Source organism: Nocardiopsis tropica, assembly GCF_042660575.1.
GTDB classification, from domain to species: Bacteria; Actinomycetota; Actinomycetes; order Streptosporangiales; family Streptosporangiaceae; genus Nocardiopsis; species Nocardiopsis tropica.
Map to the genome: position 1 here is coordinate 1 of NZ_JBHSUF010000009.1, position 45207 is coordinate 45207.

At 71.1% G+C, this 45207-nt stretch carries 45 protein-coding genes, 1 pseudogene and 4 CRISPR repeat arrays; of the genes and pseudogenes, 28 read left to right on the top strand and 18 right to left on the bottom strand.

Translation table 11 applies throughout. The features are described from left to right. The 5 genes from ACFQBR_RS15830 to ACFQBR_RS15850 all read left to right on the top strand — a co-directional run. On the top strand, positions 1–948 hold a 948-nt coding region (locus ACFQBR_RS15830), incomplete at its 5' end, for an NAD(P)/FAD-dependent oxidoreductase (RefSeq protein ID WP_378553693.1). Beyond that, positions 945–1709 carry a DUF1365 domain-containing protein gene (locus ACFQBR_RS15835; protein WP_344185900.1) on the top strand — a complete coding sequence of 255 codons (765 nt, stop codon included), beginning with the start codon at positions 945–947 and terminating at the stop codon, positions 1707–1709. The genes ACFQBR_RS15830 and ACFQBR_RS15835, both read left to right, overlap by 4 nt. Next, positions 1706–2971, top strand: a complete 1266-nt coding sequence (locus ACFQBR_RS15840) for a cyclopropane-fatty-acyl-phospholipid synthase family protein (protein ID WP_344185901.1) — start codon at positions 1706–1708, stop codon at positions 2969–2971. Before ACFQBR_RS15835 ends, ACFQBR_RS15840 begins: the two co-directional genes overlap by 4 nt. Further along, positions 2968–4395 carry a cyclopropane-fatty-acyl-phospholipid synthase family protein gene (locus ACFQBR_RS15845; RefSeq protein WP_344185902.1) on the top strand — a complete coding sequence of 476 codons (1428 nt, stop codon included), beginning with the start codon at positions 2968–2970 and terminating at the stop codon, positions 4393–4395. Before ACFQBR_RS15840 ends, ACFQBR_RS15845 begins: the two co-directional genes overlap by 4 nt. A 56-nt stretch (positions 4396–4451) precedes the next feature. Then, positions 4452–5195, top strand: coding sequence for a DUF1295 domain-containing protein (locus ACFQBR_RS15850; protein ID WP_378553813.1), 744 nt, complete (start codon positions 4452–4454; stop codon positions 5193–5195). 175 nt (positions 5196–5370) lie between these two features. Here ACFQBR_RS15850 and mug read toward each other — a convergent pair whose 3' ends face one another. The 3 genes from mug to ACFQBR_RS15865 form a co-directional block, all read right to left on the bottom strand. Then, positions 5371–5916: a G/U mismatch-specific DNA glycosylase gene (gene mug, locus ACFQBR_RS15855; protein ID WP_344185904.1), complete on the bottom strand. Its 546-nt coding sequence runs from the start codon at positions 5914–5916 to the stop codon at positions 5371–5373. 326 nt (positions 5917–6242) lie between these two features. Then, complete coding sequence (locus ACFQBR_RS15860) at positions 6243–7028, bottom strand: SDR family oxidoreductase (protein WP_267945550.1); 786 nt, start codon at positions 7026–7028, stop codon at positions 6243–6245. 336 nt (positions 7029–7364) lie between these two features. After that, the gene (locus tag ACFQBR_RS15865; protein WP_344179211.1) at positions 7365–8414 is read right to left on the bottom strand and encodes an NAD(P)-dependent alcohol dehydrogenase; all 1050 of its coding nucleotides are present in this window, start codon (positions 8412–8414) and stop codon (positions 7365–7367) included. A gap of 210 nt (positions 8415–8624) precedes the next feature. On the opposite strand from ACFQBR_RS15865, the gene ACFQBR_RS15870 reads away from it, so the two are divergent. From ACFQBR_RS15870 to ACFQBR_RS15885, 4 genes are all read left to right on the top strand, one after another. Next, positions 8625–10241: an MFS transporter gene (locus ACFQBR_RS15870; protein WP_344179213.1), complete on the top strand. Its 1617-nt coding sequence runs from the start codon at positions 8625–8627 to the stop codon at positions 10239–10241. A 102-nt stretch (positions 10242–10343) separates the two neighbouring features. Beyond that, positions 10344–10733, top strand: a complete 390-nt coding sequence (locus tag ACFQBR_RS15875; protein WP_344179216.1) for a VOC family protein — start codon at positions 10344–10346, stop codon at positions 10731–10733. A gap of 67 nt (positions 10734–10800) precedes the next feature. Continuing rightward, positions 10801–11184 (top strand): VOC family protein, encoded by a 384-nt coding sequence (locus ACFQBR_RS15880; protein ID WP_267950437.1) that lies wholly within the window; start codon positions 10801–10803, stop codon positions 11182–11184. Between the two features lies 1 nt (position 11185). Then, positions 11186–12157 (top strand): sigma-70 family RNA polymerase sigma factor, encoded by a 972-nt coding sequence (locus ACFQBR_RS15885; RefSeq protein ID WP_344179218.1) that lies wholly within the window; start codon positions 11186–11188, stop codon positions 12155–12157. Positions 12158–12248: 91 nt separating this feature from the next. Here the strand turns inward: ACFQBR_RS15885 and ACFQBR_RS15890 are convergent, their stop codons facing one another. Next, positions 12249–13091 carry an alpha/beta fold hydrolase gene (locus ACFQBR_RS15890; RefSeq protein ID WP_344179220.1) on the bottom strand — a complete coding sequence of 281 codons (843 nt, stop codon included), beginning with the start codon at positions 13089–13091 and terminating at the stop codon, positions 12249–12251. A gap of 49 nt (positions 13092–13140) precedes the next feature. Next, positions 13141–13509, bottom strand: coding sequence for a VOC family protein (locus ACFQBR_RS15895; RefSeq protein WP_267945544.1), 369 nt, complete (start codon positions 13507–13509; stop codon positions 13141–13143). Positions 13510–13649: 140 nt separating this feature from the next. Here ACFQBR_RS15895 and ACFQBR_RS15900 point away from each other — a divergent pair, with 140 nt between their 5' ends. Further along, on the top strand, positions 13650–14321 hold the full coding sequence (locus ACFQBR_RS15900; RefSeq protein WP_344179222.1) for a TetR/AcrR family transcriptional regulator: 672 nt from the start codon (positions 13650–13652) through the stop codon (positions 14319–14321). A 275-nt stretch (positions 14322–14596) separates the two neighbouring features. Here the strand turns inward: ACFQBR_RS15900 and ACFQBR_RS15905 are convergent, their stop codons facing one another. Both ACFQBR_RS15905 and ACFQBR_RS15910 read right to left on the bottom strand, forming a co-directional pair. Beyond that, positions 14597–15088, bottom strand: coding sequence for an ATP-binding protein (locus ACFQBR_RS15905; RefSeq protein ID WP_344179224.1), 492 nt, complete (start codon positions 15086–15088; stop codon positions 14597–14599). Between the two features lie 88 nt (positions 15089–15176). Beyond that, positions 15177–16322: a methyltransferase domain-containing protein gene (locus tag ACFQBR_RS15910; protein ID WP_344179228.1), complete on the bottom strand. Its 1146-nt coding sequence runs from the start codon at positions 16320–16322 to the stop codon at positions 15177–15179. Between the two features lie 371 nt (positions 16323–16693). On the opposite strand from ACFQBR_RS15910, the gene ACFQBR_RS15915 reads away from it, so the two are divergent. Next, a complete protein-coding gene (locus ACFQBR_RS15915; RefSeq protein ID WP_267945540.1) occupies positions 16694–18103 on the top strand; it encodes a helix-turn-helix domain-containing protein in 1410 nt (469 codons plus the stop codon). Positions 18104–18123: 20 nt separating this feature from the next. Next, complete coding sequence (locus ACFQBR_RS15920; protein WP_344179232.1) at positions 18124–18603, top strand: hypothetical protein; 480 nt, start codon at positions 18124–18126, stop codon at positions 18601–18603. Between the two features lie 503 nt (positions 18604–19106). Here ACFQBR_RS15920 and ACFQBR_RS15925 read toward each other — a convergent pair. From ACFQBR_RS15925 to ACFQBR_RS15935, 3 genes are read right to left on the bottom strand one after another with little or no spacing between them, the layout of a single operon-like run. Beyond that, on the bottom strand, positions 19107–20192 hold the full coding sequence (locus ACFQBR_RS15925) for a methyltransferase domain-containing protein (RefSeq protein ID WP_344179234.1): 1086 nt from the start codon (positions 20190–20192) through the stop codon (positions 19107–19109). A gap of 53 nt (positions 20193–20245) precedes the next feature. Then, the gene (gene tgmB, locus ACFQBR_RS15930) at positions 20246–21205 is read right to left on the bottom strand and encodes an ATP-grasp ribosomal peptide maturase (protein ID WP_267945537.1); all 960 of its coding nucleotides are present in this window, start codon (positions 21203–21205) and stop codon (positions 20246–20248) included. A gap of 16 nt (positions 21206–21221) precedes the next feature. Further along, on the bottom strand, positions 21222–21479 hold the full coding sequence (locus ACFQBR_RS15935; protein WP_267945536.1) for a hypothetical protein: 258 nt from the start codon (positions 21477–21479) through the stop codon (positions 21222–21224). Positions 21480–21728: 249 nt separating this feature from the next. Between ACFQBR_RS15935 and ACFQBR_RS15940 the strand changes: the two genes are divergently transcribed. The 3 genes from ACFQBR_RS15940 to ACFQBR_RS15950 are packed head-to-tail and all read left to right on the top strand — an operon-like array spanning position 21729 to position 23257. Beyond that, a complete protein-coding gene (locus tag ACFQBR_RS15940; RefSeq protein ID WP_344179237.1) occupies positions 21729–21938 on the top strand; it encodes a hypothetical protein in 210 nt (69 codons plus the stop codon). Further along, on the top strand, positions 21922–22449 hold the full coding sequence (locus tag ACFQBR_RS15945) for a DUF6879 family protein (RefSeq protein WP_344179239.1): 528 nt from the start codon (positions 21922–21924) through the stop codon (positions 22447–22449). The genes ACFQBR_RS15940 and ACFQBR_RS15945 overlap by 17 nt, the downstream gene beginning before the upstream one ends. Continuing rightward, the gene (locus ACFQBR_RS15950; RefSeq protein WP_267945533.1) at positions 22433–23257 is read left to right on the top strand and encodes a helix-turn-helix domain-containing protein; all 825 of its coding nucleotides are present in this window, start codon (positions 22433–22435) and stop codon (positions 23255–23257) included. The genes ACFQBR_RS15945 and ACFQBR_RS15950 overlap by 17 nt, the downstream gene beginning before the upstream one ends. 67 nt (positions 23258–23324) lie before the next feature. On the opposite strand, the pseudogene ACFQBR_RS15955 reads toward ACFQBR_RS15950, so the two are convergent. Beyond that, positions 23325–23856: pseudogene (locus ACFQBR_RS15955) on the bottom strand (DUF6879 family protein). A 1-nt stretch (position 23857) separates the two neighbouring features. Beyond that, positions 23858–24043 carry a hypothetical protein gene (locus tag ACFQBR_RS15960; RefSeq protein WP_267950436.1) on the bottom strand — a complete coding sequence of 62 codons (186 nt, stop codon included), beginning with the start codon at positions 24041–24043 and terminating at the stop codon, positions 23858–23860. A gap of 754 nt (positions 24044–24797) precedes the next feature. On the opposite strand from ACFQBR_RS15960, the gene ACFQBR_RS15965 reads away from it, so the two are divergent. Genes ACFQBR_RS15965 through ACFQBR_RS15975 form a run of 3 tightly spaced genes read left to right on the top strand, consistent with a single transcriptional unit; the run spans position 24798 to position 27485 of the window. After that, entirely contained in the window at positions 24798–25691 is an 894-nt protein-coding gene (locus ACFQBR_RS15965) for a CPBP family intramembrane glutamic endopeptidase (protein WP_344179243.1), read from the top strand. Positions 25692–25707: 16 nt separating this feature from the next. Next, the gene (locus ACFQBR_RS15970; RefSeq protein ID WP_344179246.1) at positions 25708–26883 is read left to right on the top strand and encodes a sensor histidine kinase; all 1176 of its coding nucleotides are present in this window, start codon (positions 25708–25710) and stop codon (positions 26881–26883) included. Further along, a complete protein-coding gene (locus ACFQBR_RS15975; protein WP_267945529.1) occupies positions 26880–27485 on the top strand; it encodes a response regulator transcription factor in 606 nt (201 codons plus the stop codon). The genes ACFQBR_RS15970 and ACFQBR_RS15975 overlap by 4 nt, the downstream gene beginning before the upstream one ends. 82 nt (positions 27486–27567) lie before the next feature. On the opposite strand, the gene ACFQBR_RS15980 is transcribed toward ACFQBR_RS15975, so the two are convergent. Continuing rightward, positions 27568–28530 carry an alpha/beta hydrolase family protein gene (locus ACFQBR_RS15980; protein WP_344179248.1) on the bottom strand — a complete coding sequence of 321 codons (963 nt, stop codon included), beginning with the start codon at positions 28528–28530 and terminating at the stop codon, positions 27568–27570. 202 nt (positions 28531–28732) lie between these two features. Between ACFQBR_RS15980 and ACFQBR_RS15985 the strand changes: the two genes are divergently transcribed. Beyond that, the gene (locus ACFQBR_RS15985) at positions 28733–29329 is read left to right on the top strand and encodes a TetR/AcrR family transcriptional regulator (RefSeq protein WP_344179250.1); all 597 of its coding nucleotides are present in this window, start codon (positions 28733–28735) and stop codon (positions 29327–29329) included. 150 nt (positions 29330–29479) lie between these two features. Continuing rightward, a CRISPR array of direct repeats spans positions 29480–30729; the repeat unit is 29 nt; unit sequence CTGCTCCCCGCGCACGCGGGGATGGACCC. A gap of 75 nt (positions 30730–30804) precedes the next feature. Here ACFQBR_RS15985 and ACFQBR_RS15990 read toward each other — a convergent pair. Then, positions 30805–32010, bottom strand: a complete 1206-nt coding sequence (locus ACFQBR_RS15990) for a DUF418 domain-containing protein (protein ID WP_344179251.1) — start codon at positions 32008–32010, stop codon at positions 30805–30807. A 263-nt stretch (positions 32011–32273) separates the two neighbouring features. Between ACFQBR_RS15990 and ACFQBR_RS15995 the strand changes: the two genes are divergently transcribed. From ACFQBR_RS15995 to ACFQBR_RS16015, 5 genes are all read left to right on the top strand, one after another. After that, positions 32274–33293, top strand: a complete 1020-nt coding sequence (locus tag ACFQBR_RS15995) for a GntR family transcriptional regulator (protein ID WP_344179252.1) — start codon at positions 32274–32276, stop codon at positions 33291–33293. A gap of 207 nt (positions 33294–33500) precedes the next feature. After that, positions 33501–34433 carry an aldo/keto reductase gene (locus ACFQBR_RS16000; protein ID WP_344179254.1) on the top strand — a complete coding sequence of 311 codons (933 nt, stop codon included), beginning with the start codon at positions 33501–33503 and terminating at the stop codon, positions 34431–34433. A 201-nt stretch (positions 34434–34634) separates the two neighbouring features. Further along, complete coding sequence (locus tag ACFQBR_RS16005; RefSeq protein WP_344179256.1) at positions 34635–35384, top strand: HAD family hydrolase; 750 nt, start codon at positions 34635–34637, stop codon at positions 35382–35384. A gap of 115 nt (positions 35385–35499) precedes the next feature. Continuing rightward, positions 35500–35970 (top strand): hypothetical protein, encoded by a 471-nt coding sequence (locus tag ACFQBR_RS16010; RefSeq protein WP_267945522.1) that lies wholly within the window; start codon positions 35500–35502, stop codon positions 35968–35970. Next, positions 35960–36295 carry a transcriptional regulator gene (locus ACFQBR_RS16015; protein WP_344179258.1) on the top strand — a complete coding sequence of 112 codons (336 nt, stop codon included), beginning with the start codon at positions 35960–35962 and terminating at the stop codon, positions 36293–36295. Before ACFQBR_RS16010 ends, ACFQBR_RS16015 begins: the two co-directional genes overlap by 11 nt. A gap of 279 nt (positions 36296–36574) precedes the next feature. After that, a CRISPR array of direct repeats spans positions 36575–37761; the repeat unit is 29 nt; unit sequence CTGCTCCCCGCGCACGCGGGGATGGACCC. 30 nt (positions 37762–37791) lie between these two features. On the opposite strand, the gene ACFQBR_RS16020 is transcribed toward ACFQBR_RS16015, so the two are convergent. The 4 genes from ACFQBR_RS16020 to ACFQBR_RS16035 form a co-directional block, all read right to left on the bottom strand. After that, entirely contained in the window at positions 37792–38301 is a 510-nt protein-coding gene (locus tag ACFQBR_RS16020) for a GNAT family N-acetyltransferase (RefSeq protein ID WP_344179261.1), read from the bottom strand. Between the two features lie 259 nt (positions 38302–38560). Beyond that, complete coding sequence (locus ACFQBR_RS16025) at positions 38561–38935, bottom strand: hypothetical protein (RefSeq protein ID WP_344179263.1); 375 nt, start codon at positions 38933–38935, stop codon at positions 38561–38563. Beyond that, a complete protein-coding gene (locus tag ACFQBR_RS16030) occupies positions 38932–39462 on the bottom strand; it encodes an ATP-binding protein (RefSeq protein WP_344179265.1) in 531 nt (176 codons plus the stop codon). Before ACFQBR_RS16030 ends, ACFQBR_RS16025 begins: the two co-directional genes overlap by 4 nt. A 110-nt stretch (positions 39463–39572) precedes the next feature. After that, entirely contained in the window at positions 39573–40424 is an 852-nt protein-coding gene (locus ACFQBR_RS16035; protein WP_378553708.1) for a helix-turn-helix domain-containing protein, read from the bottom strand. Positions 40425–40670: 246 nt separating this feature from the next. Between ACFQBR_RS16035 and ACFQBR_RS16040 the strand changes: the two genes are divergently transcribed. The 4 genes from ACFQBR_RS16040 to ACFQBR_RS16055 all read left to right on the top strand — a co-directional run bounded on the left by ACFQBR_RS16040 (position 40671) and on the right by ACFQBR_RS16055 (position 43737). Further along, the gene (locus ACFQBR_RS16040; protein ID WP_344179270.1) at positions 40671–41516 is read left to right on the top strand and encodes a helix-turn-helix domain-containing protein; all 846 of its coding nucleotides are present in this window, start codon (positions 40671–40673) and stop codon (positions 41514–41516) included. Between the two features lie 2 nt (positions 41517–41518). Then, positions 41519–41704, top strand: a complete 186-nt coding sequence (locus ACFQBR_RS16045; RefSeq protein WP_344179272.1) for a DUF397 domain-containing protein — start codon at positions 41519–41521, stop codon at positions 41702–41704. 123 nt (positions 41705–41827) lie between these two features. Next, positions 41828–42650: direct repeats of the CRISPR family, unit length 29 nt; unit sequence CTGCTCCCCGCGCACGCGGGGATGGACCC. A 284-nt stretch (positions 42651–42934) separates the two neighbouring features. Next, the gene (locus tag ACFQBR_RS16050; RefSeq protein WP_344179274.1) at positions 42935–43468 is read left to right on the top strand and encodes a UTRA domain-containing protein; all 534 of its coding nucleotides are present in this window, start codon (positions 42935–42937) and stop codon (positions 43466–43468) included. An 8-nt stretch (positions 43469–43476) separates the two neighbouring features. Next, positions 43477–43737 carry a DUF397 domain-containing protein gene (locus ACFQBR_RS16055; protein WP_344179276.1) on the top strand — a complete coding sequence of 87 codons (261 nt, stop codon included), beginning with the start codon at positions 43477–43479 and terminating at the stop codon, positions 43735–43737. A 123-nt stretch (positions 43738–43860) separates the two neighbouring features. Then, positions 43861–45180: direct repeats of the CRISPR family, unit length 29 nt; unit sequence CTGCTCCCCGCGCACGCGGGGATGGACCC. Positions 45181–45207 lie beyond the last annotated feature (27 nt).

Sequence of the window (45207 nt, forward strand, 5' to 3'; positions counted from 1 at the left end):
GGGGCGCGCGTGCGGGGGGCCGGGCGGGGCACACGCAGGGTGCGCCGCCCGGCGGGCCGCCGGGCCCCCTCCGCCGGGGCGGGCCCCGGCACGCTCCCGCGCGGGGCACGGCCGGGCACGGACGAGCCCACGCTCGGCGAGTTCGTCCGCCGGCACGGGTTCAGCCCCTACATGACGGCCCACTTCCTCCTCCCCCTGGTCTCGGCGGTCTGGTCGTGCCCGCCCGGCGCCGCCACCGACTACCCCGCCCGCTACCTCTTCGCCTTCCTCGCCAACCACGGGATGCTCGGCGTGTGGGGCTCGCCCCGCTGGCGCACCGTCGTGGGCGGCTCCGGCTCCTACGTCGAGCGCATCGCCGGGAACCTGCACGCGGTGCGCACCGGCAGCCCCGTCCGCTCCCTGGCCCGCACCGCCGACGGCGTGCGCCTGCGCACCCCCACCGACACCCTCGACTTCGACGCGGCGGTCGTCGCCACCCACGCCGACCAGGCCCTCGCCCTGCTCGAACGCCCCACCGACGCCGAGCGCGAGCTCCTGGGGGCCTTCGGCTACTCCCGCAACCCGACCCTGCTGCACACCGACACCTCCGTGCTGCCCCGCGACCGCTCCACCTGGGCCAGCTGGAACCACCGGCTCGCCTCCTGCGAACCCGACCGGGACCCCGTGCGGGTCAGCTACCACATGAACCGGCTCCAGGGCCTGGACGCCGCCGACCAGTACGTGGTCACCCTCAACGGGACCGACAGGGTCGACCCCGCCCGGGTCGTGGCCGCCGCCGACTACGCCCACCCCGTCTACACGCCCGCCTCCCTGGCCGCACAGCGCCGGCTGCCGGAACTCGACGACGGCGTGGTCGCGTTCGCCGGCGCCCACCACGGCTGGGGCTTCCACGAGGACGGGTGCGCGTCGGGCGTCCGGGCCGCCGCCTCCCTGGGGACCCTCTGGTGAGGCCCGCACCCGCGCCCGCCCTGTACGAGGCGACCGTGCGCCACGTGCGCGTCGAACCCGTGCGCAACGCCTTCGCCCACCGCACCTACTACTGGCTGGTCGACCTGGACGACCTGCCGCGCCCGCCGCTGCCGCTGCGCCTCCTGGCCGGGTTCCGCGCCGCCGACCACGGGCCGGCCGGGGCCGCCCCCGCAGGGCCGCCGCGCGCGGACATCGACGGCTACCTCGCCGAGCACGGCGTCGACCTGGAGGGCGGACGCGTGCTCATGCTCGCCCACGCCCGGGTCCTCGGCCACGTGTTCAACCCCCTGACCGTCTACTGGTGCCACCACCGCGACGGCCGCCTCGCCCGCGTCGTCGCCGAGGTCCACAACACCTACGGCGGACGCCACCGCTACCTGCTGGAGGTGGACGGGCGCGGCCGTGCGCGGACCGGCAAGGCGCTGTACGTGTCGCCGTTCAACGACGTCGACGGCCACTACCGCGTCAGCCTCCCCGAACCGGGCGAGCGACTCGCCCTCACCATCGCCCTGCACCGCGAGGGCCGGCCCCCCTTCACGGCCTCCGTGCACGGCGTCCGGCGCCCCGCCACCGCCGCGTCCCTGCTCCTGCGGGCGCTGCGGTACCCCCTCGCACCCCTGGTCGGAGCCCTGCGCATCCGCGTCCAGGGCGTCGCACTCCACTTGCGCGGCCTGCCCGTCCGGCCCCGCCCCGACGGGCCGCCGCCCAGCACAGAGGAACGGAAGGCAGCACGGTCATGACCACGACCAGTCCCCACACGCCGCAGGCCCTGGACGCCCGCAGATGGCCCGACGTGGCCCGGGTCCCCGGCGTCCCCCTGCGCGCCCTCGCGGCCCGCGCCCTCACCGGGTACGCCGCCGCGCGCGCGGGAGTCCGCGTGCACACCGGGCCCGAGGACCCCGGCCCGGACCCGGGGGGCGACCGCGCCGGGGCCCCGGTCCTGTGGCTGCGCGACCCGGACGCCTTCCACCGGCGCCTGGCCGCCGGCGGACTCATCGGCTTCGGGGAGTCCTACATGGCGGGCGAGTGGGACTCGCCCGACCCCGTCGCCCTGCTCACCCGCCTGGCGGGGGACTACGCGAACCTCGTGCCGCGGCCCCTCCAGCCGCTGCGCCACGTCACCCTGCCGCGGCGGCCCCCCTCGGACCGCAACACCCGGGCGGGCGCGCGCCGCCACATCAGCCACCACTACGACCTGTCCAACGACCTGTTCGCGGTCTTCCTGGACCGGACGATGACCTACTCGTCCGGCCTGTTCGCCGGGGACGAGCCGCGCGACCGGGAGACGCTCGCCCGGGCCCAGGAGCGCAAGATCGACCGCCTGCTGGACGGCGCCCGGGTCACCGCGGGCACCCGCCTGCTGGAGATCGGCACCGGCTGGGGCGAGCTCGCGATCCGGGCCGCCCGCCGGGGCGCCCGCGTCACCACCGTCACCCTCTCCGCCGAACAGCGCGACCTGGCGCGCGCCCGCGTCGCCGACGCCGGGGTCGCCGACCTGGTCGAGGTCGAACTGTGCGACTACCGCGACGTGCGGGGCGTCCACGACGCCGTCGTCAGCGTGGAGATGGTCGAGGCCGTCGGCGAACGCTACTGGCCGGTCTACTTCGCGGCGCTGGACCGGCTGGTCCGGCCCGGGGGCCGGGTGGCCCTCCAGAGCATCACCATGGAGCACGGCATGATGCGGGCCTCGCGCGGCTCCTACACCTGGATGCACAAGTACGTCTTCCCCGGCGGGCTCATCCCCTCGGTCACCGCCGTCCAGGAGCAGCTGCGGGCCCGCACCTCCCTCGCGGTCGTCGACCGGCTGTCCTTCGGCCGCGACTACGCCGACACCCTGCGCGTGTGGCGGGAGAGCTTCGACGGAGCGGCGGACAGGGTCCGCGAACTCGGCTTCGACGACACCTTCCGCCGCATGTGGTTCTTCTACCTCGCCTACTGCGAGGCCGGATTCCTGTCCGGGATCATCGACGTCGAGCAGATCATCATGGAGCGTGCCCGGTGACCACCGATACCACCACCGCGACCACCGACCCTGTCGGCACGACCGCGGCGACCGCCCCGGCGCCCGGTGCGGCGGGGGGACCGGGGGCGGGGACCTCCGCCCCGCGCGGCGCCGCCCACTTCCTCGCGCCCCTCGTCGCCGGCCTGTTCAACGGGGTCATGCCCGTCCGGCTGCGCGCCTGGGACGGCAGCGAGGCCGGACCCGCCGACGCGCCGCGCGTGGTCCTGCGCGACCGCGACGCCGTGCGCCACGTCCTGGCCCGCCCCGGAGAACTCGGACTCGCGCGCGCCTACGTCACCGGCTCGCTCGACGTCGAGGGCGACCTCACCGACGGGCTGCGCCGCGCCTGGGCGAGCGTCGCCCGCCACGGGACCTCCCTGCCCGGGCCGGTGGAGGCCGCCAGGGCAGCCCGCGCGCTCGTGGCCCTGGGCGTGGTCGGTCCGCCCCCGCCCGCGCCCTCCGCCGAGGCCGCACTGAGGGGGCGCCGCCACTCGCGCGCACGCGACGCGGCCGCCATCGCCCACCACTACGACGCCGGCAACGACCTGTACGAACTCCTCCTGGACGAGTCCATGGCCTACTCGTGCGCCTACTGGACCAGCGACGACCCCGGCTACACCCTCGCCGACGCCCAGCGGGACAAACTCGCCCTGGTGTGCTTCGAACTCGGCCTGTCCGAGGGCGACCGCCTCCTCGACGTCGGCTGCGGCTGGGGCTCCCTCGCCCTGTACGCCGCCCGGCACCACGGGGCGGCGGTCACCGCCGTCACCCTGTCCGCCCGCCAGCGCGACCACGTCGCCGACCGCGCCCGCGCGGAGGGGCTCGACGGCCTGGTCGAGGTCCGGCTCCAGCACTACGGGGACGTGGACGACACGGGCTTCGACGCCGTCGCCTCCATCGAGATGGGCGAGCACGTGGGGCGCGACGGGTACGCGTCCTTCGCCCGCGCCCTGCGCGCGCGGCTGCGGCCCGGCGGGCGCCTGCTCCTCCAGCAGATGTCCCGGCGCGGCAGGCATCCTGGAGGGGGCCCGTTCATCGAGCGCTACATCGCCCCCGACATGCACATGCGTCCGGTCGGGGAGACGGTCGGCCTGCTGGAGGACGCCGGGCTGGAGGTGCGGGGCGTGCGGGCCATGCGCGAGCACTACGTGCGCACCGCCCGCGCCTGGTCCGCCGAGCTGGAGCGCCGCCACGGGGAGCTGGTGGACCTGGTGGGCGCCGAGTCGGCGCGCGTGTGGCGGCTCTACCTGGCCGGGGGAGCGCTGGCCTTCGAGGAGGGGCGCATGGGCGTGGACCAGGTCCTCGCCGTACGGCCCGGCCGCACCCCGTCCCCCTCCGGGCACGCCCGCGCGCAGGGGGCCGGCCGTCCCGCCGGTTCCGGTGGGACGGCCGGGGCCGGGGAGCCCTGCGGGGGCGCCCGGTGAGCGCCGCCGCGCTCCTCCCCACCCTGGCCGTGTCCGCCGCGGCCGTGGCCGCGCTCATGCTCGCGACCTTCGCCGTCGGCCTGCGCGTGGGGCGGCACAGCGTCGTGGACGCGGCCTGGGGGGCGGCGTTCGTCCTGGTCGCGGCGGCCTGTGTCCTGACCGCGACCGGCGACCCGGTCCGCGTCTGGCTCCTGTTCGGGCTCACCGCCGTGTGGGGCGTGCGCCTGGCCGTCCACATCGGCCGGCGGGGCCGGGGCAAGGGAGAGGACCCGCGCTACGAGCGCCTGCTCTCCCGGGCCCCCGGCAACCCGCACCTGTACGCCCTGCGGATCGTCTACCTCCTCCAGGGCGCCCTGGTCCTGCTGGTCGCCCTGCCGGTCCAGGCGGCCGCGCACACCACCGCCCCGCTCGGCCCGCTCGCCGCCCTCGGCGTGCTCGTGTGGCTGGCGGGGTTCGTGTTCGAGTCGGTCGGCGACGCCCAGCTGGCCCGGTTCAAGCGCGACCCGGCCAACCGGGGTCGGATCATGGACCGGGGACTGTGGGCGTGGACGCGCCACCCCAACTACTTCGGCGACGCCTGCGTGTGGTGGGGGCTGTTCCTGGTCGCCCTGGACGGCTCGTGGTGGGTGCTGCTCACGCTGCCCGCGCCGCTGGTGATGACCTACCTCCTCACCCGCGGGTCGGGACAGCGCCTGCTGGACGAGCACATGGCGGGGCGGCCCGGCTGGGCCGACTACGCCCGGCGCACCAGCGCGTTCGTCCCCCTGCCGCCGAAGCGGGGGAGAGGCGGGCCCCGCTGAGCCGCGGGCCGCTTTCCGGCGGCCGTCCCGGGGCCGCGTGCGCCGGGGCGGCCCGAGTCCTCGCCCCCGCATCCCGGTGGCGCGGGCGCGCCAGGGCCTCTGCGGCGGTGGCGGGCCCCTCCGTACCCGGGGTCCGGCACCGCCCCGCCGGGCCGCCGTGCCCCCGCAGCACCCGTCAGTCCCGGTCGGGGTTCCGGTCCGGGAGCCCGGCGGCGCGCCGCAGACGGGCGAACTCCTCGGTGAGCGGCCCCAGCAGCCAGTGCGCGTTCCGGCCGCTGGGGTTGGGCAGCAGCCACACCCGGGTGTCGCCGATCGACATGTCCTGGGGCCCCACCGCCGCGCGGCGGTCGCCGAAGGCCTCCCGGTAGGCGGTGATTCCCAGGACGGCCAGCCACCGGGGCCGCCTGCGCAGGACCTTGGCCCGGAGCCTCTTCCCGCCCTCGACGATCTCCTCCCGGCCCAGCTCCTCGGCCTGGGCCGTGGCCCGCTCCACGAAGTTGGTGATCCCCAGGCCCAGGGCCAGGAACTCCTCCTCCTCGTCGGGCCGGAGCCGTCGGGGGGTGAAGCCGGAACCGTGCAGGGAGGGCCAGAAGCGCGTGCCCGGCTTGGCGAAGTGGTGTCCGACCGCGCCCGCGGTCAGACCGGGGTTGATACCGCAGAAGAGCACGTCGAGGCCGTCCCTCACCACGTCCGGGACCACTCTGCCGCGCGCCGCCTCCAGCTCGGCCTTGCTCGGGCCGGGCGTTCTCCTGGAGGCGCGCGCGGCCGGGCGCGGGGGCCCCGCCTCCGGCGGTGCGTCTCCGGTCCGTCCGCTCGCGTGGTCCATGGACTCCCCTTCCCGTGGCCCGGGGCCGGCGGCGCGGGGAACCGTGCCGCTGTCGGTGCCCCTTCCCGGGGCCGCCGCGTCCACACCCCCGGGGCGCGCCACCGTGCGGGGGCGCGCCCCGGGACACCGCCCGGACCGGCGCCCGCGGGCGCGCACGCGGCACACCCCGGGCCCCGGGCCCCGGGCCCCGGCGGAGGCCGGGTCCGGCCTCCGCGGAGGACCTACACCGAGGGGATCTGCCCGCCGTCCACCCGGACCGTCGAACCGGTGACGTAGGCGGCCTGGCGGCTCGCCAGGAACGCGGCCACCGCCCCGTACTCCTCCGTGGTGCCGTAGCGCCCGGCGGGGATCTGGGCGCTCGACTCGCTGCGCACCTCCTCGAACGGGCGGCCCTCGCGCTCGGCGCGGCCCCGGTCCAGCGAGTCCGTGCGGGGCGTGGTGATCCGGCCGGGGACGATGACGTTCACGGTCACCCCGTCCGCCGCCACCTCGTTGGACACCGTCTTGGACCAGGCGTGCAGCGAGGCCCGCAGGGTGTTGGAGATGCCCAGGTTCGGGATGGGCGTGATCGGCCCGGACGAGGTGCTGGTGATGATCCGGCCCCAGCCGCGCTCGCGCATGCCGCCGACCACGGCGTCGGTGAGCCGGATGACGGGCAGGACCATGGACCCGTACATGTCCTCCCACACCCCGGCCTGCTGGCCCAGGGCGGGGGTGGGCGGCGGTCCGCCGGTGTTGTTGACCAGGATGTCGACCGGGCCGAGCTCGGCGGCCACCCTTTCGACGACCCCGGCCGCGCCCCCGTGGTCGGCCAGGTCCCACTCCACGGCCAGCGCGGACACGCCGTGCTCGGCGCACGCCGCGACGGTGGCCTCCAGGCGCTCCTTGTCACGGCCGGTCACGGCCACGTGCACGCCCTCGGCGGCCAGGGCGACGGCGATGGCCCTTCCCAGGCCGGAGCTGGCCGCGGTGACCAGAGCGACCTTTCCCGCGATCCCCAGATCCATGTCTCTCCTCACGGTTCCTACCAGTGCTGACGGCATCCTGGCAGCACGCCTCCCCCGCGGTGAAACCGGGGGCCGATCACCGGGCGGCCCCGCCGGGACCGCCGGAGCGACGCCCGCCGGGCCGGGCCGACCGGCGCCCGCGGCGCGACTCCGACCCGGGAGGGCGCCCGGCGGGGCGGCGGGGGCGGGCCGCCGAGCCGCGGGGGCGCATACGGGCAGGTCGGCGGGGTCGGGCCGGGTCGGGCGGGTGGGGGAGCGCCGGGCACGGGGCTTCAGGGGCCTGCGCACCGGGGGCGGGGCCGGGCGACCGCCCGGCCCCGCCCCCTGCCCGGCGGGTCAGCCCCCGTGCGGGACCACCACGGCCCGTCCGGAGACCTCGCCCGCCTCCAGCTTCCGGTACGCCTCCAGGGCGTCCTCCATGCCGAACCGCTCCACGTCGGGGCGGATCTGCCCCGCCCGGTACATGTCCACGACCTCCCACAGGTCCTCCACCGTGCCCCAGTAGGTGTTGGTGATGTAGGACTCGTAGGGGGTGGTGAAGAACGAGAACTCGCGGGTGCCGCCCGCGATGCCCACGACCGTCAGCCGGCCGCCCTGGGCCAGCGTGTCCGCCGCCGTCGCGATGGTCGGGGTGATGCCCACGAAGTCGAAGGCGGCGTCCACGCCCCGGCCGCCGGTGATCTCGCGGATCTCCTCCGCCTGCCGGGCGCCCGCCCCGACGGTGACCGCCCCGTTCTGCTCCGCACGCGCGCGGGCCTCGGGCTTGACGTCGGTCGCGATCACGGTCGCCCCGGTGAGCGCGCGCAGGATCTGCACGCCGATCTGTCCCAGCCCGCCCAGGCCGATGACCAGGGCGTGGCGGCCCCCGCCCTCCAGGTGCGGTAGCGCCTGCTTGACGGCGTGGTACGGGGTCAGCCCCGCGTCGGACAGCGGCGCCGCGTCCACCGGGTCGGCGTCGCCGAGCGGGACGAGGTGGTGGGCGGGCACGGTCACGTACTCGGCCATGCCGCCGTCGCGGCCGAGACCGACCGCCAGGTAGGGCATGGTCGCGACGTTCTCGCAGTAGGTGTCCTGGCCCTTGGCGCACTTGCGGCAGTGGCCGCAGCCGATCGGGCCGTAGGCCAGGTAGGCCTCGCCGACCTTCACGCGCTCGCTCACGCCCTCGCCGAGTTCCTCGACCCACCCGGCGTTCTCGTGGCCCAGGACGAACGGCGGCCTCTGCGCCCCCGGCTGCCCCTCCTTGAAGTGGCGGTAGACGCTCACGTCGGAGTGGCACGCGCCCGCGCCGGCGACCCGGAGCAGGACCTCCCCCGGGCCGGGAGAGGGCTTGGGGACGTCGGTGAGTGACGGAAACTGCTCGTAGTTCTCGAAGACCACGGCTCGCATAGGGCGCTCCCCCAACTGTCACAGGGACACGTCGGCGCGCACGTGCGGCACTCTCCGTGTCCGGTCGGCCGCTTGACGCTATCAGCGCAGTTGGCGGAAGTCTGTCAATGAACGTCCCGAAAAGCGTTCTTTGTTTTTGACCCGGACGATGAGTTCCCGGTCCCCTCCTGGTCCGTACACATGAACGAAAAATCCAGGAGAAAGGTCGCGATGAACGGCAAGACACGGACCGGCGGGGCGCCTCCGCGCGCGGACGGACGGACCTGGCTCGGCCTCGCGGTACTGGCCCTGCCCACCCTGCTGCTCTCCCTGGACATGAGCGTCCTCTACCTGGCCCTGCCGCACCTGGCGGCCGACCTGGAGCCCAGCGGCCCCCAGCTGCTCTGGATCATGGACGTCTACGGCTTCATGATCGCCGGGTTCCTCGTCACCATGGGGACCCTCGGCGACCGGGTCGGCCGCAGGCGGCTGCTGATGATCGGCGCCGCCGTCTTCGGGCTCGCCTCCGCCGCCGCGGCGTTCTCTCCCACCGCAGAGGCGCTCATCGCCGCCCGCGCGCTCATGGGCGTGGCCGGGGCCACCCTCATGCCCTCCACCCTCGCCCTGATCAGCAACATGTTCACCCACCCGGGACAGCGGGCGGTCGCCATCTCCGTGTGGACGAGCTGCTTCATGGGCGGCACCGCCTTCGGCCCGGTCGTCGGGGGCCTGTTCCTCCAGTGGTTCTGGTGGGGCTCGGTCCTCCTGCTCGGCGTGCCCGTCATGGTGCTGCTGCTGGTCTGCGCGCCCCTGCTCCTGCCCGAGTTCCGGGACCCGGAGCCGGGCCGCCCCGACCTGTTCGGCGTCGCCCTGTCCCTGGCCGCGATCCTGCCCGTCGTCTACGGCCTCAAGACCGCCGCGGGCGGAGGCCCCGTCCTGGCGCCCCTGGCCGCCGTCGCCGTCGGACTCGCGGTGGGAGCGGTGTTCGTCCGCCGCCAGCTGCGCCTGACGGAGCCGCTGCTGGACCTGAGGCTGTTCCGCCGCCCCGGGTTCGCCCCCTCCCTGGGGGTGATGATGGTCGGCGCCGTCGCCATGGGCGGCACGTTCCTGCTGCTCAGCCAGTACCTCCAGCTGGTCGCGGGACACTCGCCGCTGGTGGCCGGCCTGTGGCAGGTGCCCCCGGCGCTCGCCATGGTCGCGGCCACCCTGGTCGCCGCGCCCCTGGCGGCCCGGATCGGGCGCGCCAACGTCATCGGCGGCGGCATGTTCGTCAGCGCCGCCGGGTTCGTCCTGCTGTTCCTGGTCCCCGCCGAACAGGGCACCCCCCTCCTCGTCACCGGGCTCCTCCTGGCCTCGATCGGCCTCGGGCCCGGGGCGGCCCTGCTCACCGACATCGTCGTCGGGGCGGCGCCCAGGGAGCGCGCCGGCGCCGCCGCCGCCATGTCCGAGACCAGCGGGGAGTTCGGCATCGCCATGGGCGTGGCCCTCCTGGGCAGCCTCGCCGCCGCCGTCTACCGCACCGGGACCGCCGTCCCCGAGGGCGTCCCCGACCAGGCGGGGGAGACCCTCGCCGGGGCCGTCGCCGTCGCCGCGGAGCTGCCCGCCGACCTGGCCGCCCAGCTGCTCGGGCCCGCGCGGGAGGCGTTCACCCTGGGCCTCAACGCGGCCGGGGCGGTCGGCGCCGCGGCCATGGTCGTCTTCGGGACGGTTGCCCTCGTGCTCCTGCGCTCCGCACCGTCCGCGGAGGACGCGGTCGGGGGAAACGGGGACGGTCCCGTGCCCGGAGCCGGGGCGCCGCCGGCGGACGACGGGTCCGCGAGGGTTCGCGCGGCGGCCGATGAGTCCTGACCCCCGACCGTGTCTGTACGGGTGGGAGCCCGGAACGCCCGGGACGACACCCGGCCGCAGCCCCTCACGGGGAAGCGGCGCCGACGACCCGCGGAGGACACCATGGCCCGCCCCAACCTCGACAGCATGCTCCTGGCCACCACCGACCCCGACCGGCTGCACGCCTGGTACGCCGCCGTCCTGGACCCCCGGGCAGACGACTCCATGGACGGCTACCGGGTCCTGCGGTTCGGCACCTTCCACCTGCTCATCGACCGCCGGGACGACGTCGGCCCCGTCTCCGCCGACCCCTCCCGGATGATCCTCAACTTCGACGTGGACGACGCCCGCGCCGTCGCCGCCCGCATGGACGCGGCGGGGACCGAGTGGCTCGCGCCCCTGGAGGACCGCGACGGCAGCCTGTTCGCCACCGCCAAGGACCCCGACGGCAACCTCGTCCAGATCGTCCAGCTCAGCGATGAGCACCGCGCCGAGATGGAGGACGGCGCGTGAGCGGGACACGCCCCTCCCCGACAGCAACACTGTGACCAGCACAAACGCAAACATGAGGGAGAACGCCATGTTCGACACCACGAGGGCCTTCGCGTCCTTCGCCGTCCCCGACGCCGCGAGGGCGCGCGCCTTCTACGGCGACACCCTCGGCCTGGCCGTGGGCCCCGTCGAGGGCATGGAGGACGAGGGCCTGTTCGACATCGACCTGGGGGAGGGGCGGGCGGTCCTCGTCTACCCCAAGCCCGACCACGAGCCCGCCGTGTTCACCGTCCTCAACCTCGTCGTCGACGACGCCGAGGCGGCCGTGGACGAACTTGCCCGGCGGGGCGTGCGGACACTGCGCTACGACGGCTTCGACCAGGACGCCAAGGGGATCGTGCACGGCTCCCCCACGGTGGCGTGGTTCGCCGACCCGTTCGGCAACGTGTGTTCTGTCATCCAGGAGGCGTAACGTGACAGCCGTGGTGGAAAACGCGTCCGACCAGGACTTCGCCAGGCTCGCCGACCCCTACCGGCGCGAGCTGTACGCGCACTGCTACCGCATGCTCGGTTCGGTGCACGACGCCGAGGACCTGGTCCAGGAGACCTACCTGCGCGCCTGGAAGGGCTTCGACCGGTTCGAGGGCCGCTCCAGCCTGCGCACCTGGCTCCACCGGATCGCCACCACGGCCTGTCTCACCGCCCTGGAGAGGCGCCGCAGGCGCCCCCTGCCCACCGGGCTCGGCGGGCCCTCCGCACCCGACGGGGAGCTCGCCGACCGCTCGGAGGTCCCCTGGCTGGAACCGGTGCCCGACGCCCTGGTCGGCGCGGACGACCCCGGCTCGGTCGTGGCCGCGCGCGAGAGCGTGCGCCTGGCCCTGGTCGCCGCGCTCCAGTACCTCCCGGCCAAGCAGAGGGCGGTGCTGATCCTGCGCGACGTCCTGCGGTTCAGCGCCGCCGAGGTCGCGGACGTCCTGGACACCTCCGTGCCCGCCGTCAACAGCCTGCTCCAGCGGGCCCGCGCCCACCTGGCGCGCGAGGCGCCCACCGAGGAGGCGGTGTCCGAGCCGCCGCCGGGCCAGGGCGAGATCCTCGCCAGGTACGTGGAGGCCTTCGAGGCCTACGACATCCCCGCGATCACCGAGCTGTTCACCGCCGACGCGGTGTTCGAGATGCCGCCGTACACCACGTGGGTGCGCGGGGCGCGGGACATCGGCCGCCTCATCTCCACCCACTGCCCGGCCTCCGGCCCCGGCGACATGGTCCTGCTGCCGACCCGCGCCAACGGACAGCCCGCCTTCGCGGTGTACATGCGCGGCGGCGACGGCGTCCACCGGGCGTTCGGGCTCCAGGTCCTGGACCCCGTCCCGGAGGGGGTCGCCCACACGGTGATGTTCTTCGACACCTCCCTCTTCCCGCACTTCGGCCTGGCGCCGAGCCTGTAGCGGCCCGGCTCCGGGCACGCGGGGCCCGGCCCGCCCGAGCGGGGCGCGGGCCCCCGCGGAACGGCCCGCCGGGGCCCGCCGTGTGGGATCCTCACCCCGCGCGCAGCGCCCCGTGCAGGGCCTCCGCGAACTCCTCCGTGTGCGTGTCGTACCCCAGGTGGTCGCCCGGGAAGGGGACCGGCTCCGTCCCGAGCCGACCGGCGAGCGCGAGCCCGATGTCGTGGATGAGCGCCCCCTCGGACCCCGTGCCGAGCCCCACCACCACCCGGGCCCCGTTCTCGGACAGGGCCTCCACGTCCGGGCGGTACAGGGAGATCGGCAGGAGCCCGTGGGCCAGGAAGTACTCGAAGTTGGCGCTGACCCGCTCGAAGGTGGCGGCCTCCTCGGGGTCGGAGGGGACGCCGTCGCCCTGCGCCCCCTCGCCGGCGTCCAGGCCGTTGAGCCCCAGGAACTCGCGGATGGCCGCGTCGGCGCCCTCGTTCAGGTAGGTGTCGTACACGTGCCGGTCCGCGGCCACGGCGTCGGAGGGGTCGTCGAGCATCAGCACGCAGGCCGGCTCGTGCGCGACGAGCACCCTCACCAGGTCGGGGCGCCCGGCCGCCAGGGCCAGGCCGATCTGGCCTCCGCCGCTGGTGCCGAACACGTACGCGGGGCCGCCGCCCAGCGCCTCGACCAGGCGGGCGGCGTCGTCGCCGTGCACGTCCACCCGCTGCTCGACGGGGTCGCCGTCCAGGGCGCTGCGCGAGTTCCCGCGCGGGTCGTAGGCGACGGTCGTGTACCGGTCGGCGAGCCGCCGGGCGAGGCCGGCGAGGACCCCGGCGTCCTGCGGCCCCCCGGGGATCAGCAGCAGCACCGGGCCGGAGCCGCGGACCTCGTGGTGGATCGTGGCGCCCGGCACCTTCAGGGTGCGGACCTCGGGCTCGTGGTGCGACATCGGAATCTCCTCCTCGAAGGGTGTGCGCGGACGCGGGGCGCGGCGGCGTTCACGCGCTGCTGCTCACCACCATGCGGTTGCCCTCGCTGTCGCGGAACTCGGCGACCGTGAGCCCCGGCCGGTAGGGCGCCTCCTGCGGCTCGGTGACGATCTCGACCCCCTCGGCCCGGAGCGCGGCGACCGTCCCCGCGACGTCGTCGTCCACCAGCACCATGACGGGTTCGGGGGAGGGGGTTTCGTCGCCACGCCGGATGAAGTGCAGGGACGTGGTGGCGCCCGGGAGGCCGAGTTCGATCCACCGCCACCCGTCGTCGCCCATGGGCGCGTCCGCGACCACCCGGCAGCCGAGCTTGCCGGTGTAGAACGCCTTGGCCCGCTCCTGGTCGAACACGGGAAGCTCGGCGAACTGTACGTGCATCGTCGTCACATCTCCTCGGAAGGCCTCTGCGGAGGCCGGTACAAAACTAGACTGTCCAGTACCGTACTTGCACCAAACTAGACCGTGCAGTACCAATGGGTCAAACGGGACGGACGACGAGGACGGGCGGTCGCGCGACGGTGTCGGACACACAGAACCCTCCGGGCGGGGCCGAGGGCGGGGGCCGCTCCGCGCGCAAGCGCCGCGCCATCCTGGACGCGGCGCGGGAGGTCTTCCTCCGGGGCGGCTACCTCGGCACCAACATGGACGAGATCGCCGCGCTCTCCGGGGTGTCCAAGCAGACCGTCTACAAGCACTTCGGCAGCAAGGAGTCGCTGTTCGTCGAGATCGTCACCGGCATGACCTCCGGGGCGGGCGACACCGTCCACGAGCGGCTGCCCGAGCCCACCGAGGACGACGACCTGGCCGAGTACCTGCGCGACTACGCGTACCGCCAGCTCACGGTGGTGCTCACCCCCGACCTGATGCGGCTGCGCCGCCTCGTCATCGGCGAGGTCGCCAGGTTCCCCGAACTCGCCCGGGTCCTCCACGAGAACGGGCCCGCGCGCGCGATGCGCGCCATGGCCGGCCTGTTCGAGCGCCTGGCCGGGAGCGGGCGCCTCGACGTGGCGGACCCGGCCACCGCCGCCTCCCACTTCAACTGGCTGGTCATGGCCGAGCCCGTCAACCGGGCCATGCTCCTGGGCGACGAGGCCGTCCCGCCCCCGGAGGAGCTGCGCCGCCACGCCGAGGAGGGGGTGCGGGTGTTCCTCGCCGCGTACGGCCGCGGGTCCGGGCGGCCGGCGGAGTAGTCAGGGACGGGGCGGGGCGGCGGGCGCCGTCGGCACTGCCGCTCGCCCGGTCCAGGGAGGCCGTCCGACCGGGGCGCTTCCGGCCGGGGAGCTTCCGGAAGGGAACGGCCCGGCCGGGCCCCTCGCGGGGCGGCGACGGCCGTGTTCCCCGTGCGGGCGCGGGTGCACCTGCGGTGCGCGTGCAGGTGCACCCCTCCCGCGTACGTGCCGGCCTGGTACGGGGCCGGGAGGCTTCGGTCGTGAGGGGCGCCCGCGGAGAGCGGCGGGGCGCCGGGTCACTCGGCGGGGACCGTGAACTCCGCCCAGATCGCGGCGCCCACCCCCTCGTCGGGGAACAGGGCCCGGCGGGTGCCCCAGCGCTCCGCGAGGCGGTCGATCAGGACCAGCCCCTGCCCCAGGGCCACGTCCGGCCACACCTGGCCCAGGCCCTCGCACGGGAAGTGCGGCACGGTGCTCTGCTCGCCCTCGCCGACCATCGACAGGCACAGCACCGACCCCCGGCCGGGCACGCCGTACAGGGTCAGCGTGCGGAGCATGCGGCCCCCGCGGGCGTCGGGCCCGGCGTACTCCACCGCGCTCGAGAACATCTCGCTCGCGCAGAGCACCATGTCCGAGACCAGGTCCTCCGTGACGTTCGTGAGCATCTCCAGGTCGGCGCGCAGCTCGGATCTCACCCGGCTCGCCCCCGTCGGGACGCGCGGGTACACGCGGGGGCTCCACCGCCATCCGGGGGCGGCGGTCTGTGGACTGTACGGCGTGATGGACATGAGACTTCTCCCTCTGGAGCTGTGCGGCGGGCCGTGGCCCGGGGCTGTCTGACAGGGGCCGGGGCGGAGGGGCCCGCCCCGGCGGGGATCACCGGCTGGACGCGAACACGGCGTGGGGGTCGTCCAGCCACACGAGCTGGTGGTCGAAGGCCACGGTCAGGCCGAACCGGGTGCGCTCCGGGCGGCCGGCCTCCACCCACAGCTCGTGCGCGGCCTCGAGCTCGTGGAACAGCCGGCGCGGGCCGTGCTGGCGGACCTCGTAGCCCTCTTCCTTGAACTCGGGGTCGATGTGCCACGAGGCCCACGACCACGTGTGCGGATCGATCAGGTAGACCGTGTACCTCGGGTCCGCGGGGTCCTCGGCGAACCGCGTCCGGTGCACCACCGTGGGCATGCGCACCCCGACCGCGAAGGACCCGTGGGGGTCCCGGATCGGCTCCTCCGGCCCCAGGCGGGTCCGGGTGACCGAGAACTCCGCGTCCGCCCGCACGTAGGTGTCCACCAGCGACAGGGGGTCCTGGGCCGGCCGGACCCACGCGTGCCCGCCCCCCACCACCGGGCCGCGCGCCGTGCCGTACGCGCCCACCTCCAGGTCGACCAGCACCCCCTCGTGGAAGGAGTTGGCCCACGTGGTCAGCACCCGCCCACCGGGCTGTGTCTGCGCCACCCACGCGTAGGGGACCCGCCGCACGGCCACACAGCTGAACACCCGGTCGAACGGGGCCCTGGCCGCCCAGCCGTACTTGCCGTCCCCGCTCACCACCAGCGGGGCGAACCCGGCGGCCATCAGCGAGACCCGGGCGCTCTCGGCGAGCGCGAAGTCGATCTCCACCGACGTCACGGCGTCGTCCCCGAGCCGGTGCGACAGCAGGGCCGCGCCGTAGCCCGTCCCCGTGCCGATCTCCAGGACCCGCATGCCCGGGGACACCTGTAACAGGTCCAGCACCCGGGCCAGCCCCGAGGGGGCCGGGGAGGCCGTCACCGGGTGTCCGGGGCCCCGGCCGTCCCCGACGCCCCCGCCGACCCGGGCGGCCACCGGGAGGTCGGCGTAGGCGGCCTCCCACCACCGCGTCTCGTCGTCGCGCCGGTCCACCGGGAGGCCGCCCCCGCCCCCGTCGATGACGTCCGGCAGGAACAGGTGGCGCGGCACCGCCTCGAACGCCCCCCGCCAGTCGGGGGACAGGTCGCCGTCCACCGCCAGGCGGGCGACGAGTCTCCGGTGCGCGGGGATCATCGGTCGGCCCCGCCGGAAGCCGGGTCCCCGTCCAGAGACGGAAGGGAGTATTCGCAGGTAGCGGAAACGGAGAGTGCGCACGTGGCGGAAACGGCGGCTCCGGGCTTGTGGCCGCCACCGTTCCTGCCGTGCCCGTCGTGGGGGGTGGGGTTCATGATCTCGCTCCTCGGCGCTCCGCCGAAGAAGACGGAAACAGGGTCTTCCGCCCATTTCGGGGGCAAGCGATTCCGGGTAAGGATGTCTATGGAGATGTAACGACGTCCGCCCCTGCCCCTGGAATTCCGAGCCGATATACACCGGCGGTATGAATGCCCGAGTTACCGGTCACCCCCCGCCCGACTCCGCCACGCACCTTCTGGTCCCGCGCCGACGTGCGCCGATCCCTCGCCGACCAGGACGCAGGCGCCCTGTTCCGCCTGGTCAGGCAGTACACAGGCGCCAGCCAGCAGGCGATCGGCGCCGCCACCGACCTCGCCCAGCCGCACGTGAGCGCGATCATGGCCGGACGGCGCTCCGTGACGGCCCTGCGCACCTGGCGGCGCCTCGCCGACGGGCTGTCGATGCCCTCCGACGCCCGCCGGCTTCTCGGACTCGCCGAATCGGACGGTGGCGATATCGGCGCGGATCGGGGTACAGGCACTTCAGCGCACGGCATGGACGAATTGTGGTCTGCGCCGAGAACAGCGCAGGACATCGCCGAGATCACGCTGAAGGATCTGATGAAACGCAGGGACGCATTCGCGGTCGGTGGTGCTCTCATCATGGGCGCCACATTGACGGAAGTGCTGGAACACTGGCTGCTTCCCACACTGGCCGGTTCCGGCCACGGGCCCAGCACCATCGGGGAATCGGAACTGGGGAGGATCGAGGCCGCCACCGTGGCGCTGCGCCACTGGGACGACAGGTGGCGCCTGGGAATCCGCCGCAAGGCGGTGATCGGACAACTGTCGGAGGTCTCCGAACTGGTCGAGGAGGCCCAGCCCGCACCCGTCCAGGCCAGGCTGTTCACGGTCATGGCCGAACTCTCCAAGATCGTCGCGGCCATGTCCTACGACGCCGGGGACCACCCCACCGCGCAGAAGTACTACACCTTCTCGCTGCGGGCCATCCACCAGGCGGGACCCGAACACCGCCTGTACGGGGTCGGCGTGCTCGCCGACATGGCCCGCCAGATGCTGGACCTGCACCGCCCCGACGACGCCCTCGACATCTCGCGGCTGGCGCTGGACAGCGCGCACGCCCACCGCGCCCCCGAACGGGTCCTCGCGATGCTGCGCACCCGCGAGGGCTGGTCGTACGCCCGGATGGGCCGGACCGAGGCCTACCGGCGCACCGTCTCCCAGGCCGAGGAGCTGCTCGACGGGGGAGGGGGCGGGGAGGTGCCGGACTGGGCGCGCAACTTCGACCACGCCGAGCTGTCGGGGGTCGTGGGGGCGCGCTACCGGGACCTCGCGGGAGGTCAGGAGGACCGGGCCGCGCGGCGCAGGTTCGCGGAGGAGTCCGCCCGGCACATCGGCCGGGCGCTCAGGCTGCGCGACCCCGCCAAGAAGCGCAGCCGGGCCTTCGACCTCGTCGGACTCGGGCGCACCTACCTGCTGCTCGACGAACCGGAGGAGTCGGTGCGGGTCGTCAGGCAGGCCGCGGACATGCAGCGCTCGCTCGACTCGGGGAGGGTGCGCCGGCGCATACACGACTGGTACACCGAGTCGGCCGCGTTCCACCGTCAGCCCACCGTGGCCGAAGCGCGTGACGAGTTATCGCGTACTCTGCTTGCCCAGTAGACGGAAAGGAATGGGACAGAGTGACGCGCATCGGAATCACTGGCCACTCGAACCTCTCCGCTGACAGTGCGGAACTGGTACGAAAAGCCCTAGTAGACGCACTGGAAGACTACACCGAGGGCGGTCTCGTCGGAATCTCCTGCCTCGCGCGCGGCGCGGACCAGCTCTTCGCCGAGGAGGTCCTCGACCTCGGCGGGCAGCTGGAGGTCGTGCTCCCCTCCGCCGACTACCGCGAGGCCAAGGTCGGCCCCGAGGCACGCGGGGGCTTCGACCGGCTGCTGGTCCGCGCGCACCACGTGCGGTACATGAGCCTGACCGCGGGCCGCCAGGCCTACGAGGAGGCCAACGAGGCGGTGCTCGGCGGTGTCGACCTGCTCTTCGCGGTGTGGGACGGGCAGCCGTCCGGCGGCGGGGGCGGAACGGCCGACGCGGTGCGGCTCGCCACCGAGCGGGGGATCCCCGTGAACGTCATCTGGCCCGAGGGGGCACGCAGGGAGTAGTCCGGGCGGGACCCGGCCGGGGGTGCGTCCCCCGGCCGCCGGTCCCGGCGGGAGTCAGGGGTTCAGGGGTTCCGGCCGTGGTCCGGTGCGGCCGCGGAGTTGTTTGCAGTCATATGGGTTGATTGACGGTTTTCGGGTCAGGTGTCCAATTTTTGAGAAGTTGGAAAAACGACCGTTCACCGTTGGTAGAGTCCCAGGTCATTCACTGTGCTCCCCGCGCACGCGGGGATGGTCCCCAGTGCCTACCGTACCGCGCCGTACCCGACGCGTGCTCCCCGCGCACGCGGGGATGGTCCCTGGACCCAGGTGGTCGCCGACTCCCCGGTCGAGTGCTCCCCGCGCACGCGGGGATGGTCCCAGTCGAGGGGCCGCCCGCTGAAGGCAGCTGCGGTGCTCCCCGCGCACGCGGGGATGGACCCGTCCGGCGGAGGTCCAGGAAATGAGAGAACACGTGCTCCCCGTGCACGCGGGGGATGTCTTCCTCCGGGGTGCGGCGGCTGCGGTCAGTCGAGATCCCAGCCGTAGCGTCCGCGCGGTCCGTCGAGGCAGAGACGGTGTTCACCGGAGCGGTCGACCGTCAACCAGTAGCGATCGATACCGGGGCGGCCCTCCCGGGCCCACACACCCAACATCTCGGCGAACAGCTTCCACTTCTGCGCGCTTCCCTTGAGGGCCACCGACACCTGTCCGTCCGGGGACACGATGGCTCGGAACCACGCTCCTGAAGCGCCGTCCAGCACACAGTGGACTGCACCGCCCGGCTCGTGCCGAATGACACGAAGCCCGGAAGGCAGAAGCAGGGACAGCCGGAACTCGGACATGAAGTGGTCGTCGAGTCCCGGTACATCCTCGAAGTGCTGAACTTCATCGGGGTCACCGCCTGTGGCGGCAAGCACCCTGTCGAGGGTGGGAACCCCGGAGGCGAGAGGGGATCGCAGTCGCATGAAACCCGCCGCCTGCGGCAGAAAAGGTCCCTGAACGAACTGGTGGCTCCTGCGGGTCAGGCGTACCAACCCCAGTCCTACGTTCGCGAGGATCATTCCATCAGTGCTCAGCTGGCTCAGCCAGGACACCGGCACACGACCGAGGCCGCAGGTAGCCAGTAGCCGGTCGTAGGGTGCGTTGCCCGGGTAGCCTTCCGCCCCGTCTCCGATGACCACGGTGGGCCTGTATCCAGCTGCGGCCAAGGCGGCGCGAGCCTGTTCGACCAGGTCGGGATCTCGGTCCAGAGACGTTACGAGTCCTGAGCCCAGACGCTCGCTCAGCAACGCGACGTTGTAGCCGGTCCCTGTCCCTATCTCCAGGACCCGCATGCCGTCTTCCAACTGGAGGTTCTCCAGCATCAGAGCCATCAGTGAGGGTTCGGTGGAGGAGCTGACCGCCAGTCCTTCGTCAGAGAACCTGGTGATGAGTGTGTCGTCACGGTAGACCGCCTCCAGCCAGCCCGGTGCCTCATCGGTGTAGGAAGCAGTGCCCTTCGCGGTGCGAACGTGGAATGCCGGCACGAACAAGTGCCGCGGAACGGTGGCGAAGGCGTGACGCCACACCGGGGAACGGAGACTGCCCTTGGTGACCAGTTCCGCGGCCAATCGGTCGGCGTGCCCGGGGGGAGCCGGTGTCTGTCCGGAAGAGGGTGAGGGCATCACAGACTGCTTTCTCGTAGGTTGTCGGCTATCGCCTCGGCGATGGGGAGGCCCGTGGCGAGCTGTATCCATCCCCATTGGCCGTTGGGATTGAGTTCCAGGAACACCCACCTGCCATCAGGTGTCACTACGAAGTCGAGGGCCCCGAAAGTCAGATGGAGCTCACGCATCAGCTTCCTGACCGCTTTGGACACCTCTGCGGGAGGCTCGACCGGCAGGTAGGAGAGATGCCGGTAGTCGGCCCTCCAGTCGATGCGCGCGGTCGGGCTGGCGGCATCGATGCGAACCGCGAACACCATTTCCCCGGCCACCGTGACCCGTACCTCGTAGGCTTTGTCGACCCACACCTGGAACAGGTGTGCGGTGTGTCCCACGCCGGGTGTCAGCTCGTCCGCAGTGACGATTGTGGTGTAGAGGGCCTCAGCTCTCTCAAGGGCTTCACCAGGGGTAGGACCACCTGTCATGGACTTGTAGACCATGGTGCGGGCTGTGGCGGCGAACTCGCGCGCGGCCTCCACCGTGTTGGTCACAAGGCTTTCCGGCACGCTCAGCCCGACGCGTGCCGCTGCTACGAGCTGTCGTGGCTTGCGTTCTGCTGCAGTGTTGTGGCGCGGGCGGTTGATCCATCGGCAGTTGAGCGCGTCGAGTACACCGTTGAGCCCGGCGCCGGCCTCACGCTCCGACCACAGCCGATCGCGTTCGTCCAGTGCCGGATGCGAGCGTGGAGAGGTGGGACGCCGGTGATACACCGAACGAATCTCTGCGAGGTCCACTTCGCGCTCTTGCGTGCGCAAGGTGCCCGTGACCGCTCCTGTCGTCGAGATGCGGGCCTCCAATTCGAGCGTTCCGGGAAAGTCCCCGGGATCACAGCGGAGAACCGGTGTTCCGCTCCGGTGGAGTTCGTGGATGACCAGGTCGGCGGTGGGATCCAGCGGGCGGGTGAGAACCAGAACGGTCACGGGTGTCCTCTTCCGCTCAGGAGTCCGAGACCTGGTCGGTCCACGCCTGCATGTCCTCGGTGGTGGTGACCGTGCACTGTACGGCGGTGCCGAGGATCGGCTGCTCGATGAGCGGCCTGCCGGAGAGCAAGGACATCTGGGACTTCGGGTCGTAGGTGATCCCGGAGACGTCGTAGCCGGAATCGTGCTGGGGAACCGTGCAGCGGCTCAGGCCGAACGGACGGAAGTTTTCTGTCGCGGACGAGTCGTCAGTTTTGGTTTCCTGGTTGAGCATCCTTGGAAGTTCCCTTTGTGGCTATTTGTTCCTGTGGTAAGGCGTGTCCTGTGGACGCTATGAGCGTATGGGAAACAGGTTCGGGGTTCGGTGGCATTCCCGAAAAGGAATATTTTCGATCCCTGCGTCGTAAGCGAGGTGGAACGACTTTATTCCACTTCGGGAATTTTCCTCGTCCGTAGTGGAAGGTGGATGGGTCGCTTGGGTATTGTTGATCGAACCCCTTCGGACCACCTGGCAGGAGTGTGCGTGGTGCACAAGCCCGGTCTCACCCGTCTCACTGGTGGTGGCGGCCCCGTCTGCGACGACGATGACTGCCCCAACGTCTACCTCTCGGAGGGCGGGGGCGTTGTTGTCCAGGGCGCCCTCTACGCCGGTTTCACCCCGCCCGACGGAGAATCCGCGGTCGAGATACCTCAGTCTGTTCTCAGGGAGGCTTTCGATGCTCTTGGATGGTGATTCGTGGAGAAAGGTGTTCGACGGTTTCGGTTCGGAGGCGTGGAGGCTAGAAGTTCAGTCCACCTACACCATGCCGGGAGAGGTCGGGAGCTTTTCCCGTTTCCTCCGTGGTGAACCGAAGCCGGAGGGGCACAACTCCAGGTGGCATGAACGGATCAGGGGATATCTGGCTGATGGCAAGTACGTCGGGCGTGTCCGTGTCGTGCGTCGGCCGTTGACCGATTATCAGCGCTACCAGTTCGCCTGGGGGATTCCCGGCAACATCGCAGCTGGTGAGGACATCCGGATTCTCGACCTCACCGGGCGAGATCTGGGACTGCCGGACTTCGACTTCTGGATGTTCGACAGGGAGCGGATCGTCCGCCTGAACTATCGCCCTGACGGTACGCAGATCAACCGCGAACTGGTGGACGAGGCTCCTGCCGAATACCAGGAGTGGCAGCGGATCGCGGTCGAGGAGAGCATCCCCTTCGCAGCCTACGTAGAGTCGCAGGGTGGCGCTAGAACCTGAGGAACTCGCAGCGGCCCGGGACGATCTCGGGGCGGAACTGCGTGAACTGCGCCGGGCAGCCGGTCTCTCCGGAGACCGGCTGGCTCGGCGCTGTTCCATATCGCAGAGCAAGATCAGCAAGATCGAAACGGGCCGACTCACCCCTACCTTGGTCGACCTGGATCGTATCCTCACCGCGCTCGGTGCTACGGCTGAACAGGCTGCGCGGGTACTGCAACGGGCCAAACTGGCCAACACAGAATGGCAGGACAAGCGGACGCTCTGGCGTAAGGGGCTGGAGACCCGTCAGAGCGAACTCAAGGTTCTGGAGTCGGCGGCGTCGGAGATCCGCTTCTTCCTCCCGACGATGGTGACCGGGCTGCTGGCCACGCCCGCCTACATCAAAGCGAGCCTCACCCACTCTCCCGGGGATGTTTCCTCCACCGTGGCGAAGAAGATCGACCGGCAGGCCATCTTGAGGGAAGGCACACGTTCTTTCACGTTCCTGCTGACGGAACAGGCTGTCCGATGGGCGATCCTGCCCCCGGGCGGTATGGCTGCGCAGAGGGAACGACTGCTCGAGGTGTCCCGATGGCAGAACGTTCGCCTGGGCGTGATCCCACTCGGTGTGCTCCTGCCGCGCGGTCCGATGAACACGTTCACTGTCTACGACGACCGCCTTGCGACAGTCGAGATCTTCACGGGTCGGTTGGCCTTCCGCGATGCGCGTGATGTGAAGGCGTACCGTGAATTGTTCGCGATGTACGAGGAGCATGCGCTGTTCGGCGACACCGGCCGCGATCAGATACGCGCATGGGGGCGCTCGTGACCTTGAGGGGCGATCGAAGCTCAAGGTGCCCTTGCCCCCAGGGAGACACGGGCTGTCGGGTAACCGGTCATGCAGATCTGGTCGCCATGTACTCCGTGAACGTCAGGGCATGGTGCCAGGCCGCATCGCGTGCCTGCAGGGCGCGAACGACTTCGGCGGGATCCTCGCTCAGAGCCGCGCCGAGCACGTTGCCGTCCTCGTCGAAGTGGAGCCGGGCGACCGTTCGGCTGTCGAACACCCAGAAGTCCTCGTCAGGGAGCGAGTCGACCACAGAGTGCTTCCTGGGGAGGTAGCGGATGTCCTCTCCCACCCCCAGGTTGTAGGGAGTGCCCCACAGCTCCCCAGCGCAGGTAGTCCGAGGGAGGGTCGTCGATGATGCGGACCCGCTCCATGCGTTTCCCGGTGGCCAGCTCGTCGCGCATCATGCTCAGCCACGGCTTGAACCACTCGATGTCGGAGTCGTCGCCGGTGAGCCACCTCTGGAAGGGCTCGTTCTCCTCCAGGACTCCGTAGAAGCTCCGCGTCTCCAACCGCCACGCGGTATAGCGGTAGGCGCGGAAGAGATCGTTGAAGGCCTCGCCGGACACGAGATCGGGCACGTCACTCCTTGGGGGCGAAGCGGGTCAGAAGTTCACGGGGCACCACGACGAACTGCTCGTCGGGGAGGACGTCCGACAACTGTGCCAGAGCCTCCCGGTCCGTCAACCGGTAGCCCTGGACGACGACTTCTGGATGTTCGACGGTGAGTGAATCGTTCTCCTGAACTACCGTCCTGACGGTACGCAGATTAGCCGAGGGGCCGTGAAGGAGGGCTCGGTTGCCTATCTGGAGTGACAGGGACTCGCGTTGGAGGAGAGTGTGTCCTTCCCGACCTATGTAGAGTCCCAGGGTATGACGGACATCAGTGGATCATGACTCGGGTCGGACTGGAAGGCGTTCTGTGTCCTTATGGGAGTGAACTTGGCGGAAGTGAATTTCCATGCCTTCTTGGGGCGATTGTCCGAAACCCAATAAGTTGGAAAAATGACTGCTTGCCGCTGGTAAGTTCCCTGGTTATCCGCTCTGCTCCCCGCGCACGCGGGGATGGACCCTCGCTGCGCTGCTTGATGAGATCCAGCGCATCCTGCTCCCCGCGCACGCGGGGATGGACCCGCGCCTGCCATCTCACGCAAGGGGATGCTCTCCTGCTCCCCGCGCACGCGGGGATGGACCCGGGCCGCTGACCGGCCCGAACGTGCCGATTTCCTGCTCCCCGCGCACGCGGGGATCCACCCTCCATGCCCACACCACGCCCCTCGACCTTGCATGACATCTGTCATGCCCGACCCATGCGGATCGCAGACGAATCCCGTGATCGGTGGCACTCGGTTACGGGCTCGCGCGGAAATACGTTCGTGGCATGAGCCGCAACGACGACTTCTCCGCCCCGACGACACCGTCACGACCAGCGGTTTCACCGCCCCCCACGGCCCGGGACGCTAACTCCGTGGAGACCCCGCCGCCCCCGCGCCGTCGCGGCCCACGACCGTTCCCGCCGGGTGTGGAGTACCACCGTGTGCTCGCCGACGACAAGCGCCGTATCGGTCGCGGCATCCTGGCGATCGTGCTCCTGGTCGGCGGGCTGTTCGCCTTCAACATCCTGATCGCCCTCGCTGCCGCCTTCGTCGATGTGCAGACAGGCAGAATCCCCCCGACGCTGGGCGGAACCGACTACACACCGCTCTTCCACGCTGCCAACCTGGCCTCGGTCGCCCTGCTCATCCCGTGGAGCATGCTCCTCCAGCGGTGGCTCTACGGGGTGAAGGGCGCCTCGCTGCACTCCGTGGTTTCGTGTTTCAGGTTCGACGTGTTCGGCCGGGCGTTCCTGATCATCGGTCCCCTCTGGCTCCTCCTCTCGCTCGTCGGCCTGAACTTCCTGCCCGTGGAACAGGCTCACCGGTCGATCGCCGACCTGATCGCCGTATTCACCGCCACCCTCCTGCTGACGCCCCTGCAGTCGGCCGGGGAGGAGTACGGCTTTCGCGGACTCGTCTTCCGCGTCGCCGCGAGCTGGGGGCACGGGCCGCGCACGGCGATGGTCCTCGGGGTACTCGTCTCCAGCGTGGTGTTCACGGCCGTCCACCTCTCGACCGATCCGTGGTTCAACCTCTGGTGCTTCTCGCTCGGTGTCAGCCTGGCCCTCATCACCTGGCGCACCGGCGGCATCGAGATCGCGGTTGTCATCCACGCCTTGAACAACACGCTCACCTTCCTCCTGCTCACCGTTCTGCACGCAGACCAGAACGCTGCGTTGGAGCGGTCGGCGGGCTCCCAGTCGGCCGCTCTGCTCATCCCCTGTCTCACCCTTGTCGCCATCACGGCGGTGGTGTGGCTGCGCACACGCAGGAGGGGCCCTACCCTGACCCCTGCGGACCCGCAGCCGGTGCGGGTGTGACGGGACAATGGCGACCATGAGTGATCTACCGCTGGTCGGGGCACGCAGGTTCGAGGCCTACATGCGCTGGTCCACGTACTTCGCCGTCTCGATCCCGGTCGGCACCCTCCTCCGGAGCGCGATCGAGGCCGACGGACTCACCGGAGCGCCCCTCGCCGCGGTGGTCACGGCCATAGCGCTGTCAGTCGTCCTCTTCGCCGGCAACATCCTGGTCGTGAACTGGAGCATCGACACCCTCGTCGGGCGCGAACGACGGCTCCTTACCGGCGGTGTCGTCGCGTGGGCGCTGGTTCTCGTCGCCCTCGTCTCCGTGACCTTCCTGATTCCCCTTCCCGCGATGGGCATGACGGTCGCGGCGGCGATCGGCTCGGTCGCCGCCAGCTTCGTTCCCGTCCTCGACGCGCGCCGGGCGCTGCTGCTCAACGTTGCGGCCGTCGTCCTCTCCGTCCCGCTCGTGGGCGTCGAGGACATCGTGCTGGTGCTGGTCGGAGCAGTGGTGATCAGCTTCGCCATGTGGGCCTGCTGGTCGTGCTCGTGGATGCTGCGGGTACTGCTCGAACTGCAGAAGGCGCACGAGGTCCGTGCCGAGCTGGCGCTCGCGAACCAGCGCCTGCGCATCTCGCGAGACCTGCACGACGTGTTCGGCCGGACCCTGGCGACGATCGCGCTCAAGAGCTCACTGGCGTCGGAACTCGTTCTGCGCGGTCAGGACGAGAGGGCGGCCCGTGAGCTCGGCGAGGTCCGGCGGCTGGCAGAGGAGGCGGGAACCGAGGTCCGCCACGTCGTGCGCGGCGAGCTCCGCACCACCTGGGACAGCGAGCTGGCGGGGGCGCGGTCCCTGCTGGAGTCCGCCGGCATCCGCTGTACGGTGACCGGGGACCCCGTGCCCGAGGGGCGAGCCGAGGACCTCGCCTGGGTCGTTCGCGAGGGCGTCACGAACGTCCTGCGCCACTCGGCCGCGGCACAGGTTACGCTCGCGACCGCAGTGGAGGGCGGGCAGGTGCACCTCACGATCGCGAACGACGGTGCCGGATCCGAGGGGTCGGGGGAAGCCGGCGCCGGAGGGGGAACGGGACTGCGCGCGATGTCCGAGCGGATCGGAGCGCTCGGCGGGGAGGTCACCGCGCGCCGCGACGGAGACTGGTTCCTGCTCGACGCCATGATCCCGCTCCCGGAGGAAGAGACCGCATGACCCGCATCCTCGTCGCCGACGACGAACACCTCATCCGCGACGCCATCGCCGGACTGCTCGACCTGGAGGACGACTTCGAGGTCGTCGGCCAGGCGGCGTCCGGTGACGAGGCGCTGGCGACGGCCCTGCGGGTCCGCCCTGACGTGGCCCTGCTCGACCTTCAGCTGCCCGGGCCCGACGGCATCGAGGTGGCCCGGCGCCTCGCGGCCGAGCTGCCGGACTGCCGCTGCGTCATCGTGACCTCGCACGGGCGCCCCGGCTACCTGAAGTCCGCGCTCGCCGCGGGCGTGCGCGGTTTCCTGCCCAAGACCGTCTCCTCGCGCACCTTCGCCGAGGTCGTGCGCAAGGTCGCGGGCGGAGGCAGGTACGTGGACCCCGAACTCGCGGCCGAGGCGATCGGCGCGGGCGACTCCCCGCTCAGCCCGCGCGAGGCCGACGTGCTCGCTCTCGCGCGCGACGGCGCGCCCGTCGAGGAGATCGCCCGGCGCGTCTCCCTGTCCCGGGGGACCGTGCGGAACTACCTCGCGGCCGCCATCGCGAAGCTCGACGCGGCCAACCGCCACGAGGCCGCTCGCATCGCGGAGGAGCACGGCTGGATCTGAGGGGACACCCCCTTCGCAACCCGGTCCGGCCCGGAGCCGCGGCCCCTCCCCGCACGGGAGAGGGGCCTGCCGGGTTCATGCGCTACTTGGACTCGACCCGCCCGAAGCCCTCGGGGCCGCCGGTCAGCGCGTCCTGCGCCTCCTGCCACGCGTCGTCGCCGGGGCGGAACCGACTGCGGAGGTAGGCAGCGGAGAGCCGTCCCAGTGCGGCGACCCGCTCCGGGCTCTCGTCGGTGGTCTCGTCGGCGTCGTATCCGGCGACCCCTCCGAGCCCGTGCTCGGCGCCGAACAGGGTGAGCAGGGTCTTGGGGCCGGGGGAGAGGCGGTAGGGGTCGGCGTACCAGTCCGGTCCCATGTCGGTGAAGTGCCGGGGGTCGTCCTTGTCGCCGGCCACGACCAGCGCGGGCGTGGCCATCGTGGAGAAGTCGGTGCTCCGCAGGACCGGGATCCGCTCCACCATGGGGCCGGTCAAGGCGTCGCCGCCCCGGCCCGGCGCGGCCAGCAGCACCCCCTGCCCGATCCGGGGTTCGACGAGGTTCACCTCTTCCCCGGTGTCGGGGTCCGTGACCCGTGCGCCCAGCAGGAGGGCGGCGGTGAAGCCGCCGAGCGAGTGCCCGGCCACGGCGACGCTGCCGTGGTCCACGCGTCCGGCGAGCTGCGGCACGGTGTTCCCGATCGTGTCGAGCCGGTCGAGGACGTGGGTCATGTCCTCGGCGCGGGAGCGCCAGGACATGGGTTCCGTGGGGGTGTCCGCGAGCGCGTGCTGGAGCGTCGCGGAGCTGAGGTGGGTGGGCTGGACGACGACGAAGCCGAGCGCTGCCCAGAGGTTGGCGAGGGGGCCGTAGCCGTTGAGCGAGGACAGGTTGTTCGAGAAGCCGTGCCCGTGGGAGAGGAGGATGACCGGCAGGTCGGTCCCGTTCAGGGGTGCTGTGACACGGACCTGCATGTCCACGGGGCGTCCGGGAACGGGCAGGACCACGGGGCTGAACGACAGCACGGGGGCGGGCGGGACGACGGTGACGCGGGTGGAGGCCGCTGAACTCATGGTGTGCCTTGTCTTTCGGGGTTCGTGCCGGAAGCCTTCGCTGCTGCTCTCGTGGCGCCGGTGGCGTGTGAGGGCGGCCGGGCAGAGTCCGGCGTAGGATGAAAACAATCGGAACCTTGCTCCGCTTACGATACGGAGCGATGTTCCGTTTTGCAAGTGGAACAATGCTCTGCTTCATTGGCGGCTGGAGGAAGGAGGGCGTATGCCCGCATCGGACAAGGCAGGGAAGGCCGCGGGGCCGAGCAAGCGGGCCGACGCGGTGCGCAACCAGCAGAAGCTCCTCGCCGCAGCGGCCGAGGTCTTCGTGGTCTCGGGCGTCGACGCGCCGATCCGCGAGATCGCCGCCAAGGCGGGGGTCGGGATGGGGACGATCTACCGCCACTTCCCGACGCGCGCGGACCTCGTGGTCGCTGTCTTCCGCCACCAGGTCGAAGCCTGTGCCGAGGCCGGCCCGAGGCTGCTGGCCGAGACCGACTCGCCGTTCGAGGCCCTGGGTCGGTGGATCGACCTGTTCGTCGACTTCCTCGTCACCAAGCACGGACTCGCGAACGCGCCGCAACCGGACAGCAGCGGCTTCGCCGCGCTCCACACGTACTTCCTCGACCGCCTGCTGCCCGTCGCCGAGCAGTTGCTCGACGCGGCGATCGAGGCGGGGGAGGTCAGGCCGGGTGTGCAGGCCTACGAACTGATGCGCGGCGTCGGCAACCTCTGCATCGGATCCGACGGGGACCCGCGCTACGATCCACGCAGGCTGGTCACGCTGCTTCTCCGGGGGCTCCAGGAATCGGACGCTTCCTGAAGCCTACGGCTGGTTCGGGGGAAGGTTGAGCATCCGTTGTGTCGGCTGGCGTCGCCGGTATTCCATTTGGGACTTTTGTTGCTTATGACTGTTTTTCGAGAAGTTGCAAAATCGGCTGCTTGCCGCTGGTAAGTTGCCAGGTCAGCGAGTCTGCTCCCCGCGCACGCGGGGATGGACCCCGGCGCTCGGGCAAGACGCTGTCGCGCACGTGCTGCTCCCCGCGCACGCGGGGATGGACCCCATCCGATGGAGCGGCGCATGGCCATGCGGGCCTGCTCCCCGCGCACGCGGGGATGGACCCCGGAGCCGACCCCGGAGCCGGAGCCTCCGGCCCTGCTCCCCGCGCACGCGGGGATGGACCCCGCATGGCCCAGTGCGGCGCGACCGTCCGCGACTGCTCCCCGCGCACGCGGGGATGGACCCCGGGCGACTCCTACGACACAGCTACACATACGCTGCTCCCCGCGCACGCGGGGATGGACCTGCCTTCCCAGGGGTCCGCAGAGCCCCACATCTCTGCTCCCCGCGCACGCGGGGATGGACCCCCGGGGCGTCCTGGTCAACGACCACCGCGGCCCTGCTCCCCGCGCACGCGGGGATGGACCCCCGGGGGCGCGCTTCCAGCCTGGTGATCGGGGCTGCTCCCCGCGCACGCGGGGATGGACCCGAACCCCAGGGCGGGACGCTCACGGGGCAGCTCTGCTCCCCGCGCACGCGGGGATGGACCGGGCGACACCGGCAGTGGCGGAGGGAATGGGGGCTGCTCCCCGCGCACGCGGGGATGGACCCGAACCCCAGGGCGGGACGCTCACGGGGCAGCTCTGCTCCCCGCGCACGCGGGGATGGACCGGGCGACACCGGCAGTGGCGGAGGGAATGGGGGCTGCTCCCCGCGCACGCGGGGATGGACCCGGGCTGCCCATCGGGACCACCACGGCCCGGGGCTGCTCCCCGCGCACGCGGGGATGGACCACTCGGGGTCGATGTCGGCGCACAACGCGGGGTCCTGCTCCCCGCGCACGCGGGGATGGACCCGCCTCCAGCACACCCGGGACACCCACGCCACCCTGCTCCCCGCGCACGCGGGGATGGACCCTACACGTGGCAGCGGCTGGGCGGCGGTCATCGCTGCTCCCCGCGCACGCGGGGATGGACCCGCGATGTGCAACGAGGCGACGGTGGCCCCCGCCTGCTCCCCGCGCACGCGGGGATGGACCCGCGAGGCGACGCCGGGCATGGAGGACTACGAGCTGCTCCCCGCGCACGCGGGGATGGACCCATCGGGTTCAGCCATAGTCACTCATCTACTAGCTGCTCCCCGCGCACGCGGGGATGGACCCCCCGGCGGGGTCCGGCAGAAGACCGTAGGCCACTGCTCCCCGCGCACGCGGGGATGGACCTTGGGGCGGGCTCGGCGGACGCACGTCGCCCCCGCCAGACGCGCCGGTTTGGGCGCCTGGCGGGGGCGACCACCGCCTACCCGCGACCGCTTCCCCTGCTTCCACCGGTGCCAGCTCCGCCCCCGTAGGTGAGGCGGCGCAGCGCCACCTCGGCCGGACCGCGCATGCCCCGGCGGCGCATGAGGTCGGCGAGCAGCACCGTGGTCAGCCACACGGCCACCGCGATGCCCACGCCCACGGCAGGCGACGTCAGGTGCACGTCGAGCGTGTAGGAGGAGAACAGTACCGCCCACGCCACCGACTGGGCCAGGTAGAAGGTCATGGAGCGCTGTCCGAGCGCGGCCAGGGCGTTGGTCACCGGCCCCTGCCTGCCGCTGAAGCGGACCGCGATCAGGCCGATGAGCGCCGCGTAGCCCAGGGCGCCCGCGTAGCCGCTCACCTGGTGCAGACCGCTGGTGAGCAGGACGTCCCCGGGGGTGGCGTCGGTCCACACCCCCGCCTTGTCCAGCGCCAGGGGGAGGCCGCCCAGCGCGGCCAGGGGGATGCCCACGAACGCGGTCGTGCGCAGGAGTCGCAGGTGTTCGTGGGGCCGCTCCAGGAGCCGGTGCCGGGCCGCCAGGACGCCGATCATGAACGGCACGAGGGTGCTGATGAACATGATGACGACCAGCACCGCGAACAGGGTCAGACGGAAGAGGAGTTCGTTCGCGAACCCGTCGGGCATCAGCGGCATGCCCCCGCCCGTGATGGCGTTGTCGCTGGCGACCAGGGCGTGGACGGCGGCGGCCACGGGGAGCCAGAGCGCCGCCAGGATCACCAGGGTCCGGTCGCGCAGCCGTAGAACACCCATCAGGAGCAGCGTCACCAGGCCGTACACGGCCAGGATGTCCGCGGGGAAGAGCAGCACCGTGTGCGCCAGCCCGAAGACGATCAGCCACAGGCCACGCCGGCGCAGGAGGCCGCGGGTCCGGGGCCAGGCGTACCCCTGTTCGCTGCGGCGGCGGTGGATCTGGGCCAGACCGTAGCCGAACAGGGCCGCGAACATGGGGTAGCTGCGCAGGTCGACGAACATGGTCGTGCCCGCGACGGTGAGCTGGTCCGCGGCGGTGGCGATGTTCTCGGGTCCGCCGATGAACACCGTGAACAGGTGCGTGTGGGCGAGCGCGATGAAGAGCAGCATGACGCCGCGTGCCAGGTCCGGGGCCAGGGAACGGCGGTCGAGCGGGAGCGGTCGGTCCGGGGCGGACGCGGTGCCGGGCCCGGCAGTGGATGTATGGGTCATGGTGGCCTCCGAATGGGCCGTCGATTTCTGGGGGACGGTGTACGCGCCGAGGTGCACGCCTCCGAGTGGTGCGCCTTGCGTACAGAGTACACATCCTCTGGCTTCAAGAAACCCTAACTTGGAAGGCTTTTTTCGTCGTTCAGTACTAGTGCACTAGGGGGATTGAAGGGCTTCTCGGATTGCCCTGGCGTCTTTGTCGAGGTGCTCGATGCTCCGTTGTGCACTAGTACACTCTGGGCAAGCGGAGAAGGATCGAGGGGTCTGTGATGTCCACTACTGCGGAACAAGAGCTGCCGCCCTACGCGCGCGTCGTCGCCGACATCCGCGCGCGTATCGACGCCGGGGAGCTGCGGCCGGGGGATCGGGTCCCCTCGACCAGGGAGATCATGCGCGAGTGGGGGGTGGCCATGGCCACCGCAACCAAGGCGCTCGCGGCCCTGCGCCAGGAGGGCCTGGTCGAAGCGGTGCGCGGGGTGGGGACCCTCGTACGGCAGGAACCGGCCTCCGCACCGGACCCACGTGCCCCCCAGGGCCAGCGGGAATACCGGCTTCCGAGGGAACGCCCGCGTCCGGCGGAGCCGACGGAACGCCGCCCGGCCGCCGACACCGCCCTCACCAGGGAGGTCATCGTCCGGGCCGCCATCACCATCGCCGACGCCGAGGGCCTCGACGGGCTGTCCATGCGCAGGGTCGCCACCCAGCTGGGGGTGAGCACCATGGCCCTGTACCGCCACGTCGCCAACAAGGACGCACTGGTGACGGCGATGATCGACCAGGTCTACACGGAGCACGCGCTTCCCGAACCGCCGCCCGCCGACTGGCGGGAAGCCCTCGAACTGGCCCTCCGCACGGAGTGGGGCATCTACCGGAGGCACCCCTGGGCCGTTCGGCTGACCATGCTCGCCGGAGCCGTCCAGTCCCCCCAACTCCTGGAGAACGCCGAGTGGATGATGAGGGTCGTCAGCGCCCGGGGCCGCTCACCGGACGAGGCCATGGCGGTGCTCACCTTCGTGTCCGCCTACACCTCGGGGATGGCACTCCAGGCCACGCGGGCGGTGGTGGAGGACTACGAGTTCGGGATGGACGCCGAACACTGGTGGCGGTCTCGGGGGCCGGAGTTCCTTCGGCTCGCCGAACAGGGCCGGTACCCGCTCACGTTCAGCATCGCGGGGCCGCCCGACGTGCACGGAGTCTTCGAGCTCGGCATGAAGCACCTGCTCGACGGCCTCACGCCCCTGATCGAGGGGGAGGGATCACCACAGGAGGCAGCGGTGGAGCCGTGACTCGCCCAGAGATTCAGGACTCCTCTCCCGGTCCCGGTTCGTGCCCGCTCCGGCACGGGTAGGCGGCCCCGCGGGTCGGGCCATGCCTCTCGCGGACGGCTCCCACCACCCGCCCCGCTTCCGGCCGCGTGCGCTCCGGCACGGCACTCCGGTCCTGCCACACGCAGGCACGCCCTTCCGGCTTCCGCCCGTGATAGGGAGTTGCGCATGAAGACCTTCACTCTGCCCGGCACCAAGATCACCGCACCCAACGTGGTGCTCGGTCTGATGCGCATCCAGGAGAAGACCGACGAGGAGGTGCGCACCCTCGTCCGCACGGCGATCGACGCGGGCATCACTTTTCTCGACCACGCCGACATCTACGGCAGCGAGCCGCACGGTTGCGAGCGCCGCTTCGCCGAGGCGATGCGGCTGAGCCCCGCCGAGCGCGAACGGCTGGTGATCCAGACCAAGGCCGGGATCGTCACCGACGGCCCGTACTTCGACTTCTCCTACGAGCACATCATGGAGACGGTGCACGGATCGCTGAAGGCGCTCGACACGGACTACATCGACATCCTGCTGCTGCACCGGCCGGACGCCCTCGTGGAGCCGGAGGAGGTGGCGCGGGCGTTCGATGACCTCGCCGAGTCCGGCAAGGTGCGCGCCTTCGGCGTCTCCAACCACACGCCGAGACAGATCGACCTGCTGCGCCGGTACGTGAGGCAGCCGATCGTGGCCAACCAGGCGCAGCTCTCCATCACGCACGCCCCGCTCATCGCCCAGGGCGTGGCCGCGAACATGCAGGGGCTGGAGCAGTCGGTCAGCCGCGACGACGGCCTCGTCGACTACTGCCGACTGCACGACATCACCCTGCAGGCGTGGTCCCCGTTCCAGGCCGGTTTCTTCGACGGGCCGTTCCTCGGATCGCCGCGCTTCCCGGAGCTGAACGCGGTCATCGACCGTCTCGCGGCGAAGTACGGCGTGCCGCCGATCGCGATCGCCACCGCGTGGATCACCCGGCACCCCGCGCGGATGCAGGTGGTCATCGGCACCACCACGCCGGAACGCGTCACCGCGGCGGCCCAGGGCTCGGACATTCCGCTGACCCGGCCCGAGTGGTACGAGGTGTTCCGCGCTGCCGGGTACACCGTGCCGTAGCCACGTCTCGGGCGGCCTGCCGGACGGATGCCGTGCTCCACGGCTGTCCGTTCGGCAGGCGTTCCGGTGGCCTTCCGGGGACGCGGACGCCGGCGCGAATGTGGATCCGTCCGCTCGGGATAGCCTCGCGTCTCGGATTCGCCGTCCTCGTCGCGCTCGCCGTGTCCGAACGCCGAGAAGGGGCGTCGCTACGATGACCGCATGCGCGACGTGTCGGCGAACCCTCCGCCGCAGGAGCCCTTCCCTTCCTCCACCGACCACAGGACCGACGAGCGCGCGGGCGCCTTCACCGCGGTGCTGGTGGACTGGCGCGGCACCCTGGCCGTGACCCTGAGCCCGGAGCAGTGGATCACCACCGCTCTCGAAGAGGTCGGGCGTTCGGCCTCCCCGGCCGACGCCGCCCCGATCCTCGAGCGCCTCGACGCGGTGAACGCCGACAAACGCCTGCTCAGCCCCGGTATGGACGCTGACCCGGCCCTGCACCGGCGCGTCTTCATGGAGGTCCTGGACGACGCGGGACTCGACCACGAGCTCGCCGAGGCGCTCTACCAGGTGGAATCCGACCCCGGACACGACCGCTTCGCGGAGGACGCCCTCCCGTTCCTCGCCCGCGCCCGAGCCTCCGGTGTCCGAACCGTCATCGTCAGCGACATCCACGTCGACATACGTCCCAGGTTCGAGTCCGCGGGCCTCGGCGCGTACGTGGACGCCTACGCGCTCTCCTGTGAACAGGGGGCCGAGAAGCCCGACCCGCGTCTGTTCGAGGCCGCGCTCAGCATGGCGGGCGCCCGCCCCGACGAGGCGCTGATGGTCGGCGACCGGCACACCCACGACGGCGGTGCCGTGGCGCTGGGCATCACCACGCTCATTCTTCCTCCCCTCCGCGACGAGAGCGACCGCCGGTTGAACCTCGCGGAGGCCCTTCTGTACCGGCACACCCGCCAGGTCTAGACGCGGGGACCACGCCCCGAAGGAGTGCGCTTCCGGTTGTCGAGGAGGCGGGAGGGGGCGGTCTGAGTCCATCGTCACTTTGCTTAACTCAAAGGCAAGTGAAACACTTAACCCCATGGAAAGTCATGAGTCGCCCCACGACAGGACCCCCGACGCTGCCCGGGAGGCCCTCGACACGCTGAACGCCGACCGCTCGACGCTGGCGGACCACATCGTCACGCCGCCCTGGTTCTATCCGGCGCTCGCGGCCATCACCACCGCCTTCGTGGCCTCTCCTGCGGCCCCCACGCCGTTCGTGCAGAGCATGGTCGTCGTCGCGGGAAGCGTCTCGCTGATCTTCCTGGTGCTCGCCTACCAGAAGCGGACCGGACTGGCGATCAGCCGCACGGCAGGTCCGCGGAGCCTCGGGGTGCTGATCGTGGTGGGGGTGGCCATCGTGGTGCTCCTCGGTCTCTCCCAGGCGCTGACGCTCATGGGCATGCGGCCGTGGGTGGCCGCCGTCGCCGTCTTCACCTTCGTCATGGTGCTGGCCGGATGCCGTGTCTACGACCGCTTCTACGACACCGAGCTGCGCAGTGGCCGTTGATCCCCGCTTCGACGACGCCATCCACGCGCCCAACCGCCTGCGCATCTGCGGACTGTTGCGCCCTGTCGACAGTGCCGACTTCGCGGTTCTCCGTTCGGCCCTGGGGCTGAGCGAGGCCAACCTGTCCAAGACGATCCGCAGTCTGGTCGACCTGGGCTACGTGCGCACCGCCAAGTCCGCTTCGGCTTCCCGTGGGGATGCGCGCCGGACCACGACGGTGTCCCTGACCTCCCTGGGGAGGAGGGCCTTCGACGGTCACCTGGCGGCGCTGCGTGATCTGGCGGAGGGGCGACTCTCTCCGTCCGTTGAACATGGTGACGGCTGAACTCTGGCGTGTGGTCTGTACTTCTGGTGTTCGGTGGTGGGCGGAGTCGTTTCCTCGCGCTCATCGAAGGATGGGTTGACCGGCGGCGGCCTGGAACTGTTCGCGACGTATGGGAGAGTTCCCTGTGGCGCTGCTTCGGGTGTGAGCATGGGAATGTTGGGGTGTCATATGGGCGTGTGGGTGACAATGGGCCTTTCCTGTGTTTCGTTCCGAGTGTCTAATTCTCGAGAAGTTGGAAAATCGGCTGCTTGTCGCTGGTAAGTTCGCAGGTCATCGACTCTGCTCCCCGCGCACGCGGGGATGGACCCGCCTCGGCGACGCCGTCGGCATGGTGTGCTCCCTGCTCCCCGCGCACGCGGGGATGGACCCAGGGGGTCCACACCGAAGTCCGCAGATACGACCTGCTCCCCGCGCACGCGGGGATGGACCCTTGATGAGCATGCGGTCGTTCACGCGATCTCCCTGCTCCCCGCGCACGCGGGGATGGACCCCGCGCTGGTCGCGTGCGGCCATTCGGTTGCTCCTGCTCCCCGCGCACGCGGGGATGGACCCCACCGCAGTGAACACCCACAGTGAGGAACACACTGCTCCCCGCGCACGCGGGGATGGACCCATCAACCACGCCATTCACCGGCCCGAGGTCAACTGCTCCCCGCGCACGCGGGGATGGACCCGCCCTGATCTTCGCCGTGGACTCGACGGGCAACTGCTCCCCGCGCACGCGGGGATGGACCCCGCAACGCGATCACCTCGTGGTTCGGGATGAACTGCTCCCCGCGCACGCGGGGATGGACCCGCCCACGCCCCGGTGTCAGAGCGGCGGATGAGCTGCTCCCCGCGCACGCGGGGATGGACCCCCCTCGAGGGCCGCCTCGTCCAGCCGGACGAGCTGCTCCCCGCGCACGCGGGGATGGACCCCTCGCGGACCGGGCAGGCTCACGCACCGACGCCTGCTCCCCGCGCACGCGGGGATGGACCCAACTCCGGGCCCACCGGCGACCACGGCACCATCTGCTCCCCGCGCACGCGGGGATGGACCCGCGCACAGGTTCGGCGCCCCGGTGTCGAGCCCCTGCTCCCCGCGCACGCGGGGATGGACCCACCAGCGGGGCCCGTACCGAGTCGCTCGGCACCTGCTCCCCGCGCACGCGGGGATGGACCCCCCCTGAGGGTACGTAGAAAACTTTCCCACGGCTGCTCCCCGCGCACGCGGGGATGGACCCTCCGGCGGTACCGCGCAGACCATCGCGGACATCTGCTCCCCGCGCACGCGGGGATGGACCCGCCTGGATCTCCTCGGCCGTGTACCAGCGGGCCTGCTCCCCGCGCACGCGGGGATGGACCCGACCGGCATCGGCCCCCCTTCACGGGCTGGACTGCTCCCCGCGCACGCGGGGATGGACCCACGGCTCGCTGCCCAGATGATCGGCGCTACCGCTGCTCCCCGCGCGCGCGGGGATGGGCTGCCATCCACGAACCCCAGCCGTTTCGCTGACTCAGCCTCCGCGCTGGACGGACGTGTCGAACGAGATCCACACGTCAGGGGGTAGATCCTTCCGCCCCGGCACCGGCCGGCGTTCCTCGGACCAGGCGTCACCGGCGATCTCCGTCGCGGCGCGGCGCCAGAAGCGCACCGCGGCCGTGTTGGCGTCCTGGAAGGCGACCGCCCACGGCCCGGAATGCCTGGCCACGACCTCGCGGACCATGTGCAGCCCGACCCCCGACCTTCGCGCGCCCCGCACCACGAAGAAGCTGTTCAACACCCGTTCCCGTCCGCCCAGCCCGCGCACGAACACGAAGCCGACGGGTCGGTCTCCGATCGTCGCCACGTACGGTGCCCAGTCGGAGTCGGTGAAGGCCGCTCGGAGCCGTTCGCCGCGGAAGGCCCCGTCCGGGCCGGGCAACAGTCCGCGGAACTCCGACATGTCATGGCTGAACATCAGCCACAGCCGCTCCACGACCAGGTGATCGGCGGTGTGTGCGAGGCGCACGGAGACGTCTGACATGGGACTCCTCTGCGTGAATGGCTGACCGGCGGCCCCTTCTCCGCCGACGTCACGCGCTGGCGTGAACGCCCTCGGAAAGGAGAGCTGACACCCCTGAATCGTCGATCTCGGGCACGAAAAAAGCCTCCCCGGCGGAGGTGTGTCCGGCCCGGGGAGGCCTTGTCGTCGGTGTGGATTCTAGCAGTGGCAGGCTTTCCTTCCAGGTCGGAAATCAGAGCCCCAGAACCCTGCCGCCTACCCCCGACACGGGGGTGACCCGTCAGAGAAGGGGCGAGAGCACGTGGTGCGCGAAGGCTCCGAGTGCCGCCGCGAGGACGTGGCAGCACAGGGCCAGGCCAAAGCTTCCGCTTTCACGGACCTTGCGATGGGAGCGATGACGGGGGCGAGTCGGCGGGGCCGCAATCCGTGTCTCCACGGCGTCGGGGGAGAGGCGGGCGTGCTGGACCTCCATCCACGCGGGCAGGATCCCGTGGCGCTGCCGGTAGGCCACGCGCGGGTTGTCGCCCATCTGGGCGAGGAGGAGCTCTTCCCTGGTGGAGACGGCAGGAATTCGCGGATGTGAGAAGCGCTGTCCCCGGGGAGCGTCCAGGACGGAGCGGACCCCGGGAGCCAACCGTGCGGAGGAGACGGTCATCGTCCGTCCCCGGAGTTCGAAGTGGTGCCCAGGGCGAATTCGGCCCAGATCACGGTGCCCAGTCCTTCGCAGAAGGGGAAGTCCACGACCCGGCGGGCTCCCCACGCCGTGGCCAGGTGGTCGACGAGGAGCAGGCCGCGTCCGCGTTCGGCTTCCTGCCACTCCTCGCGGGTGCGCTGGCGAGGAATCCGGGGGCGGGAGACCCGTGCCCCGTCGTCGATGATCGACAGGCGCAGGGCGGCCCCGGCCAGGGAAGCGGCAGGAACCGTCAGGGTGCGGATGACCCGTCCATCGTTCTCGCCCGACCGCGAGTGCTCGACAGCATTGGCGAACATCTCGCTCGCGCAGAGCACAACGGTCTCCACCAAGTCAGGTTCGATCCCGGCGAGCCGGCCCAGGTCGGTGCGCAGGTCGGAGCGGACCCGGCTGGTGGTGGCCAGTGTTCCGGGGTACAGGCGCGGTTCCCAGCGTGGGCCGGGCGCGGCTGGGGCGGGGGAGGCTGCAGGGGGCTGCGGCACAATGGTCATGTCGGCATCTCCTTGGGTAAGGCGAAATGGGTGCTGGCCGAGCCCTGGGGGTGCTTTTAACACCCGCCGGGGCATTCGTGTGTCCGGCCAGGGACACGGGGGAGCGGCTGTCAGGCCGGTGCGGCTGTGCTCTGCGAGGGACGAAGCGCCGAGCCGATCCCGTCGTCGGAGGGTCCGGTCGTGATGGCGCGCGGCCTGAGCTTGTCCGGGAAGCGTTCGATCGCCTCGTCCAGGACCCGCAGGGAACTCGCGGCGGGCAGGGAGACGCCCTGGAGGGTGGCGAAGAGGTCGCTGTAGCTCTTGACCTGGGTGGCGTCGGTGACGAGGTGGCCGGGACCGTGGGGGAGCGGGGCGTAGGCCAGGTTGTGCCGGGGTGAGAAGGACAGGGTCCAGAACGCGCCGCGCAGACCGGGGTGGGGAGCCGTTCCCTCCGGGATGACGTGGACGGTGACGCTGTCCGTCATGGCGAGCTTGCGCAGGTGGGTCAGTTGTTCGCGCATGACCTTGGGCGGGGCGACAGGCCGGGTGAGCGCGGCTTCGTCGACGATCAGGCAGTAGTAGGGCGCTCCGGAGAACAGGCCCGAGACCTCGCGCACCGCCGGGCGGTCGGTGAGGAAGGAACTCGACTCCATCGGACGCTCCGTCTGGAGAAGAGCTCGGGCGTACTCCTCGGTGAGGTAGCCGTCGGGCAGGACCAGGGGTGCGTAGTGGCGGACCTGGTAGGTGTGGAACAGGAGGTCGGCGACGGTCGCCCCGGCCTGGAGCCGCGAGCTGAGGAAGATCTGCGCCCAGGCGTCCCACAGGACGCCCTCCGCTCCCAGGACCTTGTCCAGGTGCCGGATGACGGTGCTGTCCGGCTCGGAGGTGCCGGCCTCGATGTCGCGGACCATGTTCGCGTACGTCAGGGCTTTCTGAGCGACGTACTCGACGGAAAGGTCGAGTCGTTCGCGGGCCGCTCGCACCCGCTCACCGTACCGCTCCCACTCCGAAGCTGACGTCAGCGCTGTTCCCGTGTCCGTTGTCCCCGCTCGTAGCTGGCGGCTTGCAGCCATGACATACCTCCTGCGTGTGGAAGACATGAGCCTCGCTCGTCACTGAGAGGTCGAGGTTGACTACAAGTAGAGCCTACGGAAACCGCAAATGCAATCCGCATCTACAGATTTCTGGCTGCGTTTGTGGGTGGTGCCTGTGCGCGTCACTATGGGCGCATGACTATGAGTCCGACTGTCGCTCAATGGCAACTTGCTACCGAGATGCGCAATTTGCGCGGAGATCGCAAGCTTGCGGATGTGGCCAGAGCTGTCAAGGTCAACGTCTCCACGGTCTCTCGTTGGGAGACGCCGGGGGTAGAAGGCGTGATCCCGGGACCTGGCAGTCTTGAGCGCCTGCTGGAGTACTACGAGCTGGGGCCGGAGGCCATCCAGCGCTTCCTGAACATGCGCAAGGAGGCGCGTTCCTCCGGCTGGTGGCAGTCCAGCGGTGTTGCCGAGGACTACGGCACCTACATCGGTCTCGAAGGTGCGGCCAACCGGATACGAACATACGAGCCGGTTCTCGTCCCCGGGCTGCTGCAGACCGAGGGTTATGTGCGAGCCCTCTTCAAGGGCACCATGCCCAGCGCTCTGCCCGAGACGGTCGACGCCGGAGTCACGGTTCGGCTGGGGAGACAAGAAGCCTGGGCGGCCAGCGGGGCCCGCCTGTGGGCCATTGTCAGTGAGGCCACGATCCGCACAATCGTCGGTGGGCCTAAGGTGATGGCTGAACAAGTCCGCCATCTCATTCGGGCTGCGGAGCGACCGAACGTCACTCTCCAGGTCCTGCCGTTCGAGGCGGGCGCCCATGTGGCGCTGGAGATCGGTAACTTCACCCTGCTCACGCTGGACGAGTTGATGGTGTTGGTGACCGTCACGGATAACACAAGTCTCTTTTGGGACGATCCGGGTTCCGTCGGGCGCCACGAGGATGTGTTCGAGCGTCTGCTTGCGGATGCCTGGCGTCCGACGCAGACAGTCGACTTCCTGGAAGGAGTCGCTCGGGCCTTGGAGAAGGAGTAGTCATGAAGTCGCACGCTGCGACCTGGTTCACGTCGAGCTACAGCGGGACCTCGTCCAACTGCGTTGAGGTATCCGACCTGGACGATGCCACGGCGATGCGAGACTCCAAGCATCCAGAGCTCGGTTTTCTTGCCTTCCCTGTCAGGGAGTGGGACGCCTTCATTCGCGAGGTGCGGAAGAGTGAGTGAGGTGCAGTCTTGTTCTCGCGTGTGTCCAGGTGTGCGGTATGGGGGCCGATGTTCCTGATGACTGTTTCTCGACAAGTTGCAAAAACGGCCGCTTGTCGCTGGTAAGTTCGCAGGTCATCGACTCTGCTCCCCGCGCACGCGGGGATGGACCCACCGGCACTACCGCGGCGCCGGTGTGGGCGGTCTGCTCCCCGCGCACGCGGGGATGGACCCCCAGCCGCAGCTAGGCCCGTGGCCAGCCCCACCTGCTCCCCGCGCACGCGGGGATGGACCCGTTGCACACCACGGCTGATACTGCGACCATTCCTGCTCCCCGCGCACGCGGGGATGGACCCGTGTTGGAGGGGGAGGTGGCCGACGGCGACCACTGCTCCCCGCGCACGCGGGGATGGACCCATCCTGTCCAGACCGGTCTGGGAGGCCGCCGCCTGCTCCCCGCGCACGCGGGGATGGACCCCGCGTTCGTGCATTCCTGCCCGTAGTCGCCGTCTGCTCCCCGCGCACGCGGGGATGGACCCGGCAACCCCGACGAGGTCAAGGCGGCGTTGGCCTGCTCCCCGCGCACGCGGGGATGGACCCCCCTGCGCGCCCGCTGGCGGGTCCCTGGACCGCTGCTCCCCGCGCACGCGGGGATGGACCCCGCCGGACGACGATGACGATGGGAATGACGAACTGCTCCCCGCGCACGCGGGGATGGACCCTCTTCCCCCTTGACCATCCCCCCTGCCCGGCTCTGCTCCCCGCGCACGCGGGGATGGACCCGCGAAGACCGCCTCCGCCCACCGTGAGGTGAGCTGCTCCTCGCGCACGCGGGGTTGGAGCCCCGCAGAGAGCCCACGATGACCCCAGCCGAGCCTGCTCCTCGCGCACGCGGGGATGGACCCGCCGACCTGTCGCCCGAGGAATTCGATCTGCTCTGCTCTCCGCGCACGCGGGGATGGATCCCGACCTGTTCATTGCATCCGACGAGCACTAGTTAGTTGTCCCTGCGGGTTGAGATCAGATACCACGCGGAGACGGCCTTCATGGCAGAACTCGTGGGTATTCATTGGCCGCATTCGGTCGGCGGGGCGACCTCCATCAGGGCGGCAAACTTTCTACGATCAACACGATCGCCGCTGAGTACGGGGTGAGCATGATGGTGGCCCGTCGCTCCACGACCTGCTGCGACAGGAGGGGATCCTGAGTAGCAGGAAGGGCAGTGGTACCTACGTAAGGGAGCAGAAGCAGGTGCGCCGATACGGTATCCAGCGTTACAGCAAGTCCGTTTGGGCCGGTGCCAAGCCTCAGCCTCTATTGAGTGCGGAGGGTGCCGGCCAGGGCAAGGCCGTGGAGCAGGAAGCTCAGACCAGTCAAGTGCCTGCTCCGGTCTTTGTGGCCGAACGCCTGCCGGACGTCAACGTGGGCGATCTCGTCTATGTCCGCAAGCGCGTCACGAAGCTTGACGGAACCATCAACCAGTCCGCTGACAGCTATTTCAGCCTTGGCACGGGTGAGCGCTCTCCAGCTTTGATCGCTGGAGAGGGTGCGGGAGGGCACATCGCGCGTATCAACGCGATCAGCCCCGTGCGAGAGGTTCAGGAAGAGATCAGCACCCGCATGCCCACCGGTCCGGAGGCGGGGCGTCTCCAGATTCCGCCGGGTACGCCCATTTTCGAGGTGATCCGTACTTACCACACGGACGACGGGCCTCTTGATGTGGCTCAGTTCCTCATCCGGGGTGACATGGCGGTTTTCGACTACAAGTTCGCGGTGCCCAACTAAGGGCATATATGTGGCCTGACGCCTCAAGGTGTCGGGCCTCTTTTCTGTTTTTAGCTCCTTGGTCGGAGGGGAACGCTGTGCGAGTCGGTGGTTGTGGGTCGAGTTGGTTCAAGTCGAGCTACTCACAGAGCGAGGCTGCATGTGTCGAGGCCGCCTGTTCACATGAAGGTGCGGCGATGCGGGACGGCATGAATCGCGACCTGGGTATGTTGAACGTCTCCGCCGGGGAGTGGGGTGCCTTCGTTGGTAATGTGCGTAGGAGTGACTGAAATGCGGTTTCATTGCCTTCTGTGTCCATGTGTGACGTTTGGGCTTTGGTGTTCCTGATGGCTGTTTCTCGAGAAGTTGCAAAAACGGCCGCTTGGCGCTGGTAAGTTCGCAGGTCATCGAGTCTGCTCCCCGCGCACGCGGGGATGGACCCAACAGTTTCCCTGCCAAAGGCAGGGACGGCGACTGCTCCCCGCGCACGCGGGGATGGACCCGGAGCCGAGCCCAGCGTCTACCACGCCGAGCTCTGCTCCCCGCGCACGCGGGGATGGACCCGCGAGCGTCCGCGACAACCTCGCCGAGACCGCCTGCTCCCCGCGCACGCGGGGATGGACCCGACGCGCGGGGTGAACACCTCATCGAGAAGTCCTGCTCCCCGCGCACGCGGGGATGGACCCGACAAGAAGGCCGCCGCCGCGGCGAAGCGCGTCTGCTCCCCGCGCACGCGGGGATGGACCCTCGCCGCCGCCTTCGAACTGGGCGTTGGCGTCCTGCTCCCCGCGCACGCGGGGATGGACCCAGGTCCGGTTCGAGGCCGCCGGTGTCGGCCGGCTGCTCCCCGCGCACGCGGGGATGGACCCCTCCGGAAAAGCCGTCTTAGCGAGGTCCCAGCCTGCTCCCCGCGCACGCGGGGATGGACCTCGGCGCGTCTAATGGCTTTGCGCGAGACTGCGCTGCTCCCCGCGCACGCGGGGATGGACCCATCCGCGCGTCCACGTGCTGGGTCAGCTCGTCCTGCTCCCCGCGCACGCGGGGATGGACCCGCTCCCTGGTCTGGGTGCGGGTGAGCGCGACTCTGCTCCCCGCGCACGCGGGGATGGACCCCGACCACCAGCAACGGGCTCAACGCTCCTGCTGCTCCCCGCGCACGCGGGCATGGACCCTGCGCGGCGAGCTCCCGCTCGGTGGGGGCGGTCTGCTCCCCGCGCACGCGGGGATGGACCCATCCACGCCGGGCTTGCCGCGTTGGAGGGGCGCTGCTCCCCGCGCACGCGGGGATGGACCTGGGGCATCACCGACATCCGGGGCCACGCCATGCTGCTCCCCGTGCACGCGGGGATGGACCCACGGTGCGGACGGTGGTGGAGGCGATAGCGATCTGCTCCCCGTGCACGCGGGGATGGACCCAGCGGCCCCGTCAACACCGGCAGCGGCCACCACGGCTCCCCGCGCACGCGGGGATGGACCCCCCTCTCGGTACACGTGACCGCCCGGGGCGCGCTGCTCCCCGCCCGCGCGGGGATGGACCCCGGTGGATCGCAGCTGGCCTGCTCGAACTCCGCTGCTCCTCGCGCACGCGGGGATGGACCCCTCCTCATGGTCGGCAAGACCGAACGCACACTCCGCCGCAACGTGTGCTCCTCGCGCACGCGGGGATGGACCCGTGTAGTAGTCGCCCGTCCACGCGGTCCGAGCCTGCTCCCCGCGCACGCGGGGATGGACCCGTGCCGGTCAGGTGCACGCCCCTCCTG

Excerpts from the sequence above, each read along its gene's own strand:
- ACFQBR_RS15945 (WP_344179239.1), top strand. The coding sequence starts at position 21,922 with ATGCTCTTGGATGGTGATTCGTGGAGAAAGGTGTTCGACGGTTTCGGT.
- ACFQBR_RS15840 (WP_344185901.1), top strand. The coding sequence starts at position 1,706 with ATGACCACGACCAGTCCCCACACGCCGCAGGCCCTGGACGCCCGCAGA.
- ACFQBR_RS16045 (WP_344179272.1), top strand. The coding sequence starts at position 41,519 with ATGAAGTCGCACGCTGCGACCTGGTTCACGTCGAGCTACAGCGGGACC.
- ACFQBR_RS15880 (WP_267950437.1), top strand. The coding sequence starts at position 10,801 with ATGTTCGACACCACGAGGGCCTTCGCGTCCTTCGCCGTCCCCGACGCC.
- ACFQBR_RS16010 (WP_267945522.1), top strand. The coding sequence starts at position 35,500 with ATGGAAAGTCATGAGTCGCCCCACGACAGGACCCCCGACGCTGCCCGG.
- ACFQBR_RS15910 (WP_344179228.1), bottom strand. The coding sequence starts at position 16,322 with ATGATCCCCGCGCACCGGAGACTCGTCGCCCGCCTGGCGGTGGACGGC.
- ACFQBR_RS15970 (WP_344179246.1), top strand. The coding sequence starts at position 25,708 with ATGAGTGATCTACCGCTGGTCGGGGCACGCAGGTTCGAGGCCTACATG.
- ACFQBR_RS15935 (WP_267945536.1), bottom strand. The coding sequence starts at position 21,479 with ATGCTCAACCAGGAAACCAAAACTGACGACTCGTCCGCGACAGAAAAC.
- ACFQBR_RS15980 (WP_344179248.1), bottom strand. The coding sequence starts at position 28,530 with ATGAGTTCAGCGGCCTCCACCCGCGTCACCGTCGTCCCGCCCGCCCCC.
- ACFQBR_RS15865 (WP_344179211.1), bottom strand. The coding sequence starts at position 8,414 with ATGCGAGCCGTGGTCTTCGAGAACTACGAGCAGTTTCCGTCACTCACC.
- ACFQBR_RS15870 (WP_344179213.1), top strand. The coding sequence starts at position 8,625 with ATGAACGGCAAGACACGGACCGGCGGGGCGCCTCCGCGCGCGGACGGA.
- ACFQBR_RS15905 (WP_344179224.1), bottom strand. The coding sequence starts at position 15,088 with ATGTCCATCACGCCGTACAGTCCACAGACCGCCGCCCCCGGATGGCGG.
- ACFQBR_RS16030 (WP_344179265.1), bottom strand. The coding sequence starts at position 39,462 with ATGACCATTGTGCCGCAGCCCCCTGCAGCCTCCCCCGCCCCAGCCGCG.
- ACFQBR_RS15975 (WP_267945529.1), top strand. The coding sequence starts at position 26,880 with ATGACCCGCATCCTCGTCGCCGACGACGAACACCTCATCCGCGACGCC.
- ACFQBR_RS15875 (WP_344179216.1), top strand. The coding sequence starts at position 10,344 with ATGGCCCGCCCCAACCTCGACAGCATGCTCCTGGCCACCACCGACCCC.
- ACFQBR_RS16020 (WP_344179261.1), bottom strand. The coding sequence starts at position 38,301 with ATGTCAGACGTCTCCGTGCGCCTCGCACACACCGCCGATCACCTGGTC.
- ACFQBR_RS16000 (WP_344179254.1), top strand. The coding sequence starts at position 33,501 with ATGAAGACCTTCACTCTGCCCGGCACCAAGATCACCGCACCCAACGTG.
- ACFQBR_RS15985 (WP_344179250.1), top strand. The coding sequence starts at position 28,733 with ATGCCCGCATCGGACAAGGCAGGGAAGGCCGCGGGGCCGAGCAAGCGG.
- ACFQBR_RS16040 (WP_344179270.1), top strand. The coding sequence starts at position 40,671 with ATGACTATGAGTCCGACTGTCGCTCAATGGCAACTTGCTACCGAGATG.
- ACFQBR_RS15850 (WP_378553813.1), top strand. The coding sequence starts at position 4,452 with ATGCTCGCGACCTTCGCCGTCGGCCTGCGCGTGGGGCGGCACAGCGTC.
- ACFQBR_RS15895 (WP_267945544.1), bottom strand. The coding sequence starts at position 13,509 with ATGCACGTACAGTTCGCCGAGCTTCCCGTGTTCGACCAGGAGCGGGCC.
- ACFQBR_RS16025 (WP_344179263.1), bottom strand. The coding sequence starts at position 38,935 with ATGACCGTCTCCTCCGCACGGTTGGCTCCCGGGGTCCGCTCCGTCCTG.
- ACFQBR_RS16055 (WP_344179276.1), top strand. The coding sequence starts at position 43,477 with ATGTGGCCTGACGCCTCAAGGTGTCGGGCCTCTTTTCTGTTTTTAGCT.
- ACFQBR_RS16005 (WP_344179256.1), top strand. The coding sequence starts at position 34,635 with ATGCGCGACGTGTCGGCGAACCCTCCGCCGCAGGAGCCCTTCCCTTCC.
- ACFQBR_RS15860 (WP_267945550.1), bottom strand. The coding sequence starts at position 7,028 with ATGGATCTGGGGATCGCGGGAAAGGTCGCTCTGGTCACCGCGGCCAGC.
- ACFQBR_RS15890 (WP_344179220.1), bottom strand. The coding sequence starts at position 13,091 with ATGTCGCACCACGAGCCCGAGGTCCGCACCCTGAAGGTGCCGGGCGCC.
- ACFQBR_RS15990 (WP_344179251.1), bottom strand. The coding sequence starts at position 32,010 with ATGACCCATACATCCACTGCCGGGCCCGGCACCGCGTCCGCCCCGGAC.